The 57,671-nt window shown below is 41.3% G+C and carries 56 protein-coding genes and 1 tRNA gene; 37 read left to right on the forward strand and 20 right to left on the reverse strand.

The genetic code is table 11. The features are described 5' to 3' along the window. Window positions 1-150: 150 nt before the first annotated feature. The 6 genes from VF675_RS03675 to VF675_RS03700 all read right to left on the reverse strand — a co-directional run bounded on the left by VF675_RS03675 (window position 151) and on the right by VF675_RS03700 (window position 5,941). Window positions 151-1,074, reverse strand: coding sequence for a CysB family HTH-type transcriptional regulator (locus VF675_RS03675; protein ID WP_178318841.1), 924 nt, complete (start codon window positions 1,072-1,074; stop codon window positions 151-153). A gap of 52 nt (window positions 1,075-1,126) precedes the next feature. After that, window positions 1,127-2,188, reverse strand: a complete 1,062-nt coding sequence (locus VF675_RS03680; RefSeq protein ID WP_179990088.1) for a sulfate/molybdate ABC transporter ATP-binding protein — start codon at window positions 2,186-2,188, stop codon at window positions 1,127-1,129. Window positions 2,189-2,199: 11 nt separating this feature from the next. Next, entirely contained in the window at window positions 2,200-3,093 is an 894-nt protein-coding gene (gene cysW / locus VF675_RS03685) for a sulfate ABC transporter permease subunit CysW (RefSeq protein WP_253115539.1), read from the reverse strand. Next, complete coding sequence (gene cysT / locus VF675_RS03690; protein WP_004971748.1) at window positions 3,090-3,923, reverse strand: sulfate ABC transporter permease subunit CysT; 834 nt, start codon at window positions 3,921-3,923, stop codon at window positions 3,090-3,092. The genes cysW and cysT overlap by 4 nt, the downstream gene beginning before the upstream one ends. Before the next feature lie 87 nt (window positions 3,924-4,010). Continuing rightward, window positions 4,011-4,616: an RBBP9/YdeN family alpha/beta hydrolase gene (locus VF675_RS03695; protein WP_440204794.1), complete on the reverse strand. Its 606-nt coding sequence runs from the start codon at window positions 4,614-4,616 to the stop codon at window positions 4,011-4,013. 317 nt (window positions 4,617-4,933) lie between these two features. Beyond that, a complete protein-coding gene (locus tag VF675_RS03700; RefSeq protein ID WP_131261160.1) occupies window positions 4,934-5,941 on the reverse strand; it encodes a sulfate ABC transporter substrate-binding protein in 1,008 nt (335 codons plus the stop codon). Window positions 5,942-6,101: 160 nt separating this feature from the next. On the opposite strand from VF675_RS03700, the gene pabC reads away from it, so the two are divergent. The 5 genes from pabC (at window position 6,102) to mtlD (ending at window position 11,456) form a co-directional block, all read left to right on the forward strand. Next, window positions 6,102-6,935: an aminodeoxychorismate lyase gene (gene pabC, locus VF675_RS03705; protein ID WP_440204795.1), complete on the forward strand. Its 834-nt coding sequence runs from the start codon at window positions 6,102-6,104 to the stop codon at window positions 6,933-6,935. Further along, complete coding sequence (gene mltG / locus VF675_RS03710; protein ID WP_440204796.1) at window positions 6,928-7,992, forward strand: endolytic transglycosylase MltG; 1,065 nt, start codon at window positions 6,928-6,930, stop codon at window positions 7,990-7,992. Before pabC ends, mltG begins: the two co-directional genes overlap by 8 nt. Window positions 7,993-7,994: 2 nt before the next feature. After that, entirely contained in the window at window positions 7,995-8,603 is a 609-nt protein-coding gene (tmk, locus tag VF675_RS03715) for a dTMP kinase (RefSeq protein WP_440204797.1), read from the forward strand. 118 nt (window positions 8,604-8,721) lie between these two features. Then, complete coding sequence (locus VF675_RS03720; RefSeq protein ID WP_096901103.1) at window positions 8,722-9,132, forward strand: PaaI family thioesterase; 411 nt, start codon at window positions 8,722-8,724, stop codon at window positions 9,130-9,132. 194 nt (window positions 9,133-9,326) lie between these two features. Then, complete coding sequence (gene mtlD, locus VF675_RS03725) at window positions 9,327-11,456, forward strand: bifunctional mannitol-1-phosphate dehydrogenase/phosphatase (RefSeq protein WP_131261156.1); 2,130 nt, start codon at window positions 9,327-9,329, stop codon at window positions 11,454-11,456. A gap of 178 nt (window positions 11,457-11,634) precedes the next feature. On the opposite strand, the gene nadB is transcribed toward mtlD, so the two are convergent. Then, window positions 11,635-13,269, reverse strand: a complete 1,635-nt coding sequence (gene nadB, locus VF675_RS03730; RefSeq protein ID WP_440204798.1) for an L-aspartate oxidase — start codon at window positions 13,267-13,269, stop codon at window positions 11,635-11,637. 330 nt (window positions 13,270-13,599) lie between these two features. Here nadB and VF675_RS03735 point away from each other — a divergent pair, with 330 nt between their 5' ends. The 11 genes from VF675_RS03735 (at window position 13,600) to VF675_RS03785 (ending at window position 22,982) form a co-directional block, all read left to right on the forward strand. Next, on the forward strand, window positions 13,600-14,982 hold the full coding sequence (locus VF675_RS03735) for a Do family serine endopeptidase (protein ID WP_168417808.1): 1,383 nt from the start codon (window positions 13,600-13,602) through the stop codon (window positions 14,980-14,982). A 148-nt stretch (window positions 14,983-15,130) separates the two neighbouring features. Next, window positions 15,131-15,577, forward strand: coding sequence for an acyl-CoA thioesterase (locus VF675_RS03740; protein ID WP_019837691.1), 447 nt, complete (start codon window positions 15,131-15,133; stop codon window positions 15,575-15,577). A 269-nt stretch (window positions 15,578-15,846) separates the two neighbouring features. After that, window positions 15,847-17,664, forward strand: a complete 1,818-nt coding sequence (gene lepA, locus VF675_RS03745) for a translation elongation factor 4 (protein WP_440204799.1) — start codon at window positions 15,847-15,849, stop codon at window positions 17,662-17,664. A 21-nt stretch (window positions 17,665-17,685) separates the two neighbouring features. Then, window positions 17,686-18,513 carry a signal peptidase I gene (lepB, locus tag VF675_RS03750; RefSeq protein WP_004971724.1) on the forward strand — a complete coding sequence of 276 codons (828 nt, stop codon included), beginning with the start codon at window positions 17,686-17,688 and terminating at the stop codon, window positions 18,511-18,513. A gap of 24 nt (window positions 18,514-18,537) precedes the next feature. Further along, the gene (locus VF675_RS03755) at window positions 18,538-18,909 is read left to right on the forward strand and encodes a DUF4845 domain-containing protein (protein WP_178865619.1); all 372 of its coding nucleotides are present in this window, start codon (window positions 18,538-18,540) and stop codon (window positions 18,907-18,909) included. Then, a complete protein-coding gene (rnc, locus tag VF675_RS03760; RefSeq protein WP_004971722.1) occupies window positions 18,881-19,582 on the forward strand; it encodes a ribonuclease III in 702 nt (233 codons plus the stop codon). The genes VF675_RS03755 and rnc overlap by 29 nt, the downstream gene beginning before the upstream one ends. After that, on the forward strand, window positions 19,579-20,607 hold the full coding sequence (gene era / locus VF675_RS03765) for a GTPase Era (RefSeq protein WP_218618915.1): 1,029 nt from the start codon (window positions 19,579-19,581) through the stop codon (window positions 20,605-20,607). The genes rnc and era overlap by 4 nt, the downstream gene beginning before the upstream one ends. Window positions 20,608-20,629: 22 nt before the next feature. Next, window positions 20,630-20,824 carry an NF038104 family lipoprotein gene (locus tag VF675_RS03770; protein ID WP_154320888.1) on the forward strand — a complete coding sequence of 65 codons (195 nt, stop codon included), beginning with the start codon at window positions 20,630-20,632 and terminating at the stop codon, window positions 20,822-20,824. A gap of 14 nt (window positions 20,825-20,838) precedes the next feature. After that, a complete protein-coding gene (gene recO / locus VF675_RS03775; RefSeq protein ID WP_178318867.1) occupies window positions 20,839-21,552 on the forward strand; it encodes a DNA repair protein RecO in 714 nt (237 codons plus the stop codon). 11 nt (window positions 21,553-21,563) lie between these two features. Then, on the forward strand, window positions 21,564-22,289 hold the full coding sequence (gene pdxJ, locus VF675_RS03780; RefSeq protein ID WP_440204818.1) for a pyridoxine 5'-phosphate synthase: 726 nt from the start codon (window positions 21,564-21,566) through the stop codon (window positions 22,287-22,289). Between the two features lie 39 nt (window positions 22,290-22,328). Then, window positions 22,329-22,982, forward strand: coding sequence for a tRNA-(ms[2]io[6]A)-hydroxylase (locus tag VF675_RS03785; protein WP_004971715.1), 654 nt, complete (start codon window positions 22,329-22,331; stop codon window positions 22,980-22,982). A 281-nt stretch (window positions 22,983-23,263) separates the two neighbouring features. Here the strand turns inward: VF675_RS03785 and VF675_RS03790 are convergent. Continuing rightward, a tRNA-Asn gene (locus VF675_RS03790) sits at window positions 23,264-23,339 on the reverse strand. A 250-nt stretch (window positions 23,340-23,589) separates the two neighbouring features. Here VF675_RS03790 and VF675_RS03795 point away from each other — a divergent pair. After that, window positions 23,590-24,048 carry a hypothetical protein gene (locus tag VF675_RS03795; RefSeq protein ID WP_178318832.1) on the forward strand — a complete coding sequence of 153 codons (459 nt, stop codon included), beginning with the start codon at window positions 23,590-23,592 and terminating at the stop codon, window positions 24,046-24,048. Between the two features lie 139 nt (window positions 24,049-24,187). Further along, complete coding sequence (locus VF675_RS03800; RefSeq protein WP_440204800.1) at window positions 24,188-25,015, forward strand: DMT family transporter; 828 nt, start codon at window positions 24,188-24,190, stop codon at window positions 25,013-25,015. Between the two features lie 198 nt (window positions 25,016-25,213). Here the strand turns inward: VF675_RS03800 and VF675_RS03805 are convergent, their stop codons facing one another. Further along, window positions 25,214-26,449, reverse strand: a complete 1,236-nt coding sequence (locus tag VF675_RS03805; protein WP_004971708.1) for a pyridoxal phosphate-dependent aminotransferase — start codon at window positions 26,447-26,449, stop codon at window positions 25,214-25,216. A 218-nt stretch (window positions 26,450-26,667) separates the two neighbouring features. Between VF675_RS03805 and VF675_RS03810 the strand changes: the two genes are divergently transcribed. After that, a complete protein-coding gene (locus tag VF675_RS03810; protein WP_004971707.1) occupies window positions 26,668-26,847 on the forward strand; it encodes a hypothetical protein in 180 nt (59 codons plus the stop codon). A gap of 57 nt (window positions 26,848-26,904) precedes the next feature. On the opposite strand, the gene VF675_RS03815 is transcribed toward VF675_RS03810, so the two are convergent. Further along, a complete protein-coding gene (locus tag VF675_RS03815; RefSeq protein WP_004971705.1) occupies window positions 26,905-27,693 on the reverse strand; it encodes an A1S_2505 family phage non-structural protein in 789 nt (262 codons plus the stop codon). 252 nt (window positions 27,694-27,945) lie between these two features. Between VF675_RS03815 and uvrB the strand changes: the two genes are divergently transcribed. The 5 genes from uvrB (at window position 27,946) to VF675_RS03840 (ending at window position 34,235) form a co-directional block, all read left to right on the forward strand. Beyond that, window positions 27,946-29,973, forward strand: a complete 2,028-nt coding sequence (gene uvrB / locus VF675_RS03820) for an excinuclease ABC subunit UvrB (protein ID WP_104851763.1) — start codon at window positions 27,946-27,948, stop codon at window positions 29,971-29,973. Window positions 29,974-30,143: 170 nt separating this feature from the next. Then, complete coding sequence (locus tag VF675_RS03825) at window positions 30,144-30,743, forward strand: lipocalin family protein (protein ID WP_440204801.1); 600 nt, start codon at window positions 30,144-30,146, stop codon at window positions 30,741-30,743. 182 nt (window positions 30,744-30,925) lie between these two features. Next, on the forward strand, window positions 30,926-31,849 hold the full coding sequence (rarD, locus tag VF675_RS03830; protein ID WP_440204802.1) for an EamA family transporter RarD: 924 nt from the start codon (window positions 30,926-30,928) through the stop codon (window positions 31,847-31,849). 348 nt (window positions 31,850-32,197) lie between these two features. Further along, complete coding sequence (locus VF675_RS03835; protein WP_004971695.1) at window positions 32,198-33,655, forward strand: glyceraldehyde-3-phosphate dehydrogenase; 1,458 nt, start codon at window positions 32,198-32,200, stop codon at window positions 33,653-33,655. Window positions 33,656-33,872: 217 nt separating this feature from the next. Next, window positions 33,873-34,235: a winged helix-turn-helix transcriptional regulator gene (locus VF675_RS03840; RefSeq protein ID WP_004971692.1), complete on the forward strand. Its 363-nt coding sequence runs from the start codon at window positions 33,873-33,875 to the stop codon at window positions 34,233-34,235. A gap of 64 nt (window positions 34,236-34,299) precedes the next feature. Here VF675_RS03840 and VF675_RS03845 read toward each other — a convergent pair whose 3' ends face one another. After that, the gene (locus tag VF675_RS03845; RefSeq protein ID WP_324526029.1) at window positions 34,300-35,496 is read right to left on the reverse strand and encodes an MFS transporter; all 1,197 of its coding nucleotides are present in this window, start codon (window positions 35,494-35,496) and stop codon (window positions 34,300-34,302) included. Here VF675_RS03845 and VF675_RS03850 point away from each other — a divergent pair. Genes VF675_RS03850 through proB form a run of 3 tightly spaced genes read left to right on the forward strand, consistent with a single transcriptional unit; the run spans window position 35,435 to window position 38,088 of the window. Next, entirely contained in the window at window positions 35,435-35,665 is a 231-nt protein-coding gene (locus VF675_RS03850; RefSeq protein WP_225531281.1) for a hypothetical protein, read from the forward strand. The genes VF675_RS03845 and VF675_RS03850 overlap by 62 nt on opposite strands. A gap of 47 nt (window positions 35,666-35,712) precedes the next feature. After that, on the forward strand, window positions 35,713-36,927 hold the full coding sequence (gene cgtA, locus VF675_RS03855; protein WP_004971687.1) for an Obg family GTPase CgtA: 1,215 nt from the start codon (window positions 35,713-35,715) through the stop codon (window positions 36,925-36,927). Between the two features lie 27 nt (window positions 36,928-36,954). Beyond that, window positions 36,955-38,088 (forward strand): glutamate 5-kinase, encoded by a 1,134-nt coding sequence (gene proB, locus VF675_RS03860; RefSeq protein WP_178865599.1) that lies wholly within the window; start codon window positions 36,955-36,957, stop codon window positions 38,086-38,088. 101 nt (window positions 38,089-38,189) lie between these two features. Here proB and VF675_RS03865 read toward each other — a convergent pair whose 3' ends face one another. Next, the gene (locus VF675_RS03865) at window positions 38,190-38,894 is read right to left on the reverse strand and encodes an SIMPL domain-containing protein (RefSeq protein ID WP_096901090.1); all 705 of its coding nucleotides are present in this window, start codon (window positions 38,892-38,894) and stop codon (window positions 38,190-38,192) included. A gap of 494 nt (window positions 38,895-39,388) precedes the next feature. On the opposite strand from VF675_RS03865, the gene VF675_RS03870 reads away from it, so the two are divergent. The 9 genes from VF675_RS03870 to VF675_RS03910 all read left to right on the forward strand — a co-directional run bounded on the left by VF675_RS03870 (window position 39,389) and on the right by VF675_RS03910 (window position 50,181). After that, window positions 39,389-40,762 carry a diaminobutyrate--2-oxoglutarate transaminase gene (locus VF675_RS03870; protein WP_004971681.1) on the forward strand — a complete coding sequence of 458 codons (1,374 nt, stop codon included), beginning with the start codon at window positions 39,389-39,391 and terminating at the stop codon, window positions 40,760-40,762. Between the two features lie 4 nt (window positions 40,763-40,766). Next, window positions 40,767-42,299: a pyridoxal phosphate-dependent decarboxylase family protein gene (locus tag VF675_RS03875; protein ID WP_004971679.1), complete on the forward strand. Its 1,533-nt coding sequence runs from the start codon at window positions 40,767-40,769 to the stop codon at window positions 42,297-42,299. 474 nt (window positions 42,300-42,773) lie between these two features. Next, window positions 42,774-43,796: a substrate-binding domain-containing protein gene (locus VF675_RS03880; RefSeq protein ID WP_440204803.1), complete on the forward strand. Its 1,023-nt coding sequence runs from the start codon at window positions 42,774-42,776 to the stop codon at window positions 43,794-43,796. Window positions 43,797-43,896: 100 nt separating this feature from the next. Continuing rightward, window positions 43,897-45,276 carry a phosphate ABC transporter permease subunit PstC gene (pstC, locus tag VF675_RS03885; RefSeq protein ID WP_004971674.1) on the forward strand — a complete coding sequence of 460 codons (1,380 nt, stop codon included), beginning with the start codon at window positions 43,897-43,899 and terminating at the stop codon, window positions 45,274-45,276. After that, window positions 45,276-46,664 (forward strand): phosphate ABC transporter permease PstA, encoded by a 1,389-nt coding sequence (gene pstA, locus VF675_RS03890; protein ID WP_440204804.1) that lies wholly within the window; start codon window positions 45,276-45,278, stop codon window positions 46,662-46,664. Before pstC ends, pstA begins: the two co-directional genes overlap by 1 nt. A 15-nt stretch (window positions 46,665-46,679) precedes the next feature. After that, window positions 46,680-47,606, forward strand: coding sequence for a phosphate ABC transporter ATP-binding protein PstB (pstB, locus tag VF675_RS03895; protein ID WP_440204805.1), 927 nt, complete (start codon window positions 46,680-46,682; stop codon window positions 47,604-47,606). A gap of 95 nt (window positions 47,607-47,701) precedes the next feature. After that, the gene (locus tag VF675_RS03900) at window positions 47,702-48,346 is read left to right on the forward strand and encodes a hypothetical protein (RefSeq protein WP_440204806.1); all 645 of its coding nucleotides are present in this window, start codon (window positions 47,702-47,704) and stop codon (window positions 48,344-48,346) included. 73 nt (window positions 48,347-48,419) lie between these two features. Beyond that, window positions 48,420-49,382, forward strand: coding sequence for a protease SohB (sohB, locus tag VF675_RS03905; protein ID WP_004971667.1), 963 nt, complete (start codon window positions 48,420-48,422; stop codon window positions 49,380-49,382). A gap of 172 nt (window positions 49,383-49,554) precedes the next feature. Further along, window positions 49,555-50,181, forward strand: a complete 627-nt coding sequence (locus tag VF675_RS03910; RefSeq protein ID WP_353675026.1) for a cytochrome b/b6 domain-containing protein — start codon at window positions 49,555-49,557, stop codon at window positions 50,179-50,181. Between the two features lie 30 nt (window positions 50,182-50,211). Here VF675_RS03910 and VF675_RS03915 read toward each other — a convergent pair whose 3' ends face one another. From VF675_RS03915 to VF675_RS03935, 5 genes are all read right to left on the reverse strand, one after another. Beyond that, window positions 50,212-50,832, reverse strand: a complete 621-nt coding sequence (locus tag VF675_RS03915; protein WP_004971662.1) for a DUF2238 domain-containing protein — start codon at window positions 50,830-50,832, stop codon at window positions 50,212-50,214. A gap of 91 nt (window positions 50,833-50,923) precedes the next feature. Further along, window positions 50,924-52,312: an adenylosuccinate lyase gene (gene purB / locus VF675_RS03920; RefSeq protein WP_019837658.1), complete on the reverse strand. Its 1,389-nt coding sequence runs from the start codon at window positions 52,310-52,312 to the stop codon at window positions 50,924-50,926. Between the two features lie 55 nt (window positions 52,313-52,367). Further along, window positions 52,368-53,099, reverse strand: coding sequence for a high frequency lysogenization protein HflD (gene hflD / locus VF675_RS03925; RefSeq protein ID WP_004971659.1), 732 nt, complete (start codon window positions 53,097-53,099; stop codon window positions 52,368-52,370). Between the two features lie 12 nt (window positions 53,100-53,111). After that, window positions 53,112-54,245: a tRNA 2-thiouridine(34) synthase MnmA gene (mnmA, locus tag VF675_RS03930; RefSeq protein ID WP_440204807.1), complete on the reverse strand. Its 1,134-nt coding sequence runs from the start codon at window positions 54,243-54,245 to the stop codon at window positions 53,112-53,114. 4 nt (window positions 54,246-54,249) lie between these two features. Next, window positions 54,250-54,735 carry an NUDIX hydrolase gene (locus tag VF675_RS03935; protein WP_168418185.1) on the reverse strand — a complete coding sequence of 162 codons (486 nt, stop codon included), beginning with the start codon at window positions 54,733-54,735 and terminating at the stop codon, window positions 54,250-54,252. Window positions 54,736-54,883: 148 nt separating this feature from the next. Between VF675_RS03935 and VF675_RS03940 the strand changes: the two genes are divergently transcribed. Continuing rightward, window positions 54,884-55,075 (forward strand): helix-turn-helix domain-containing transcriptional regulator, encoded by a 192-nt coding sequence (locus VF675_RS03940; RefSeq protein WP_416713664.1) that lies wholly within the window; start codon window positions 54,884-54,886, stop codon window positions 55,073-55,075. A 42-nt stretch (window positions 55,076-55,117) separates the two neighbouring features. Here the strand turns inward: VF675_RS03940 and VF675_RS03945 are convergent, their stop codons facing one another. The 3 genes from VF675_RS03945 to VF675_RS03955 all read right to left on the reverse strand — a co-directional run bounded on the left by VF675_RS03945 (window position 55,118) and on the right by VF675_RS03955 (window position 57,413). Next, complete coding sequence (locus tag VF675_RS03945; protein ID WP_004971648.1) at window positions 55,118-55,648, reverse strand: gamma carbonic anhydrase family protein; 531 nt, start codon at window positions 55,646-55,648, stop codon at window positions 55,118-55,120. Window positions 55,649-55,754: 106 nt separating this feature from the next. Next, window positions 55,755-56,903 (reverse strand): D-alanyl-D-alanine carboxypeptidase PBP5/6, encoded by a 1,149-nt coding sequence (gene dacC, locus VF675_RS03950; protein ID WP_004971646.1) that lies wholly within the window; start codon window positions 56,901-56,903, stop codon window positions 55,755-55,757. A gap of 117 nt (window positions 56,904-57,020) precedes the next feature. Then, window positions 57,021-57,413, reverse strand: coding sequence for an MCR_0457 family protein (locus VF675_RS03955; protein WP_004971644.1), 393 nt, complete (start codon window positions 57,411-57,413; stop codon window positions 57,021-57,023). Window positions 57,414-57,671 lie beyond the last annotated feature (258 nt).

Raw genomic sequence — 57,671 nt, forward strand, 5'->3', positions numbered from 1 at the left:
AATCAAATTACGTTTTTTATTGTTGATTATATTTTATTCATGTTTCTGATAAATTAAAATCATTATTTTGATTATTTCTAGGCATTTAGATCAGCAAGAATTTTGCCAGAGAACTAAAAGAGAGCCTAGGCTCTCTTATGCATTATTGTTTTATTCTTCAGGATAGGCGATACGTTTTAAAGCTTTAATATCGGCATTCGGTGCACATAAAGAAATAAACTCATAGCCGTAACCACGTAGTAAGTGTCCTTTGCGAACCGCAATCCACGTGGTGTTTACCCCAAAAATATCGGTCTGGATTTGTTTTAGGCGGTAATCACGTTCTGCATCGTATGCCACATTGTTCACCACACCTACGCCCATGCCCAATTCAACATAGGTTTTAATGACATCTGCATCAAGTGCAGACATGACGATATTGACATCAATTCCTGCATCGGTAAATGCTTTGTCAATTTTAGAACGTCCCGTAAAGCCGCCGTGATAAGTGATGATTGGATATTCTGCCAAATCGGTCAGGCTGATCTCAGTTTTACTGGCTAAAGGATGATCTTGTGGGGTAATAATGCTGTGACACCAGTCATAATAAGGCACACTTGCTAAGTTCTCTTCAGTGGTTAGAGATTCAGTTGCAATACCAATATCGGCTTCACCTTGCAGCAGCATTTCGGCAATTTCTACAGGGCTGGCTTGTTGCAAAATCAAATGTACTTTAGGGAATTCTTTTTTAAACAAATTCACAATAGGCGGCAGCACATAACGCGCTTGGGTATGTGTAGTCGCAATGGTGAGCGTGCCTTCATCTACTTTATTAAAGTCATCAGCAAGGCGTTTAATGTTATCTGCATCAACCAACATGCGTTCGACAATACTTAGCAACGCTTGTCCTGGCTCGGTTAAACCTAATAGACGTTTGCCTTTGCGCACAAAAAGCTGCACACCAAGTTCATCTTCAAGGTCTTTAATGTGCTTACTCACGCCCGATTGAGAAGTGTATAGTGCCGCAGACGCTTCGGTTAAATTAAAGTTTTGCCGAACGGTTTCTCTAATAATTCTAAGTTGTTGGAAGTTCATAGTGGTGCAACCCTAAAAAGGATGGAGCGGGTTAGGCTCCATCTTGATGTCCTTATGCGACTTGATTTTCAAATAAATGTAAAGTGGTTACACTTAACCAAACCGTTTGATTTGGGCGGAATTGGTGCAGTTTCGCTTCATCTGCAGTGAGTGCAATTTCAATTAAATTCCCTTGGCGATCTTGCAATTCTGCAACTACTTTACCAGCAATCCAAACCTCACGTAAGAAGGTCGCTTGAATGGTATTTTCCTGTGGTTGGGCATGAATATGCAACTCATCTGGACGCGCAAATGCAATCACTTTGCCTTGTGGTGCATTCGGTTGATTGAGAAGTTGTACGCGATCTTCACCAATTTGCACAACCCCTTGATGATGTTGTCCTTCAAAACGGTTGGCTTGACCTAAGAAGTCAAATACAAACGGAGTTGCAGGCTGTTCATACACTTCACGCGGTGAACCAATTTGTTCGACATTACCTTTGTTCATGACAATAATTTGATCGGCAACTTCGAGTGCTTCTTCCTGATCGTGGGTCACGAAAATTGAAGTGATGTGTAATTCATCATGCAAAGTTCTTAACCAACGACGTAATTCTTTACGCACTTTGGCATCAAGCGCACCAAAAGGTTCATCCAATAACAATACGCGTGGTTCTACCGCTAAGGCACGTGCCAAAGCAATACGTTGACGTTGTCCACCCGATAATTGTGCAGGATAACGGTCTGCTAAAAAGCTTAACTGTACCAAGTCGAGTAAACGCATAACACGCTTTTTAATCTCGGCTTCTGAAGGTCGGGTTGCACGTGGACGTACCCGTAAACCAAATGCGATATTGTCAAATACGGTCATGTGGCGGAATAGGGCATAGTGTTGGAAAACGAATCCAACTTGACGTTCGCGCACATGCACATCGGTTGCATCCTGACCCTCTAATATCACTTGCCCACGATCTGCCGACTCTAATCCTGCAATAATACGCAACAAGGTGGTTTTACCACAGCCTGAAGGCCCAAGCAGCGCCACCAGTTGGCCATCTGGAAAATCGAGGGAGATGTCTTTAAGTGCATGGAATGCACCAAAATTTTTTTCAATATTTTTAACTTGAATACTCATGCGGTCATTCCTTAAGAAACAGTTGAATCTTCATTGCGTTGGTTTTGCTTTTCTTGGCGAATTTCAACCCAAGTTTTTAAAATCAGGGTAATAATTGCAAGAAGTGCCAAGAGAGAGGACACCGCAAACGCAGCACTAAAAGTGTATTCGTTATAGAGAATTTCGACGTGCAGCGGTAGGGTATTGGTTTCTCCGCGAATATGCCCCGATACCACAGATACCGCGCCAAACTCACCCATTGCGCGGGCATTACACAGAATCACGCCGTAAATTAAACCCCATTTTATATTTGGCAAAGTGACTTTCCAGAAGGTCTGCCAACCCGATGCACCTAATACAATCGCAGCTTCTTCTTCCTCTGTGCCTTGCGCTTCCATTAAAGGAATCAATTCACGCGCCACAAAAGGTACAGTAATGAAGATGGTGGCAATCACAATTGCAGGTACGGCATATAAAACTTTGATGTCGTGTTCCATCAACCAGCCGCCCATCCAACCTTGTGTACCAAAAATCAGGACTAGCATTAAACCTGCAATGACAGGAGAAACTGAAAAAGGCATATCAATTAAGGTGGTGAGAATCGACTTACCACGGAAATTGAATTTCGCCACTGACCACGCTGCGGCAATACCAAATACAACGTTTAAAGGTACGGCAATGGCTGCAGTGAGTAAGGTTAATTTCACTGCCGATAAAGTGTCAGGATGCACCAATGCTTGTGCATAGACACCAATGCCTTGTTTAAAGGCTTCTACAAAAACCAAAATCAGCGGCAAAATCAGACAGCTTAAGAAGAAAATGAAGGCAATTGCAATCAGGGTATAGCGTACCCAAGTCGGTTCACGTGTTGCATCGCGTGATTGTAGTTTTTCAGCCAAAGCATTGCTGTTGGTATTTAAACTCATCGTGCAGTTCTCCCTGTGCGACGACTTGCCCATGCTTGTAATAAGTTAATTAAGAACAGCATGACAAAAGAAATCAGCAACATCACCACAGCAATTGTGGTTGCACCTGCGTAGTCATATTCTTCTAAACGAGAAATAATCATTAAGGGTGCAATTTCAGTTTTAAATGGTTGGTTACCTGCAATGAAAATCACCGAGCCATATTCACCTACGCCACGCGCAAATGCGAGGGCAAAACCTGTAATCAGTGCAGGCAATAAAATAGGGAAAATCACTTTGGTGACAATTTGAAAGCGGTTAGCCCCTAGCGCAGATGCTGCTTCTTCCAACTCGGTTTCTAAGTCACTGAGTACGGGTTGCACGGTACGCACAACAAATGGAATACCAATAAAAATCAGGGCAAGGGTAATCCCGATAGGGGTATACGCGACTTTAATGCCTAATGGTTCTAAATATTGTCCAATCCAGCCAGTCGGTGCGTATAAAGAAGTCAGGGCAATACCCGCAACTGCAGTAGGCAATGCAAAAGGTAAATCGACCAAAGAATCTATAATACGTTTGCCCGGAAAGCTGTATCGTACCAAACACCATGCCAATAATAAGCCGAAGACGACATTAATAAAGGCTGCAATGAGCGCAGCGCTAAAACTGAGTTGCAAAGATTTTTGGATACGTTCTGAACTTAAAATTTCCCATAAACCATCCCAACCGATACCCAGCGATTTAATAAATACAGCCGATAAGGGAATAAGAACAATTAAGGATAAATACGCTAGGGTAAAGCCTAGAGAAAGACCAAATCCTGGCAGCACTTTGGATCGCTGCGACATGATGACTCCTCAAAAGAGAGAATGAGTGTTTGAAAACAAACAGATAAAAGTAAAAGATAAATTCGGCACAAGCATAATTTGCGAAGATTAAATTGCAAATTTGAATAAATACTTGTTGTTATCAGAAATACTGATATGTGATTGCATATTTTCTGCAATCAAATAATCATAAATTTCAGGAAATGCCCCAAAGCCTGATGCAACATTAATATGACCCACTTGTCCTAAATTAATCGGTGTTAATTGCCATGCTTGGGCAAGTGCCTGTGCATCTGCAAAACTTAGCCACGGGTCATTTTCACTGATCAATAAGCGTGTCGGTACAGCCAATTTAAGTTGCTGAAAATAAGCCGAATAATTGCTTTGGCTGTGTTGTGCAAAACCAGATTCACCAAAACGGGCAGGGTTAGCAGGTGCAACCAAAACCACATTTTTAATTTTCGCCTGCAGTTCAGGGTGCTGCGCCAATGCTGCCACTGTGGTCAGACAACCAAAACTGTGCGCCACAATTTGAATGTCGTCCTGAATTGGGGCAACTGTTTTGACAAATTCAGCAACCCAGTTCTGTAAAATTGGGCTATTCCAGTCTGACTGTTGTACACGCGAGCAAGACATGAGTTGTCGTTGTAACCAAGATTGCCAGTGAGCATGTTCACTGCCACCTACACCTGGAACAATTACGGTATGAATCATGTCGATGCTCCTTCGCATATTTCAGCCTGAAATGATGATCTGCATAATGCTTAAATATGAATTAAACCCATCATTTTTAGCTTTGGCTGTGATCACTTGGATTCAAAATTCAGTAAGATAATGCTGTAAAATTCATGTTTTAAATAATCTGCAACAAGGATAGCTAGAGTTTCTATGCAAAAAAAATAATTAAAAATGAATTTTATATGAGTAAAAAAGATATATGTGAATCATGTAAAAATACGTTTGTGAAAACACCCGTATTTTTCAATTTGGGTGTTTTCAGCTATCGCTTTAGTATGATTTGCCTTTCAGTATTATTTGGTTTGATTGGCTTTGACAAGCTGGTCGAAAATGCCACCATTTTCAAAGTGTTGCTTCTGAACTTTGCTCCATCCACCAAACTCTTGATCAATAGTCACCAACTTCAATGGTTTAAATTGCGACTTATATTGTGCCAACACCGTAGCATTACGTGGTCGGTAATAATTCTTCGCAGCAATGTTTTGACCCGCAGGCGAATAGAGATAGTTTAAATAGGCTTTGGCTAAGTGTTGATTGCCATCTTTTTGCACATTTTTCTCTACAATCGCCACAGGCGGTTCAGCCAAAATAGATAGAGAAGGCGTGATGATCTCAAATTTACCCGGTTGTTCACGCACGGCTAAATAGGCTTCATTTTCCCAAGCTAACAAAACATCACCAATGCCACGTTCTGCAAAAGTGGTGGTTGAGCCACGTGCGCCTGAATCCAATACTTTGGTTTGTTTATAAATTTGGCGAACAAACTCTTGCGCTTTAGCATCATTGCCCGCAGGTTGATGTTTTGCCCATGCCCACGCTGCCAAATAGTTCCAGCGTGCACCGCCAGATGTTTTTGGATTTGGAGTAATGATTTCCACACCAGGTTTGACCAAATCGCCCCAATCTCGAATACCTTTCGGGTTGCCTTTACGCACTAAAAATACAATTGTGGATGTATAAGGGGTCGAGTTGTGCGGAAATTTCTTTTGCCAGTCTTTAGGTAATAGACCGCGTTTGGCAATTTCATCAATATCGGCAGCCAGTGCCAAAGTCACGACATCGGCACCTAGACCATCAATCACCGCACGTGCCTGTTTGCCCGAACCGCCATGTGATTGTTTAAAGTTAATGTTTTGCCCGGTGGCTTTTTTCCAGTACGCACCAAAATCTTTGTTAAAGTTATCGTATAATTCACGGGTTGGATCGTAGGAAACATTCAGAAAGTCTTTTGCAGAAACGCTCAAGGTTGTTGCCGAAAGTACTGCCGCCAGTAGTCCAATTTTCAGTTTTGTAAAGTTCATGTTTGACCTCAGGTATTAAATCTGTTGTTGAATGAGGCAAGCATATCGGTAGTCTATTTGCTGAAAAAATAATTTAAAATGCGGTGAATATCAGTAAATGATAAATATAAATTTCTTCATTGTTTTCTATATTTAGAGATAAATAACGAGTACTTCTTCCATGCAGTGTTATAAAAATGCCAAGCCTACCGAGCAGATTCATGTGTTAGATCGCGCGTTTCATTATGGTGATGGATGCTTTAGCACTGCACGTTTTCGCCAAAATCAAATTGAATTATTTGACCGCCATTTGGCGCGTTTGCAATATGCCAATCGCCAACTTTCTTTAAATGCCAATCTTGAGTTAATCACTGAAACGCTGACAATTTTAAAGCAGGCGCATGGCGAATTAAATGGCACTTTAAAGATTATTATAAGTCGTGGTGTGGGGCAGCGTGGTTACAGTTTGCCTGATCATCCTGCCGATGTTTGGGTGTTTTTCTATCCACAAGTGCAAGCATCTTTAGATACAGCATATTATTATGACATCATTCAAAGTGGCGTCTTGACGCAAGCGATAGGGCTGAGCATGCCGAATTTAGTTGGACTGAAAAGTCTAAACCGGCTTGAACAGGTATTGCTCAAACAAGAAGCCGATCAAAAAGGCTGGGCAGAAGCTTTGGTTACTGATGTACAGGGCAGTGTGGTTGAAGGTGTGAGTAGTAATTGTTTCATTCGTATAAACAATACATGGATTACTCCGCAACTTGGTTATAATGGCGTGCACGGTGTCATGCGGGCAGAAATTTTATCGCGCATGCAACAGCAGAATTTGCATTGTGAACAGCGTGATGTTCATGCTTCGGAAATTGCGCAGATTCAAAGTCTGTTTTTCTGTAATGCTTTAACGCCCATGAAAATTGTCAGCCATTTAGGGCAGCAGGTTTTAGATGTGCAGCCGTGTGTGGAACTATTTAAGCAACTTCAACTAAATCAGATTCATTCTTATGTCTAAGCGTCCATCAAAATCTAAAAAGAAAACCAAAACTATGCGGTCTAAGCGTGCTATTCAAGGTGCGCTTATTTTTATACTCGGACTATTTTTGGTCGTTGGCATGATCTTATGGTCCAGCTTATTTAAAGATTATCCAGTTGAAGGAAAAAAACAATTACTAGCAATTAATGATGGTGATACTTACTCACGTTTTATTGATCGTTTGGCAGAACAAGATCATGTGAATTTTCCAATTATTTTAAAACTCTATCAACGGGTGATGATTCACGACACTATGAAAAAAGGCGTGTATGAAGTCCGTCAGGGCATGAGTGTGCGTCAGGTTATGGAAATGATCGCCAATGCTGAAAATGCACAAATGAACCGTATTTTGGTGATCGAAGGCACGACTTTTAAACAATTGATTGATGCGTTAAAGAAAGATGAGTTGGTCACCAAAGAAGTGTCGCATTTGCCATATGATCAAATGCTAAAAGCTTTAAATATTCCTTTTACACATCCCGAAGGTTTATTTGCGCCGAATACTTATTTCTTTGCCAAAGGTGAAACTGACCGTAAAATATTAACCGATTTATATCAGCGTCAAATGAAATCATTGGATGATGCTTGGAATAATCGTGCAGCAGATTTGCCCTATAAAAATAAATATGAAGCTTTAATCATGGCATCTATTATTGAAAAAGAAACCAATGTTGATGCTGAATTAGAGCAGGTTTCGGGTGTGTTTGTACGTCGTTTAAAACTGGGGATGCGTTTACAGACTGACCCAACCGTGATTTATGGTATGGGTGACCGTTATCAGGGCAATATCACCCGTCAGGATTTACGCACTCCAACGCCATACAACACCTATACCATGAGTGGCTTAACGCCAACACCAATTGCTTTGCCAAGTCAAAAAGCCATTGAAGCGGCTATGCATCCAGACCAATCTGACAATATTTATTTTGTCGCGACAGGTAACGGTGGGCATAAATTTAGCACCAATTTGCAAGATCATAACCGTGCCGTACAGGAATATTTAAACGTACTACGCACGAAAAAATCAGGGGAATAAGCATGTTTATCAGTTTTGAAGGTACTGAAGGGGTAGGCAAAACTACACTTATTCGCCGTATTCATGATTATTTTACTGCACAAGGTCAGTCGGTGGTTTTAACCCGTGAACCGGGTGGAACCCCTATGGCAGAGCAAATTCGTGCTTTGTTGCTCGCGGTCAACCATGAAGAAAAAATGTGTTCAGACACTGAGTTATTGTTGATGTATGCAGCGCGTGCACAGCATTTAGATCGGGTGATTTTACCTGCGTTGGCTGCAGGAAAAACTGTACTGTGTGACCGTTTTAGTGATGCGAGTTTTGCTTATCAGTGTGCAGGACGTGGTTTGAGTGAAAGCAAGTTGCAGACTTTAAATAATAACTTTGTGGCACGTATGCCTGACTTAACTTTCTGGCTGGATGCACCGATTGAACTGGGTATGACCCGTGCACGGGCACGTGGTGAACTTGATCGTTTTGAACAAGAGAAAGCAACTTTCTTTGAGAAAGTAAGAGGTGGCTATCAAACTTTGTGGGAGCGACACCCTGAGCGAGTGAAGCGCTTAGATGCAACACAAAGCCCCGATCAAGTATTTGCACAGGCGATGCACTATTTGCAAGCTAAGGCATAACAAACAAAGGTATAACAAGCCAATGGGTCATGGTTATGCATTTGATTGAATGGAAAAATCTTCTATAGTGGAAATGCTTTAGAAGATTTTTTTATTTAAATAATAGCGAATAGTAAATATGACCAAAGACGAAATTATTGAATTTTTAAAAGTTGAGTTTCCGCAAAGTTTGGAAAAATGTGAAATTGTGTCCATCACGCCACGTGGGGCATTGGTGAATTATCACATCGATGAACGTGATTTACGCCCAGGTGGTACGGTATCAGGGCCGACTATGATGACCGTTGCTGACTATGCACTTTATATCGCCATTTTAGGCGAATTAGGTTTGGTGGCTTTAGCGGTCACGAGCAACTTAAACATTAACTTTTTACGCAAGCCCGCAGCAGGGCGTAATTTACGTGGTGAATGTCGCTTAATGAAAGTAGGGAAAAACCTCGTGGTCGGTGAGGTTTGGGTATATTCCGAAGGTGTAGATGATGCCGTGGCGCATGTCACAGGGACGTATTCGATTCCACAGATTGGCTGAGAATAAAGTCAGCTTTATCTTAATTTTAGTTACTTATATTTACCAAGTGGTTACATATGTACACATACTACATGAAAATTAGGGTTTGATTGGTTAAAAAATAATCATAAATATTTCATTTTATGTTTTTCATATAGATCAAATCTGCTTTTGTCTAAGCTAGCAACCCGTAAGTGATAAAACAAGGGAGCTAAATGCTTAAATTTAAGAACAATATTGTTCATGGAGCAATCTTTGATATGGATGGAACAATGTTTGATACTGAACGATTACGGTTTCAAACATTGAAGCAGGCATCTCAGGAGCTCATTGGCGTTGAATTTTCAGACGTATACCTCATGCAATGTTTGGGTTTGAGTGCAAAGAGCGCTGAACAACTGGCTCAAGCAGAATATGGTGCAGACATTCCTTACCGTGAGATCCGTCAGCGTGCTGATGAACTAGAACTAGAAAGTGTGCGCAATTTTGGTGTGCCCATTAAAAAAGGTTTGTTGCAGGTATTAGAGCGGTTACGAAAGTCTGGCTTGAGAATGGCGGTTGCTACGTCTAGTCGTCGTGCCATTGCCGAAGAATATTTGATTAATGCCAATGTCTATAAGTTTTTTGATGTATTAGTTTGTGGCGATGAGGTGCAACAGGGCAAGCCACATCCTGAAATTTTTATAACAGCCGCACAAAAAATTAATCTAGAACCCAGCGAATGTTTCATGCTGGAAGATTCTGAAAATGGAATCAAATCTGCACATGCAGCGGGTGGCATAACCATACTATTTCGGGATATAAAAAAACCTAATGCTAATATGTTGTCACTCACGCAGCATTATTACGCAAGTATGCAAGCTTATTTAGATGACTTAAATCAAGTTATTCCTGTATTGGAAATGCCGAGTTTACAAGAGGCCTTCCCGCAAACTTTAAATCAGTTGAGTGTGGGGATTCATGGTTTTGGTGCAATAGGTGGGGGCTATTTGGCCCAAATTTTATCGCACTGGGATGGCTATACCCGTCCTAAACGTATTTATGCTTCTACACGGAATACCTTATATCGTTCTGCAGTAAACGCCTTTGGAACGTATTCAATTCGTTATGGACAATGTTCTTATGATGAACGAATTGAAAATATGCACATCATTGATGCGGAGAACTTGCAGCAGATGCAGCAAATGTATGTGGAGTCGAGCCTAATTGCATTATGTTTGCCTGAACATGCTTTACAGCAAGAGGCTAAAGTAATTGCGCAGGGCTTATATGCCCGTTTTATAGCGCAATTTGAACTCCATCAGCCTTTAACTATTTTGGTAATTTTAAATAAAGTTGGGGCAAAACAGCTCTTGATGACGCATATTCATCAGGCGTTAGAGGCGTTGTTGGATCCCGATACGGCAGCCAAAATTATGGCGCAGCATTATTTTTGCGATACTGTCGTAAATAGAATGGTCTCTAAATTAAGCGATCAAAACTTATATCGCCAATTACGCATCAAGTATAATATTTTTAAGCAATTTCAGTTGGATGACGAAGCAGAGCCAATTGAAATTGAAGACAATACTCGATTGCAGCCTGAGCAAGAGCGTCAAGCCACCTTATATGTAGAAGATTTAAGACGCAATTTTCAGCCCAGTCACATTTTGCAAAGTATGGATTTAATTTTATTTCATGCTGAAAGTGACATGCCTATTTATGTGGAAAATGCCAGTCCATTATTGCAACACATGCGTCAAATGATTTTGGTAGATGATATTGCCGAAATCCAACTCATTAAAAATCGTTTATGGAATGGTGTACATGCCATGATGGCTTGGTTATCCAGTTTAATAGGGCATAACAGTATTGGTGTCGCAATGGCAGACCCATTGGTTGCAGATTTTACCCGCGCTGTTTCGGCACAAGTAGCGTTGGGATTAGCTGCACAGTTGCCGCATCGTCAGCAAAACTTAAAGCATCTGGCACAGAGCTTTCTGGACTCATGTGAACATGCCTATAAAGACCCGTGTCAGCGTGTGGCACGTGACCCTTTGCGTAAACTCTCAGCCAATGAACGGGTGATGGGTGCTTTGATTTATCATCTGCAGCATGATTTAGCTGCAAATTATGTGCAGAAAGGAGTGGTGTTGGGCTATCTGTATGCAATTAAAATGCAGCAGTTGGGGGCTCAAGCAGCATTACAGCATTTGTCAAAACAATTGCAAAATGCGCCTATAGACGAACAAACACGGCAGCAATTGCAGTACATAATTAGCCACCAATTACAGCAACTATTGGCTGGTCAAGTTCGCTTAGAAGCATTTATTCAAGATGGTACTCAAGTTGCAGCCGTAATCTAAAAATCAACTTGATGAATTCTTGGGGGGAGGTTTAGTAAGTTAACGTCATCATATTCAAAATGATAAAATACCGAATCGTGTTATGGAACACGATTCGGTGCTTTCTTGCATTAGAATTCAAATGCACTTTATTCACAGATACTTTTATGCAAATGCTGTTGTGTAACAAGCAATCAGATCACTCATTCACCAATGGGGTTTCCACTTGGAAATTTGGTGGAATAAGCACAGTCTTACGCAATTCAGGTGCGAGTTCAGGATAATCTAGCGTGAAGTGTAAACCACGCGATTCTTTGCGTTGCATGGCACAGCGCACAATCATTTCAGAAACCAGAACCAAATTACGCAGCTCAATCAAGTTTTTACTGACTTGATAGTCCTGATAATACTCGGTGATTTCACGTTTTAGCATTTCAATACGGTGTAAGGCACGCTCTAAACGCTTAGTGGTGCGTACAATGCCGACATAGTTCCACATGGTTGCACGTAGCTCATCCCAGTTTTGTAAAATCACCACATCTTCGTCAGGGTTCGTCACTTGCGAATCATCCCAAGCAGGAACTTCAGGCGAGCTATAATCTGCAGTGTAATGGGCTTCAATATGTTTGGCGGCAGCCATTCCATAGACAAAACATTCTAAAAGAGAGTTACTTGCCATACGGTTAGCACCATGCAAACCTGTATAAGAAGTTTCACCAATCGCATATAAACCAGCAATATCGGTTTGGCTATGTTCATCCACCATTACTCCGCCACAAGTGTAGTGGGCGGCAGGTACAACAGGAATCATATCGGTAGTGATATCAATGCCCAATTCCAGTAAACGTGCATACAGCGTTGGGAAGTGTTCTTTCACAAATTCTGCAGGTTTATGGGTGATGTCTAACCACACATGACGAATACCTAAGCGTTTGATTTCATAGTCAATCGCACGTGCTACAATGTCGCGTGGCGCCAATTCTGCACGCTCATCAAAACGCAGCATAAAACGCTCACCATCGGGTAAACGCAAATATGCACCTTCACCACGCATGGCTTCAGTAATTAAAAACGAACGTGCTTGAGGATGATACAAACAGGTCGGATGGAATTGGTTAAATTCCATATTTGCCACACGGCAACCCGCACGGTATGCCATCGCCATACCATCACCTGTGGCAATGTCTGGGTTAGATGTATACAGATAGGCTTTCATTGCACCACCGCAGGCAAGAGCGGTAAATGGAGCAAGGAAGGTATGTACTTTTTGAGTACTTTCATCTAGTGCATATAAGCCTAATGAACGATTAGCTTCGTTTAAACCAAGCTTTTGTGAGGTAATCAGGTCAATGGCGATATAGTTTTCAAATATAGTGATGTTTTGCTGTTCTTGAGCACGTTGCACCAAAGTCGTGGAAATTGCACGGCCTGTAGCATCGGCAGCGTGAATAATACGGCGCTGAGAATGGCCGCCTTCACGGGTTAAATGCAATTGCTCTTGTTCGTCTAAGGTAAACTGCACGCCATGTTTGAGCAGAAAATCTACCGAAGGTTTGCCGCCTTCCACCGTTTGTTTTACGGCGTCAATTTCACATAAATGCGCACCTGCAATCATGGTGTCATCTATATGTTGTTCGATCGAGTCGGTTTCATCAAGGACTGCAGCAACACCACCTTGCGCATAAAAGGTGCTTGCTTCAGTGAGGGTAGATTTTGCCAAAACGGCGATTTTGAAATGCTGGGGTAATGAGAGCGCTAAACTCAAACCTGCACCACCACTTCCCACAATAATCACATCAAATTGATGTGTTGTGTTTAAATTAGACATGTCCATCAGCTAATTTGAAAAAAGTTGGATAATGACACCCCTTTTTGCAGAAAAACGCAAGTGCGAAGTGGGCATGAATAATGAAAAAAAAGAATAAACGGGAAACTTTTATGGAATATTCCAACTTTTATCACAATTTTGTCCAATCTATTTCAGATGTTGAGCTTTAAGTCAGATTCAGAGAGGTTAAATATTCAATCTCATTAAACTGATTTAATTGCAATAAACTAAAAGCTGAAACTGAAAAGATTCAACATTTTATTACGCAAAACTGAGTAATTTTGTGATAAATAAGATGGGTTCGAAGTCATAATTATTATTGAGTGAATGCTATTTATGAAAAATCGCAATTTAAAAAAAGGTTTATATGCGGCTGTTTTTACTATGGCAACTGTGCAGACTCAAGCAGCACCACCAGTAGACTTTTCTAATTTGGTTGAGCAGGTGAGTCCTGCTGTCGTGAGTGTAAATGTTGTCAAAAAAATGAGTCAGGAAGAACTCTTACAACAACAAGTTCCAGAAATTTTACGCCGTTTTTTTGGCAATCAAGTCATTATTCCACAACAGCAATTACCACAAGAAAAAACAGGTTATGGCAGTGCATTTTTTATTAGTAAAGATGGATACCTTTTAACGAACCACCATGTGGTGGAAGATGCTTCTAAAGTCACAATTGTACTGAATGACCGCCGTGAGTTAGATGCAACTGTGGTGGGCAGTGATGAACGTACCGATGTCGCTTTATTAAAAGTGCAAGGTGCGAGTTTCCCAGAGTTGCGTACAGGCAATGTCGATCAATTGCGTGTGGGTGAGCCTGTACTTGCAATTGGGTCTCCATTTGGATTTGACTATTCTGCATCGGCAGGGATTGTCAGTGCCAAAATGCGGAATATGATGGGTGAAACCTCAGTACCCTTTATTCAGACCGATGTAGCTTTAAACCCAGGTAACTCAGGTGGGCCATTGTTCAATCAGCGTGGTGAGGTTGTGGGCGTGAACTCCCGTATTTTTAGTGGTACGGGTGGCTATATGGGGCTGTCATTCTCTATTCCAATTGATGTAGCAATGGATGTTGCCGATCAATTAAAACGAAATGGTAAAGTGACCCGTTCTTATTTAGGGGTGAGTTTGCAGGATATTGACCGTAATTTGGCTGAATCTTATAAACTGAGCAAACCAGAAGGGTCATTGATTACTCAAGTTGCACCAAATTCACCTGCTGCACGTGCAGGCTTACGTGCGGGTGATGTCATTCTTAAATATAATGGTACGCCAATTTCTAGAACTTCGGAATTGTTGAACTATTTAAACCGTTCAGTGCCAAATCAGAGTATTCAGCTTGAAGTATTACGTGATGATAAACGCCGTAATATTACCGCTACAGTCAGTACAGCACCTGATGACACGCCTGCCAAAAACAACCCTGAAACTGCTGCTAAAGGCCCTGTCTTAGGTGTGTCTATTCGTGATTTAACTGTTGCAGAACAACGCCAGTTAGATATTAAAGGTGGTGTGCTCATTCAGGAAGTGCGTCGTGGTGGTTCAGCAGCTCAGGCGCGTATTATGCCAGGCGATGTGGTGGTACAACTGAATAATACGCCAATTCAAAATGCCAACCAGTTTGTTGAAACGGTATCTACCCTGAAAAAAGGTTCAGTTGCTCGGGTCGTGATTATTCGTCAAGGGCAACGTGCCATTATTGGGATGCGTATTCAATAAGTTAAAGCATCTGTCAGTGTTAATTTGATCTCAATATAAATGATCATTCGCATAATAGTCGCTCTTCAAACAGAGCGACTTTTTTTATGCTAATTGAATATTTTTGATAGACTAAGCAGACACGGCAGTTTCTAGTAAAAAGGATGCAATGAGCAGCATATTTGATTTAAAAATCACGGTTCAACCTGAACATATAGATATTTTGGGTCATGTGAATAACGTGGTTTATGTGCAATGGATGCAAGATGTGGCATCTGCGCATATAGAGCAGCTAGGTTTAGGTGTACAAGAATATTTGAAGCTGAAACATGCCATGGTCGCTGTAGAACACCATGTGCAATACCGTAAAGCAGCTCTCGAAGGAGAGGAGCTGATTTTACGAACGTGGCTCAGTGATTTGAATGCGCTGTATTCATTTCGTCAGTATGCATTTTATCGCCCGCAAGATAAAAGCCTGTTATTTATGGGTAGCACACAATGGGCATGTGTGGAAATTGCCACAGGCCGTCCAAAGCGTATGTCACCTACCTTTACGCAAGCTTATCAGCCACTGGCTGCAGATGTTAATCCTTTAGATTTTAGTGCTTATGATTAGTCGAGAGATAAGTTAAGTACCGAGTGTGCTCTAGTTGGGTATTACGATTCGTTATATCTTGAGGTTTTTAAGATTCATAAAGTATTTAAATCTACACATAAAATGTCTAAGTCTGCTGTATAAAACGAAAAAACTAAAGGGCAGCAAAAGGAACTCATTATTATGGATACATTGAAAAATCCATCTGCTATAATCCTTCGCAATTTCTATTCGGCTTTTGCTCTGCATGAATTTTAAGGTGCAGGGCGTGTTATTTTTTAAGGTAACCCATGGCGCAAGCTAAAAAATCTGTTGATATTAAAAACATCCGTAACTTTTCGATCATTGCGCACATCGATCATGGTAAATCGACTCTGGCAGATCGTTTCATTCAAACCTGTGGCGGTCTACAAGATCGTGAGATGCAAGCGCAGGTGTTGGATTCTATGGAGCTTGAGCGTGAGCGTGGGATTACCATTAAAGCCACATCGGTGACTTTATACTATAACCATCCAAATGGTCAGGAATACCAGTTAAACTTCATTGATACCCCAGGACACGTCGACTTTTCTTATGAAGTGTCACGTTCTTTAGCCGCTTGTGAAGGTGCGCTATTGGTGGTGGATGCTGCTCAAGGTGTAGAAGCACAGTCGGTTGCAAACTGCTATACCGCCATTGAGCAAGGCTTAGAAGTTTTACCTGTACTCAATAAAATTGATTTACCGCAGGCAGAGCCTGAGCGTGTGATTCATGAAATTGAAGAAATTATTGGTATTGAAGCACAAGAAGCACCAACTTGTTCTGCAAAAACAGGTTTAGGCATCGACAATGTTCTAGAAACTTTGGTGAATGTGATTCCAGCACCACAAGGTGACCGCGAAGCACCGCTACAAGCTTTAATTATTGACTCATGGTTTGATAACTACTTGGGCGTTGTGTCTTTGGTGCGTATCAAACAGGGTCGTGTGCGTAAAGGCGACAAGATGTTGATGAAATCGACAGGTCAAACGCACATCATCACATCTGTGGGTATTTTTAATCCAAAACATACTGAAACAGGTGTTTTAGAAGCAGGCGAAGTGGGCTTCGTAATTGCAGGAATTAAAGACATTTTTGGTGCACCAGTGGGTGATACCATCACGCTTGCAACCACACCAGAAGTTGAAACATTACCAGGCTTTAAAAAGGTGAAACCGCAGGTCTATGCAGGTTTATTCCCGATTGATGCCAGCGATTTTGAACCTTTCCGTGAAGCACTGCACAAGCTACAAATTAACGACTCAGCGTTGTTCTTTGAACCAGAAAGTTCAGATGCCTTAGGCTTTGGTTTCCGTTGTGGCTTCTTGGGTATGCTACACATGGAAATCGTACAAGAGCGTTTAGAGCGTGAGTACGACTTAGACCTCATTTCATCTGCACCGACTGTAATTTATGAAGCGGTAATGAAAAATGGCGAAACGGTTTATATCGACAGCCCATCAAAAATGCCAGATGGTTCAACAGTTGAAGATTTACGTGAACCCATTGCCGAATGTCATATTTTAGTGCCACAGGAATACTTAGGTAACGTCATGACCCTATGTATTGAGCGTCGTGGTGTGCAAAAAGACATGAAATTCTTGGGTAACCAAGTGTCTATTACTTTTGAAATTCCGATGGCAGAAGTCGTGATGGATTTCTTTGATAAATTGAAGTCATGTTCACGTGGTTTTGCATCGTTAGATTATAACTTTGTCCGTTTTGAAAGCTCATCTTTGGTTAAAGTCGATGTACTGATTAACGGTGAAAAAGTCGATGCCTTAGCGATGATTTGCCACCGTCAAGATGCACGTCACCGTGGTATTGCCTTGGTTGAAAAAATGAAAGACTTGATTCCGCGTCAAATGTTTGATGTGGCTATTCAGGCTGCGATTGGTGCGCAAATTATTGCGCGTTCAACCGTGAAAGCGATGCGTAAAAACGTACTTGCGAAGTGTTATGGCGGTGACGTTTCTCGTAAAAAGAAACTACTTGCCAAGCAAAAAGAAGGTAAGAAACGTATGAAGCAAGTGGGAAGTGTTGAAATCCCGCAAGAAGCTTTCTTAGCTGTACTTAAAGTCGAACGCTAAAATTATAAGGATAATAAACCCATGGATTTTGATTTTAATTTGATTCTCGTTCCTGCCACATTATTTTTTATTGCGGTGTGGCTGCTCGATAAATTTGTATTTAAGCAAAGAGCAACGAAAGGGCGAGGCAATGAAAACTTCATTATCACATGGGCTTATGATTTTTGGCCTGTTTTGGCAGTGGTGATGGTACTGCGTTCATTCCTGTATGAACCATTTAATATTCCGTCAGATTCTATGGTGCCAACCTTAGAAACGGGCGATTTTATTTTGGTGAACAAGTTTGAATATGGCGTGCGTTTGCCAATTATTAACAGCAAAATTATAGATGTGGGTTCGCCTGAGCGTGGCGAAGTTGCGGTGTTCCGTTATCCACCACAACCAAGCATTAGTTATATTAAGCGTATTGTCGGTTTACCAGGCGATCATATTGTTTATGATCATGGTCAGCTGAGCATTAATGGCGAGAAAGTAACGAAAACCCCAATCCAGTTTAGCCGTGAAAAAGACAGTCTAGATACACCTACTTCAATTTACCATCAGGAAACTTTAGGGGCGCATACATTTACCATGCGCGAGCTTGAAGGTGTAAACGTGGCGCGTCAGGCACCATTCCTGAACTATGTAGACAATGGTAAATATTCAGCAGAAAATGGTTTATATTGGGAAGTCAAAGTACCTGAAGGTCATTACTTCGCGATGGGGGATAACCGCGATCAAAGTGCTGACAGTCGTTTTTGGGGTTTTGTACCAGAGGAAAACCTAACAGGTCGTGCATTCTATGTGTGGATGCATAAAGAACCTGGGTTTAATTTGCCGTCATTTAGTCGTAACGGCAAAATTGATTAATAAAGCAGATTAGGAAAATAAAAAATGCGTCATCAACAAGGGGCATCCTATATTGCAATTTTAATTGCAATTATTGGTTTTGCATTTATGGCAAAAGTAGCAGTTGCAGTTTGGGCACCATATTTCGATGATCGAATGTTGGACAATCAAATTGAAGAACAATTGTTAAATGGGCCAAAAAATCTATCACCACAACAGTTTATTGGTGAAATGGACAAGCGTTTAAGCATGAACAACATTCGCGATATTAAATTTGCAGATGTGGCTCAAGTGACTAACGTCGATGGTTTAGAAGTGAAAAAAGAATATGAAATAAGAAAACCTTTCTTATTGAATATTGATATTGTAATGAAGTTCGAGAAAAGTTTTGATCAAAGCTCAGTCCAAGCTAAATGAGACCCGTCTAGCCAGCCGAATCGGTTATCAGTTTAAGCAACCTGAATTGCTTAAATTGGCTTTGACTCACCGCTCGGTGAGTCATAAACACAATTACGAACGTCTGGAATTTCTAGGCGATTCGTTGTTGGGAATGATTGTTGCCAATTATTTATATGTGGCTTATCCACATGAAAATGAAGGGCGTTTAACGCGCATGCGGGCAACACTGGTGCGTCAGGAAGCCTTAGGTAAAATTGCCAATGATTTAAAGCTCAGCCAAAATTTAATTCTCAGTACAGGTGAATTGAAATCTGGTGGTCATCATCGTGAGTCTATACTGGCGGATACCGTAGAAGCGATTATTGGCGCCATTTATGTCGATAGCGGTGATTTGAATTTGCTGCAAACGATTGTGCTAAAATGGTATAGCCCTTATTTAGATCATATTGAGCCAACCGATCAACTCAAAGACCCTAAATCACGCTTACAAGAGTATTTACAAGCACGTAAAAAACCTCTCCCGGTTTACGAGGTTGTAGATATTCAGGGCGATGCACCGAATCAGCATTTCATTGTGGAATGCCGAGTCGATAGTTTGCCTGTAATGAAGGGTGAAGGTTCAAGCCGTCGCTTTGCCGAGCAGGCAGTTGCGGCAGATATTTTAAAATTCTTGGAGCAAAAGTCTGAATGACCATCCATTCCGATCACGTAGATGCTGATCACGAGTCGAATAACGACGCCAATGACCTAATTAACCAATTCTTTAGCGGTCAGGGAACTGAAATTCCATCTGATTTCCGCAGTGGTTTTGTTGCGATTGTTGGTCGCCCGAATGTGGGTAAATCGACCCTCATGAACCACTTATTGGGTCAAAAACTATCCATTACTTCACGTAAACCGCAAACCACACGTCACAAAATTGTGGGAATTGATTCACGTGAAAAATCTCAGGCTGTGTTTGTAGACACACCAGGGATGCATAAAAAAGAAGTCCGTGCCATCAACAAAATGATGAACCGTGCTGCATCATCTGCTTTGCGTGATGTGAACTTGGTTTTGTTTGTGGTGGATGCACAAAAATGGACGCAAAATGATGAGTTAGTCCTAGAAAAGCTGAAAAATGCAGAAATGCCAGTGATTCTAGTGATTAACAAACTCGACACTTTTGAGAATAAAAATCAGGCTTTGCCGATTATTCAAGAACGTGCCAAGTTAATGAACTTTGCCGAAATTGTACCTGTATCGGCATTGCGCGGCGCGAACCTAGATCATTTGCGTGACACGATTGAACGCTATTTGCCATTCCAGCCACCGTTGTACTCGCTAGATCAAATCACAGACCGTTCAGAACGTTTCTTGGCATCTGAAATTATCCGTGAAAAGATCATGCGCCAATTGGGCGAAGAACTGCCTTACGATTTAACCGTGCAAATCGAATCATTTAAAACTGAAGATGCGGTTTTAAATGAAAAAACGGGTCGTATGAAAGCGCCATGTACCTATATTGATGCCACTATTTTTGTAGATCGCCCAGGTCAAAAAGCCATTGTGATTGGTGAAAAAGGCGCGAAGCTGAAAAAAATTGGTATGGATGCACGGGTCGACATGGAAAAAATGTTCGAGCAAAAAATCATGTTAACGCTTTGGGTGAAAGTCAAAGGTGGTTGGTCTGATGACGAACGTGCATTAAAAAGCTTAGGATATAGTGATATCTAAGTTTGACGAAAAGGGAACTGTGATGATGAAAGTGTTGGCCATTGTGGCATGTATGTTTGTCTTGCAAGGTTGTATTCACAAAGTTGTGACAGTTCCCGTAAAAGTCGCCTACAAAACCACAAAAGGTGTGGTGAAAGGCACTGCTGCTGTAGTTGGTGCTGTCATTCCAGATGGTGATGACGAAGAAAAATCCAAACAAGAATCCTCTAAAGAATAGGATTAATTGACGCAATCATGCGTAATGAAATCTTGCATGGTTATTTAATCCATCATCGAAAATACCGCGAACGTAGCCATATTGTGCATTTGTTTACCCGCGAACATGGGCGGGTCGATGGTATTTTAAGACAAATGCCACCGCCACAATATCAACCGATTCGCATACAAGCTTCGGGAAAATCAGACCTTAAAAATTTCACTAAGCTGGAAATTGTCAATCAACCCGTTTTTTTCTTTGGTGATGCATTTTTTTCAGGCTTTTATTTAAATGAAATTGTGTTGCGCTTGTGTTCTGCCGAAGTGGAAATGCCTGAAACTTTTGTGCAATATCACCAGACTTTGGCGCATTTACAACATTTATCTAGTCAAGAAAACCCCAATCTATTCTTAAGACAAATTTTGCGTCAGTTTGAACATGCTTTATTGGAAGAATTAGGCTATGCGATTGATTTTTCAGTCGATGCGAACCAAGAGCCGATTCAGCCCAATATGCATTATCATTTTCAATTGAATGATGGTTTTATCCCTACTGCACAAGCTTCACGAGCAAATTTGCTTGGCGCACAGATCCTCAGTATGTGCGACTATGAAAAAGGTAGGGATTTTAACCCAGAACAGTTACAATTACTGTCTCGGCTGTATCGACAAATGATTAGTTCACTGTTGGGTGATCGACCTTTAAAAAGTCGCCAATTGTGGATTCAGAATTCTCAAACCCAAGCGTAATGTAGGAACCTATTATGGCTTTACTCGGTGTCAATATTGACCATGTGGCAACTTTAAGACAAGCGCGTGGCACGAACTATCCAGACCCTGTGAAGGCCGCATTAGTTTGTGAACAGGCGGGTGCAGAGGGGATTACTTTGCATTTACGTGAAGACCGTCGTCATATTCAGGATGGTGATGTGCGTCGTATGCGTCCGTTGCTAAAAACTCGTATGAATTTGGAAATGGCAGTTACTGAAGAAATGATCGAGTTTGCCAAGGAAATTCGTCCACAGCATGTATGTTTGGTACCTGAGCGCCGTGAAGAAGTAACCACTGAAGGTGGTTTGGATGTAGTAGGCAATTTTGCAGCAGTTAAGGCCGCTACTCAGGAATTAACAGCAATTGGCTGTGATGTGTCACTGTTTATTGATGCAGATCTTGCACAAATTGATGCGGCCGTTGCATGTGGTGCACCGACCATTGAAATTCATACAGGCGCGTATGCCAATGCAGAAAATGAAGCTGCACAGCAAGCCGAATTGACCCGTATTGTTCAGGGCGTAGAATATGCAGCTAGCCGTGGCTTAGTGATTAATGCAGGGCATGGCTTGAACTTGGACAATGTAGGTGCAATTGCCGCTATTCAACACATCCATGAGTTAAATATTGGTCATGCTTTAATTGGTGATGCTGTATTTGTCGGCTTGGAACAGGCTGTTAAACGCATGAAAGCTGCGATTGATGCAGCGCGTTAATCTGCATATTTAAAATTGAAAGATAAAATTTGAAACGTTATGTCCAGCATAAATTATGATGAATTGATGCAGCCTGTGATAGCATTTTTAGGCTGCGAAACACCCAAAGAATGGTTGAACGAAGCATTAAATAATTTAGATATTTTGATGCAAGATCATGCCAACTGTGAGAAAAAAGCAGCAGGCACAGCCATGAACCTGATGTTTCGTTACAGCTTTTTTACCGATTTACAGGTCAAACTTGCACAGTTGGTACGCGAAGAAATGCTGCATTATGAGCAGGTGCTAGAGTTCATGGCAAAGCGTGGGCAAATGTGGCAGGGTTTAAGTGCAGGGCGTTATGCAGGCGGTTTACGTAAAGAAATCCGTACCTATGAACCTGAAGCACTAATTGATGTTTTGGTGATTGGTGCCTTTGTAGAAGCACGTTCATGCGAGCGGTTTTATGCGCTTGCGCCATTGGTAGATGAAGAATTAGGTAAGTATTACCGTTATTTACTGAAATCAGAATCACGGCATTATGAAGATTATTTGGCACTGGCTTTGGATGTAGCAAAAACAGCAAAACTGAAAAACCCTGAAGAAGATATTCAGGGGCGAATTCAGCATATACGTGAAGTGGAAAAGAATCTTATTTTAAGTCCAGATGATCTGTTCCGTTTTCATAGTGGTGTGCCTGTGCAAGCTGCTTAAAACTTGTAGATGATCTAAGATAGAAAACGGAACTTCGGTTCCGTTTTTTTATCAATCAAGTTATTGCTTAGGTATTTTGATTGTGGATTGTTGCCTAAGTCACTTAGAAATGATCAAGGCTAAGATTAGGAATTACATTAAGCTGAATTGCCCAAAACAGTTACATTCATCTTTTTGAACGATTAAGGCATGAATCGCTGCTTGGTTATTTACAGACCACATCATCCATAAATTTTAGGCAATAAAAAACCCAAGTCGTTATGCTTGGGCTTTTTAGAATTTGGCTCTCCCACCTGGGCTCGAACCAGGGACCTGCGGATTAACAGTCCGTCGCTCTACCGACTGAGCTATGGGAGAATCTGAATGCGATTATAAGCAGATTTAAGCAAGGGTCAAGCATAAATTGTCATGTTTCTTTCATTTTGACTTTATATGCTTTTTATTTGAACAAAAAACAAAATTTTATTAAAAAATCACCCACAAGACTTGCGTTACACAAAATCGGTTGTTAGTCTGAGTGACAGAACAAAGCGTTTAAGTAGCATCTTAAACAGTGTGGATTTAACCCAACTTGCCAGCACTAAAATGGCTAAATCGGAGTAAGCGAATGAATACGCTCAGCATTTCTGACATTTTTTCTCAATTTTCTTATTATCAAGAACATTATCTTTCTATCTTGTCTACGCCTGAACAATACTACACTGCTGTAGAAGGCGCGTTTATTCATGTCTGGCCTTTGGCACCTCAAGATTTGTATTTGGGCGATTTATTGCAGTTGTGGTTTAGTGAAAAATGGCTCATTCAATCATCCTGCCAATTGCTTTCAGACCATCCAGACAACGGCACCAAAAAACCATTACAGCGTGATCATGATTTATATTTGTACCAACTGGCGGGTAGTGCGCTTTCGGGGAGCAACCGTTCACGCGTGTGGTCTGTGTCTGAACAAAAACAATTGCGTGTAGAATTAGACTCTGCTTTTCGCTATTTATGTGAATATAAAGCGACAACTCAACCTGTAGTGTCTAAATCAGAGTTGATCGCAGCATTGAAAAACAGTATCTAATCTAAATAGTATTTAATCTAAGATGATTTATCATTTCAGCCAAATAGATTTGTATTGAATTGAGCGAAATGACTTGCACTAAAATAGTGTTCTAAACTGCGATAAAGATTTGCGAACAGCTTGAAAAGGATATTCAGCCGTGTGGATTAAAATATGCATTGCCATGCTCGCATTTGCTGCAAATTCCTTGCTGTGTCGTTTGGCATTCGCTGAACAGCAAATTGACCCTATTAGTTTTAGTTTGCTCAGGGTTGGCAGTGGAGCAGTGTGCTTAGGACTGTTCTATGCTGTTTTGCAGGTTCAACAACCAATTCAATTCCAATGGAAATCTGCACTCAGCCTTGCTGTATATCTGCTCGGTTTTTCGTTAGCATATTTGCATATAGACGCAGGCATAGGCGCATTGATTCTATTTGGCGCAGTGCAAATCACCATGATCAGTTATGCGATTTTGCATGGTGAGCGCATGACTTTGCCGCGCTGGGTCGGGTTAGGTTGTGCTATATTGGGGATGGGTTTGTTGCTATTGCCTGAAGCCAGTACGCCAACGTTCAAATATGCATTGATGATGTTACTGGCAGGTATTGCATGGGGTTTTTACAGTATTGCTGCAAAGACGATGCAGCATGCTTTAACCAATACTCTATCTAATTTCATTCTGGCGACACCACTTGTTGCTGTATTTTTTCTTTGGCATTTACCTGAAAGTTTTATCACTTGGCAGGGTGTGGTTTTGGCAGTGTTGTCGGGTGCATTGGCTTCGGCTGGCGCGTATGTGTTGTGGTACAGCATTGTGAAAAAAATTGATCACATTACCGCAAGTACTGTGCAACTTTCTGTACCGTGTTTGGCGATTTTAGGCGGTGTGATTTTTTTAGGTGAACAACTCACCCTGTTGATGGTCGTGGCAACCTTGATCGTGTTGTGTGGTATTTTGATGGTGATTTTAACCAAACCTCGTGTATGAAACCGTTTAGATTGCTGTTGTTTTGATTTTTTTGTATTGGAATTTTTATATCAATCAAGAAATGATCTTGAGGCTTTTTAAAAGCGTTATTTGTGATCTCTCTCCTCAGAAATGAGGAAAAATGATGAGTGAAAAAACGTAATTAAAACAAAAACCCACGATTCAATCGTGGGTTTTGTTCATCTAAACAGGTTTAGATTATTTGGCAGCTTTTTCAGCTTCGATTGAAGCAATCGCTTCATCTACACCTTCAATTGATTCTGCTGCTTTTTTGATACGTGCAAGCGCATCTACAAGCACTTCGTCTGCAGTTGCATAAGAAATACGCATGAAACCGCCTAAACCGAACGCATCACCAGGAACAACGGCAACACCAGTTTCTTCCAATAACCAAGCAGAGAATTCTGTGCAAGATTTTAAGCCTTTCGCACGAATCAATGGTTTGATGTTTGCATACGCATAGAATGCGCCATCTGCAGGTAAGCAAGAAATACCTTTGATGTCATTCAAACCATTTACAACTAAGTCGTGACGGCGTTTGAATGCTTCAACCATTGGCTCAAGTACGTCTTGTGGGCCGTTCAATGCAGCTTCTGCAGCAACTTGCGAAATAGAAGTTGGGTTAGAAGTCGATTGAGATTGAATTTTCTTCATCGCACCAATTAGTTTAGCAGGGCCCGCTGCATAGCCAATACGCCAGCCAGTCATTGCATAAGCTTTAGACACACCGTTTAATACGATTGTGCGGTCATAAAGGTCTGGTGCAACTGTTGCGATGTTATAGAACTCATCATCCCAACGGATTGGTTCATACATATCGTCAGATGCAATGAATACTTCAGGGTATTTACGTAGTACAGCAGCCAAAGCTTCTAATTCAGCTTTGGTGTAGATCATACCTGTAGGGTTAGATGGGCTGTTTAACACCACTAAACGTGTTTTGTCAGTGATCGCAGCTTCTAATTGTTCAGGCGTGATTTTGAAACGTTGTTCTTCACCACATTCCACAATGACTGGCACGCCTTCAGCAATAATCACCATATCTGGATAGCTTACCCAGAACGGTGCAGGGATAATCACTTCATCACCCTTGTTTAACAAAGCCAACGCCAAGTTAAAGAATGATTGCTTACCACCACAAGACACCAAAATTTGGTTCGCTTGGTAGTCAAGATTATTGTCACGTTTTAATTTTGCGATAATGGCTTTTTTAAGACCAGGCGTACCGTCAACAGCAGTATATTTTGTAAAACCGTTATTAATTGCTGCAATAGCTGCATCTTTGATGTGTTGTGGTGTATCGAAATCCGGTTCACCTGCACCCAAACCAATAACGTTATGACCCGCAGCTTTAAGTTCAGCGGCTTTATTGGTTACTGCAAGTGTTGGGGACGGTTTGATGGCATTGACACGATCAGAGAGACGTACGTCCACGGCATATTCCTTCTTATAGGGATAAAAAAATAAAAAGCATATTATCTTAGCTTAAATTCGATGTCTGCGTCGTTTAAAATTGCATCAAATTAATAAAAAATCACCAAATTAGACCAATTTCCTATGAAATCGTGATTAAAACTGCTGTGAGGTGGAAGTTTCTCGCATCGGGCGGCAAAAAACTTTAAAATAGTCCAAATTTTATAAGAGTAATGGTCATGAGTAAGCAGCAGCCTACTTCAAAAAAACCATTGGTGAATCTCCCATTCCCAATGCCAAATACAGCGCAGGATAATGATCAGGCGGTACATAATTCGGTGCGTCCTAAACCTGAGCAATATGCGGATAAGACTTGGCCACCGCCACGTGGTACTCGTCGTTCGATGGGTAAGCGCTAAAAAAAATGCCACAATTACGTGGCATTTTTTATTGATGGGGATTTAAAAGTATTGAAATTAACGAACATGCTTACGCGCTTTGTTGGCAGGTTTTGGCGGCGAGATTTCACGTACGCCATGCCATACATCGCTAAAATCTTGCTCGTTGATATTATACAATTCCAATAAAGCCAAAATCGCTGCACCAAATAGCATTGGGCCTTCTGAATTATTTTGGAACTCGAATACCTTACCATTTAAGTTGTGCAAAATATCCTGAATTTCAAAGACCCGATCACGCCCATTGCTGTCAGTTGGGTACATTTGTGTATTCAATATGATTTTAGCCAAGGCTTTTTCATTATCGCTCAATGCCAAGACTTCAATTAATTCATCGGTGGCAGGGGTAAAAATCACAGAATCACGGTAAATGGTGTGTAGTAATTTTTGCGTTAGTTTAGGCAATGCTTTTTCGACAAAAGGACGAAACGACGCAGGAAAAATCACATTATGGGCAATGCCTTTAAACATAGGGGCAATTTCTTCAACCGTATAACCTGCAATACCACAACCAATTGAAGTTAAAAAATACTTCATTTTAGGATGGTTTTTGGCATAGATTTTAAAGTCATCCACATAGTGCTGAATTTGCGATAGTGGCATTTGTTGTAAATGTTCATTCATGGTTGGAATGGCAAAACTTTGTCCTGCCCAACCGCGCCCGACGCCTTCAACGGCACCAAAAAATTCTTTGGCTGTTCGTGCTGCACCACCTGCATGTTGTCCTGCCATGTTACTGCCAAATACGAAAACAGTATCTTCAGGGAGGCTTTTGATAATTGATTCGTCGTGATATTGGTAAGTCATGAATGTGTGCTTTTATGGTTGTCGTCCTGAAATTTCATGTTGCCTTTGAATAGCCAGTGGGTCAAGTCTTAAAGCAGTTTCCCCGTGCTCAATTTAGTCGTAGCACATCTTCGTTCTAACAGCGTCCAATACAGAATTAAAACCGAGCAATGGCTTTGTAGCTACGCAACATCGCCACAACATATTCGGATGTCCTGAGTGTAGGCAAATCTGCTAAAATATTAGGTCGCATCAAACCTGAGAGCTGCATTTGTGAGTGATAAGCAACCTTTCGATTTAGTCACCAACTATCAACCTGCGGGTGACCAACCACAAGCCATTGAAAAATTGGTTCAAGGGATAGAACAGGGCTATCATGATCAGCTATTACTTGGGGTTACAGGCTCAGGTAAGACTTATACCATGGCCAATGTGATTGCCAGAACACAGCGTCCGACCATTGTCATGGCACATAACAAAACGCTGGCAGCGCAGTTGTATGGTGAGTTTAAAGCGTTCTTTCCGAACAACGCAGTCGAATATTTTGTCAGTTATTATGACTATTATCAGCCTGAAGCCTATGTACCATCTTCCGATACTTTTATTGAAAAAGATGCGGCTATTAATGATCATATTGACCAAATGCGACTCTCGGCCACACGTGCTTTGCTAGAGCGTCGTGATGCCATTATTGTCGCATCGGTATCTGCAATTTACGGTTTGGGTGACCCCAATGCTTATATGAGCATGTTGCTGCATGTGGTGCAAGGTGATCGGGTGAATCGTGATGATTTGATCCGTCGTTTGGTGGAAATGCAATATAGCCGTAATGAGCTAGAGTTTTTGCGCGGTACTTACCGTATTCGTGGTGAAATTTTAGATATTTTCCCTGCTGAATCTGATCAGCATGCTATTCGCATAGAATTATTTGATGATGAAGTCGATTCGATTCGTTGGTTTGATCCATTAACAGGCAAATTGGTGCGTAAAGTGCCGCGCGTGACTATTTATCCTAAAAGTCACTATGTTACGCCTAAGGATAATTTGGAACGTGCGATTGGTACCATTAAAGAAGAACTAAAAGAGCGTTTGGTGTTTTTTCGCGAACATGACAAATTGCTAGAAGCGCAGCGCATAGAACAACGTACCCGCTATGATTTAGAAATGATGCAGCAATTGGGCTATACCAACGGCATCGAAAACTATTCACGACATTTGTCTGGACGACCTGCAGGCGAAGCACCGCCCACTTTGTTTGATTATGTACCTGATGATGCCTTGCTGATTATTGATGAATCGCACGTGACCGTTCCGCAAATTGGCGCGATGTATAAAGGTGACCGATCACGTAAAGAAAACTTGGTGAATTATGGTTTCCGTTTACCTAGTGCGTTAGACAACCGTCCAATGAAATTTGAAGAATGGGAGCGCATCGTCCCATCCACAATTTATGTGAGCGCTACACCTGCACAATATGAGTTGGAAAAATCGCAACAAATTGTAGAGCAAGTGGTGCGTCCAACAGGATTGATTGACCCAGAAATTGAAATTCGTCCTGTGTTAACGCAGGTGGATGATGTGCTGTCTGAAATCAATTTGCGTAAAGAATTGAATGAGCGGGTGTTGGTCACCACTTTAACCAAACGCATGGCTGAAGATTTGACCTCGTATTTAAAAGAATACGGCATTCAAGTGGCTTATTTACACTCTGATATTGATACCGTAGAACGCGTCAAAATTATTCACGAATTACGTACAGGCGTGCATGATGTCTTGGTTGGCATTAACCTGTTACGAGAAGGTTTAGACATGCCTGAAGTGTCTTTAGTGGCAATTTTAGATGCCGACAAAGAAGGCTTTTTACGTTCAGAACGTTCGTTGATTCAAACCATTGGACGTGCAGCACGTAACTTGAAAGGTAAAGCAATTTTATATGCAGATCGCATTACCGATTCAATGCAAAAGGCGATAGATGAAACAGAGCGTCGTCGTGCCAAACAAATTGAATTTAATGAATTGCACGGCATTACTCCACGTAGTGCAGTGCGTCAGGTGATTAAAGAAATCGACACAGGTGAAGTGCTGAACGATGAGCAAATTGATGAAAAAATCAATGCACAAAGCCGTGCTTTAAGTGACGATGAACAGCACATTTTGGCTGATCCTAAACTGTATGCCAAACATATTGCCAAACTTGAAAAAGAGATGTTGAAAGCATCTAAAGAACTGCAATTTGAACAAGCGGCTCGTTTACGTGATGAAATTTTGCGTTTAAAAGCGCAAATGTTGCAATCTGGCTAAATTGGGGCGAATTGCACTGTCAGTGTAAGTGCGAGTTTGCATACTAAACTTGCTATGTAAAATTTGAGTTGCAAAAATTACATATCCATACAGTAAATTGAAATGCTTGCGGTTATTTTTGAAGAAGATAAACAAAATTGACTGAACATTAGAGTTTAGAGGTTGGGACAATGGCTAAAAAACTTCCGTTTGCAGGTGCGCGACTTGCCAAAATTGCCCTTGGTGGTGTGGTGCTGATTGGTTTGGGTGCTGCGACTATGGCATATTCCAAAACCAATGAACCGATGAAAACGGTAGAAAAAGTCGAATTAGATAAATATTTAGGCGTTTGGTATGAGGTTGCAAGAAAGCCTTTATATTTCCAAAACAAATGCGGTTCAAATGTAACAGCAGCATATACATTGAATGAAAATGGCAATGTGCAGGTGGATAACCGTTGTATTGCAAAAGATGGCAAACAAATGCGTGCTTTGGGCGAAGCTTTTGTACAAAATGCGCCTTTTAACAGCAAACTCAAAGTTAGCTTTTTACCTGAAGTCATTCGTTGGTTGCCTGTAGGGCGTGGTGATTATTGGGTGTTAAAGCTAGATGATGACTATCAAACTGCCTTGGTGGGTGAACCACGCCGTAAATATTTATGGGTACTTTCACGTACGCCGCATCCTGATCAGGCTGTCGTGACTGAATATCTGAACTATGCCAAATCACTCGGTTATGATTTAAGTGATATAATTCATACCAAACATACGCACAATAAAAAGTCAGACTAAGTTGCAATAGCTTCAGAGCTGCTTACCCATATATGATAAGCGGGGAAAAGTAAGCCATCCAATTGACCACGCAAAAGCTGCGTGGTTTTTTATATCCTGTCATTTTAAATTTTGAACATTCGATCAATCTCTAAAACAACGTATATATGAGTATAATGCCGACTGATATAGGGGAGAGTCGGATGTATAAAGGCATTGCACTATCGGTTTTAGCATCGGTCACTTTTGGGGTGCTGTATTTTTATACCCAATTACTCAAACCTTTAGACAGCGAAGAAACTTTTGCGTGGCGTATGTTGGCAACTTTGCCATTCCTAACTTTGTTTATGTGGTGGTCGGGAGATTTAAAACATATTTCCGCGATTTTTCAGCGGCTCAAACAACAACCACAATTCATACTTTGGCTGATTTTTAGTTCTTTTTTATGCACTACGCAATTGTGGTTATTTTTGTGGGGGCCGATTAACGGGCGTGGTTTGCAGGTTTCTTTGGGTTATTTCTTATTGCCTTTGATCATGGTTTTGCTTGGCTGTGTGCTATATAAAGAAAAGTTATCGACTTGGCAGATGGCAGCAGTTGCCTTAGCCGTGCTAGGTGTCAGTCATGAAATCTGGCGCATTGGCACGGTGGCGTGGGAAACCTTATATGTGGCATTTGCCTATCCTTTATATTTCTTTTTACGTCGGGTCTTTCAAACCGATCACTTGGGCGGGTTTTGGTGGGATTTGCTGCTCGTGATTCCTATTTCGCTGTATTTGGCCTTTGTCTATAGTGACAGTTTGCAAGTCATTGCAAATTTTACCCATTTAATTTGGGCGGTATTGGGACTGGGTTTTTTAAGTGCATTAGGGCTGGGTAGTTATATTTTGGCCAGTCGTTATTTGCCTTTTGTGATTTTTGGCTTATTGAGTTATTTAGAACCTGTGCTGTTGGCTTTTGCCTCAATGTTATTGGGTGAGCGAATAGAAGCAGGGGAATGGCTGACCTATATTCCAATTTGGTTGGCGGTGGCGTTGCTGGTAATGGAAGGTTGTTTGCATTTAAGAAAGCAAAAACAGAATCAGCAAGATTTACAGCAGAAGATAGAGCAGCAATCAGAGCGATAAATATCTTAAAAATCTATTGGCATACTTCTGTAGAAATACAAAGAAGATGGTTTAAAGGTTTGCCGATACATCTTAGTTTGAAAAAATGATCTTTTTTGAATTTAAGGTATAGAAAAAGCAGATGAAGCTTAAATATACCTGCCAAGTTTTTGGCCTGAAAAATTGAACATTGAATGAAAAAAGTAAAATCACAAAAATAATTACAACTATTTTATGAATTTATAGTGAATATATAAGAAAATAGTCAGGTCAATGCCAGCTTTTGATTCAATCTTGACGACAATTCCATTACAATTATCGGGTTTTGAAATTCATGCCTAGATATACAATTAATTAGAGGACGTATCTGTGAGCAAAGAGACTATCATCGCCCTACACGCAGAGCACCAAGGTCGCTGGAAAAACCGTGAAGAAATCGCGGAACGTATGATTGCTTTACTCGGTCAGTTGTACCGTGAAAAAAATATCATGGTTTCAGTTTTTGGTCGTTCTTTAGTTAACCGTTCTGTGATTCAAATTTTGAAAGCACACCGTCGTACTCGTATGATGGACGTAGAACTTTCAGTTGTTCACACTTTCCCATTGCTTGAAGCTTTGGCAAAAGTAGACAACATCGGTTCAGCAGAAATCGACTTAGGTAAACTTGCTGTTGAATATAAAGAAAAAGGCGGCGATGTAAATGCATTTGTTGCAGACGCTGTGAAATCTTTAGCGGGCAATCCAACAACTGTAGAAAGCAAAGATGTTGTACTTTACGGTTTTGGTCGTATTGGTCGTATCCTTGCGCGTTTAATCATTGGTCAATCTGGTCTTGGCCGTGGCTTAAACCTTAAAGCAATTGTGGTACGTAAATCGTCTGATGGTGATTTAGAAAAACGTGCGTCTTTATTGCGTCGTGACTCTATTCACGGTCCATTTGCAGGCACGATTTCTGTAGATGAAGAAAATGAAGCAATTATCGCAAATGGTAACTTCATTAAAGTGATCTATGCGTCTAACCCATCTGAAGTAGACTATACGGCTTATGGCATCAACAATGCATTGGTGATTGACAACACAGGTAAATGGCGTGATGCAGAAGGTCTTGCACAACACCTTCAATGCCCAGGTGCTGCACGCGTAATTTTAACTGCACCTGGTAAAGGTGACATGAAAAACGTGGTGTACGGTGTTAACCAAGCAGACATTCTTGATGAAGATACCATTATTTCTGCAGCAAGCTGTACAACAAACGCAATTACACCAACTTTAAAAGTGTTGCATGACAAGTACACTGTTGTGAATGGTCACGTTGAAACTGTTCACTCATTCACTAACGACCAAAACTTGATTGATAACTATCACAAGGCTGATCGTCGTGGTCGCGCAGCAACATTGAACATGGTTATTACCGAAACAGGTGCAGCGAAAGCTGTTGCGAAAGCATTGCCTGCATTACAAGGTAAATTAACAGGTAACTCTGTACGTGTTCCAACGCCAAACGTATCACTTGCAATCTTGAACTTAACGCTTGAGAAAGAAGTAGATCGTGAAGAAGTGAACGAATACATTCGTCAAATTTCAATTCACTCTAATCTTCAAGGTCAAATTGGTTATACCAACTCGACTGAAGTGGTTTCAAGTGACTTCATTGGTTCGCGTACTGCAGGTGTATTTGATGCGCAAGCAACCATTACTTCAGGCAACCGTTTAACTGCTTACGTTTGGTATGACAACGAAGTGGGTTATAGCTGCCAAGTATTGCGTATTGCTGAACAAATGGGCGGCGTAAGCTATCCTAAAGTTCCTGCTGAAACAAATGCATAATTTGTAGATACAGAATTTAAAATCAAAAAGAGCTTCAAATGAAGCTCTTTTTTTTGCATTTATTTCATTCTTAAATATAAGGATGAGTGTTGAAATTTCCACCTAATACGCTATCCTAAACTTACCAAAATAAAGTCTATGCTAAAAAGTAAGTAGATTTGATTTTGCTTTCAAGCTTTCAAAGCCTGAACAATAGAAATAACAGAAGGATACCGTTATGCAATATGCAACCAGTCACTTACTCGGGCAAGTCCTTGCTAAAGATTGTCCATCACGGATTCGTTTAGAACATTTAGCCAATAAATGGTCAATGTTGGTGTTGCATTGTTTAAGCGAAGGTTTGCACCGCTTTAGTGAGCTAAGACAGCGCATTGAAGGGGTGAGTGAAAAAATGCTGGCGCAAACCCTGAAAACTCTTGAGCAAGATGGGTTAATTTTACGTACAGTTTACCCAACGGTGCCGCCTAAAGTGGAATATCAACTCACTTTTGAAGGCTCACAAATTGCAGCAAGAGTGAATCAACTGATTGAGTATTTAGAACAGCATTTGCCTGAAACTTCACAGCAATCTTCTCACTAATGGATTACTCATCTTTTAGGGAAGTCGCTATAGATGTTCCTACTCCAAAGCACATTCTGGATGATTAAATAGTGCGTCGATGTGAAAAATCATAACGATCAATCAGCAAAATCCCGATGGCAAATACCAAAATACTGACAACACAACCCATCCAGCCCCGGTGTTGCCATGCGTAGACCGCCGTCAGTGAACCAAGTGCTGCACCTGAAAAATAAATAGTCATATATACCGCATTAATGCGGGAACGTGCGGTGGCATCAATTCGGTACACCAAGTTTTGATTCAATACGTGAAAAGCAGTTAGACCAAAATAACTCATCAATACGCCAACGGCATAAGCCACAATATTCTGCTGTGCAAAAAAGAGTGGAATGCAAGAAAACAACATCAAGCCAATACATAATATTGCGACAAAATTCTCACGACCTTTGCCGACCGTTTTACCCGACCAACTTGACGAGAAAATTCCAATCACACCCAATAAACCAAAAAGCCCAATTTGAAAATCACTAAAATAATAAGGCGGATTGGCTAAAACAAAAGTCATGGAAGTAAAAACCAAGGACAAAATGGCAAAGCCCAAAGCGCCCGCGCATGCTCTACGAATTAAATGTGGTTGGGTTATAGCCAACTGAATTAAAGAACGATAAATGCCTGCCACAGTCAAATTTTTATTGGCAGCTGTAGAGGGAAGTTTTGTCCACATTAAGCCTGCAAAAAGTAGGGTGATGATGCCGCTGCTGAAATAGACAGCTTCCCAAGACCAATAGGTCGATACAAAACCCGCGAAAGTGCGCGATAAAATAATCCCCATTACCAAGCCACTCATCAATTTGCCGACAATGGCAGCACTCGATTCAGGTGGACTGATGCTAGATGCAAATGGAATAAGCACTTGTGCAGAAATCGCACCAAAAGTGGCACATACGGTAAAGAAATACAGCATGGCTAAATTGCTGCTAAAAGACAGCAAAATTTGAGAAAACGCAGCAAAAACCATCAGGCTGACAATCAATTTACGCTTATTCAGCAAGTCACCCAAAGGCACGAGTAACATTAAACCCAGCCCATAACCTATTTGTGCTAAAACCACAGCAAAGCCTGCCTGACTGGTGCTAATTCCTAAACTTTTTTCAATTGAATAAATTAAAGGCTGATTAAAATACGCCGACCCTGCACACAAGCCACAGGCGGTTGCCATGAGCAAAACAAATTTAGGTGATAAAGCAGGCGTAGTTGTGGTGGCAACAGCATTAGACATGGCGGCAGAAAGCAAACAAGGGTTAAAGCACTATAAGAACTTAGATGAGGAAGGAGAAATAAGAAAAAACGATCATATCATTGCTAAAAGGAATGAGTGTTTTGAACAATCAGCGATAAAAAGCAGCTCTGTATACGATTGCATAAATATAATTCGAGAAATTCTCTAAAATATGGCAGAATATACGGCTTTTAAAGTTTTTAGAGGATTGGCAAGATGCGCTTTGTTGATGAAGCAGTCATTACCGTAGAGGCTGGCGACGGTGGCAATGGCGTAGCCAGTTTTCGCCGAGAGAAATTTGTACCATTTGGTGGGCCAGATGGCGGTGATGGTGGTCGTGGCGGCAGTATTTTTATTCAAGCCGACGACAACGCAAGCACCCTTGTAGATTATCGTTATACCCGTAAATTTCGCGCTGAACGTGGTAAAAACGGGTCGGGCGCAAACTGTGCAGGTCGTGGCGGTGAATCTGTCGTTTTGACCGTTCCAGTGGGCACAACCATTGTAGATACAGACTCTGGCGATATTATTGCAGATTTAGTCGAAAGCGGTCAGAAAGTATTGGTCGCTCAAGGCGGTGATGGTGGTTTAGGGAATACTCACTTTAAATCATCTACCAACCGAACACCGCGTAAATTCACGCATGGTACCAAAGGTGAATTCCGTGAAATCCGTTTGGAGTTGAAAGTCCTTGCCGATGTAGGCTTGCTAGGCATGCCAAACGCGGGTAAATCGACCTTTATTCGTGCCGTGTCTGCGGCAAAACCAAAAGTTGCTGACTATCCATTTACCACCATGGTGCCAAATTTAGGCGTGGTGGATGCAGATCGTCATCGTTCTTTTGTCATGGCAGATATTCCAGGACTGATTGAAGGTGCAGCAGAAGGCGCAGGTTTGGGGATTCGCTTCCTGAAACACTTGGCGCGTACTCGTATTTTGTTGCACATTGTGGATGTTCAACCTATTGATGGTTCTGATCCTGCGTACAATGCCAAAGCAATTCTGCAAGAGTTGGAAAAATTCTCTCCAACTTTGGCAAAGTTACCAATCGTGTTGGTGTTGAATAAACTTGATCAACTTCCTGAAGATTCACGTGAAGAATGGTGTAAACACATTCTTGAAGAATTGCAGTGGGATGGCCCTGTGTTCAAAACTTCAGGTTTAATGTCTGAGGGTACACAGCAAGTGGTGTATTACTTGATGGATCAAATTGAACAACAACGCGAACGCGAAGTTGAAGATCCTGAGTACGCAGCAGAAATGAAAGCATTCCGTGATCAGCTGGAAGCTGAAACACGTGAACAAACCATTGCCGCGAAAGAAGCGTATCGTGAGATGCGCCGTCAGCAACGTCTTGCAGGTATGCTGGGCGATGATGACGAAGACGATGATGGTGAAGATGGCGAAGTAGAAGTGTACTACGTACGCTAAGCGCTACAAAAAGTGACTGAGGACAAGATGATAGAAGTGGTAGATGGGCAACGTCAGCTCAAGGGTTGTAAACGAATCGTTGTTAAAATCGGATCATCTTTACTCACAGCCAATGGGCAAGGTTTAGATTTGGATGCAATCTCGCATTGGGCGGGACAAATTGCAGATCTACACAATGCTGGACACGAAATTATTTTAGTGTCATCGGGAGCTGTGGCTGAAGGTATGGTGCGAATGAAACTTGAGCATCGACCCACCGATCTACCCAGTCTTCAGGCATGCGCTGCCATTGGTCAAATGGGTCTGATTCAGACTTGGTCAAGTGTGCTGGAAAAACACCAGATTCAAACTGCACAAGTCCTATTAACCCATGATGATTTGGCAGATCGTCGTCGTTATTTAAATTCCTGTGATGCATTGCAAAACCTGATTGAATGGCGCGTGATTCCTGTCATCAATGAAAATGACACAGTCTCTACTGATGAAATTCGCTTTGGTGATAATGACACTTTGGCTGCGATGGTAGCAGGGCAGGTACATGCAGATTTGTTGATTATTTTGACCGATCAACAAGGTATGTTTGACTCCGATCCACGTTCTAATCCAAATGCAAAACTGTTCCATACTGTACGTGCTTTAGATGAAAGTCTGTTTGATATGGCAGGTGGTGGCGGCAAGTTCGGGCGCGGCGGCATGCTGACCAAAGTCCGTGCAGCGCGTTTAGCGGCTAAATCGGGTTGTCCAACTTTAATTGCCAGTGGTGAAAGTGACAACGTGCTTGCGCGTTTAATGGCGGGCGAAATGTTGGGTACGCTGTTCATTACCGACAATGACCGTATTACGGCGCATCAACAGTGGTTGGCGGCACACTTACAAACAGCAGGACGTTTGGTGATTGATGATGGCGCAGTCAAAGCCATTAAAGAAAACCACCGCAGTTTATTGCCTGTGGGTGTTAAAGCCGTAGAAGGGCATTTTGAACGTGGCGATGTGGTGGAGTGTGTAGATACACAGGGTCATCGTGTCGCTGTGGGACGTGTTAATTTTAGTTCGCGTTCAGCTGACTTGGTCAAAGGCTTGGCTTCTGACAAAGTGCATCAGGTGTTAGGCGAGGCACGTTCGTTGGAGATGATTCACCGCAATCACATGGCGATTTATTGATGATGCTGTAAGTTATCATTCAATTGAAGTTATCAAAAAAAACCGCTTGGAATATCCAAGCGGTTTTTTATTACTTAAGCAATTCATGTCATGCTTCAGGTTTATTTAAACTGAATCGTTCCATTTGCATTGACTGTAATTTTAGATTCACCTGCTGCCATATCTTGATCAGCTACAGCCGTTTCTGCGACAGCAAATTTAGCCATACTCGCGCGCATAACAGGTTGCGGAAAATAAGAATTGGTGTTTAGGTTCAAATTAACCAAGTTATAGCCCGATTTATTCCAAGCCTGACTTAACATTTGCGCACGTTGTTGAAAGTTTTTAGACGCTTCGACCATCAACTCGTTTTCAACTTTTTTGCGTTGTGCATCCGACACGCTAAAATTAATTGATTGGGTCTGAAAGTTTTGTTGTAGCTCACTCACCAACTGGCTTGCGGCTTTAAAATCGGTGCTTTGTACCCGTACTTCTGCACGACCACGCCATTCTTTTAACTTGCGACTGTCATTGTCGTAAATTGGATAGGTGGTTTGCGAACCTGTTTCAACTTTCACTTGTGGATACTTACGTGCAGTTGCAATGGCTTGGCTCATTAACTGGTTAATTTGTGATGCAAGTTCAGCAGGCTGTTTGTGACTTTTTTCAATATATAACACAGCGTGCATTTGATCATTTGAAACTTCGCGTGTAGCTTCGGCTTGAACATTGACGATATTGTAATTTAAAGATTCATTTTGTTGGGCAAAAGCAGTGCTTGCAGCACCAACAGCCAACAGGGTAGCAGCGAGAGAAAGTAAGCGCATATTTTGACCTATTATTCAGGGGATCAGGATTTATGAAAAGCGTTTGAATTGATTTAAATAGTAACTTTGCTTTGTGAGGATTTTTAGTTGAATTTGTGGTGGCTTTGTAAAATATGCGTTAAAAATTGCAGCAAAAAAGCATTTATAAAATTCAATAAAAATAATGATCTATACTATTTTGAAAATAAATGCTGCATGACTTGAGAGATTGTGCAAAAAAACGTATAAAGGAAGTGGAAAGAGTTAAATTTTCTTTCCTTTGTCACAATGTAAGATGATAATTCAATCGAATCATCTGCAAGATATGTTTTTTCGATGAAATTAGGCAATATTTGGGTTAAACCTGTTTATTTTCTAGAAAAATTAGGTATTATCCCGCTTCCTAGTCTTGAAGAACAAAACTCTATCTCGCTAGATCAAAAAAGCACCGAGTCAAAGGACCGCAAGTCACCAGACTTATTTCTTTCAACCCATATCAGAGATGGTAATTCGATATGAGCGTTACTTCTGTAAACCCTGCCAACCATTCCACAAACGAATACTACTTGACTCGCCAAAGTCAGATGGAATCGAATGTGCGTAGTTATCCTCGTAAATTACCGTTAGCGATAGCGAAAGCACTGGGTTGTTGGGTTACCGATGTTGAAGGTACTGAGTACCTAGATTGTTTGGCTGGGGCAGGAACCTTGGCATTGGGCCATAACCATCCTGCGGTGGTTCAAAGCATCCAAGACACTTTAGCGAGTGGTTTGCCATTACATACCCTAGATTTAACGACACCTTTGAAAGATGCTTTTACTGAAGCGTTACTTTCACACATGCCTGGTGGTCAAGAAGAATACTGCTTGCAGTTCTGTGGTCCGACAGGTGCAGATGGCACAGAAGCAGCTATTAAACTTGCAAAAACCTATACAGGTCGTAGCTCGGTCATCAGCTTCTCAGGTGGCTATCATGGTATGACTCATGGTTCATTGGCGATGACAGGTAACTTGTCTGCAAAAAACGCAGTCAATGGTTTAATGCCTGGTGTTCAATTTATGCCATATCCGCATGAATACCGCTGCCCACTTGGTATTGGCGGTGAAGCGGGTGTAGATGCTTTAACGTATTATTTTGAAAACTTCATTGAAGATGTAGAAAGCGGTGTAACTAAGCCCGCAGCTGTGATTCTTGAAGCAATTCAAGGTGAAGGCGGTGTAGTAACTGCACCAATTAAATGGTTGAAAAAAATCCGCGAAGTGACTGAAAAGCACAACATCGTTTTAATTTTAGACGAAGTTCAAGCGGGCTTTGCACGTTCAGGCAAAATGTTTGCATTTGAACATGCAGGTATTGAGCCAGACGTGATTGTAATGTCTAAAGCTGTTGGTGGCGGTTTGCCATTGGCGGTACTTGCAATTAAACGTAAGTTTGACGCATGGCAGCCAGCAGGTCACACGGGTACTTTCCGTGGTAACCAATTGGCAATGGGTACTGGTCTTGTGGTGCTTAAAACCATTAAAGAACAAAACCTTGCACAAAACGCGCAAGAGCGTGGTGAGTTCTTACAAGCTGAATTGAAAAAATTAGCTGTTGAATTCCCATGTATTGGTAACGTGCGTGGTCGCGGTTTAATGATTGGTATCGAAATTGTAGATGAGCGCCAAGAAAAAGACCGTTTAGGTGCTTATCCAGCAGACTCTCAATTGGCTGCTGCTGTTCAAGCTGCATGTTTTGACAACAAATTGTTGCTTGAGAAAGGTGGTCGTGGTGGTACGGTAATCCGTTTACTTTGTCCACTCATCATTACTCAAGAAGAGTGTGTAGAAGTCATCGCTCGCTTCAAGAAAGCAGTTGCTGAAGCGTTAGTCGCAGTTCGAGGCGCATAAGTTTATGGTAGATTTTGCAGAACATCGTAAAGCGTTACTCTGCAATGATGCTCAATCCATTGCTGACTACAGTGCAGCAATGGAACAAGCGACTCAAGCAGTCGCGGCATGGTTGCAAAATGACAAAATGTACACAGGCGGCAGCATTAAAGAATTGCGTGAAGCGATTTCTTTCCAGCCTGCAAAACAAGGTTTGGGTGTACAAAAGTCATTGGAACGCATGGTTGAGCTTTTCTTAAACAAAAGTTTAAAAGTTCATCATCCACATTCTTTGGCACATTTGCATTGTCCAACTATGGTGGCAAGCCAAATTGCAGAAGTTCTCATTAACGCAACCAACCAATCTATGGACTCTTGGGATCAAAGCCCTGCAGGTTCATTGATGGAAGTACAACTAATTGACTGGTTACGTCAAAAAGTTGGCTATGGTGCAGGTCAAGCGGGCGTGTTCACTTCAGGTGGTACGCAGTCTAACTTGATGGGTGTGTTATTGGCGCGTGATGCGTGTATTGCAAAGAACTGGAAAGATGAAAACGGTAATCCGTGGTCTGTTCAGCGCGATGGTATTCCAAGCGATGCAATGCGTAATGTGAAAGTCATTTGTTCTGAAAATGCACACTTCTCTGTGCAAAAGAACATGGCGATGATGGGTATGGGCTTCCAATCGGTTGTTACTGTACCTGTTAATGAAAATGCACAAATGGACGTGGTTGCACTTGAGCAAACCATGGCGCATTTAAAATCTGAAGGTAAGATCGTTGCGTGTGTGGTTGCGACTGCAGGTACAACTGATGCAGGCGCGATTGATCCGCTTAAAAAGATTCGTGACATCACTAATCAATATGGCGCGTGGATGCACATTGACGCAGCTTGGGGTGGTGCATTAATTCTTTCTAACAGTCATCGTGACATGCTTGATGGTATTGAGCTGTCTGATTCTGTGACACTGGATTTCCATAAGCATTACTTCCAAACTATTTCGTGCGGTGCGTTCTTACTGAAAGATGAAGCGAACTATCGTTTCATGCACTATGAAGCAGAATATTTGAACTCTGCTTATGATGAAGAACATGGCGTACCAAACTTGGTGTCTAAGTCATTGCAAACAACGCGTCGTTTTGATGCGTTGAAACTTTGGATGACGATTGAAGCATTAGGTGAAGAGCTTTACGGTTCTATGATTGATCATGGTGTGAAGCTAACCCGTGACGTTGCTGATTATATTAAAGCGACTGCAGGTTTAGAATTGTTGGTTGAACCACAATTTGCTTCAGTGTTGTTCCGTGTTGTGCCTGAAGGTTATCCTGCAGAGTTCTTGGATAGCTTGAACCAAAACGTGGCAGATGAATTATTTGCACGTGGTGAGGCCAATATTGGTGTAACTAAAGTCGGTAATGTTCAATCATTGAAGATGACGACTTTAAGTCCAGTGGCAACACTTGAAAACGTGAAAAACTTGTTAGGCCTAGTATTGGCAGAAGCAGATCGCATTAAAGATGCGATTGTCGCGGGTACTTATACGCCACCAATCGACTAATGCTTTCATTATTCAGATTGTTATGAAATACAACAAAAGAAGTCACTACGGTGGCTTTTTTTGTGTCTGATTAAAAATATTGCAGTGAAGTGTTGTACCGTTCTTGCTTGAATTTTGTGATGGATTGGGTGTTTTGGGCTCAAATAATGCACTGCGGATGTCATAAAAATTACGCAATTGGCGAATAAACCATCAATTTTGGTAGAAAAAACCATAAATAATGATGACATTGGCATGAATTATTACAATTTGAAATTTAAATACTGAAAAAAATAAGCACTCTAGTGTTTTATTAGTTATTGATTTTAAATCATTTAAAAATTATTTCAGATACGAAAAGCAAATATAACCAAAGCGTAACAAAGCTGTAACATGGTTGTCATATTATAAAACCACAATGCAGTTATCGAAATAAGTACAAAACTTAATAACAAGTGACGTACTCCGAACTTGCATACTATGAGAGAGAACAGAATGCGCTTTACTAACATCGCCATTGCTTTAGCCGTATCTGCAGCAGCTGTAACAACTGCTAACGCAGCTCGTGACACCATCCAAATCGCGGGTTCTTCAACCGTTCTACCATACGCAAGTATTGTAGCAGAAGAATTTGGTAATACTTTCCCACAATTCAAAACTCCAGTTGTTGGTTCAGGCGGTTCTTCAGGTGGTTTGAAGCAGTTCTGTACAGGTGTGGGTGATAACACAATCGACATCGCGAACTCATCTCGTAAAATTAAAGATTCAGAATTAGCTGCTTGTAAAAAAGTAGGCGTAAACCAAGTTTTAGAAATTAAAATTGGTTACGACGGTATCGTATTTGCTTCTAACGCAAACAAAGCGGCTTACAAATTAAAGCCTTACCATGTATATGCAGCAATTGCAGCTCAATTACCATCTAAAGGTAAAATGGTTGCTAACCCATATACACGTTGGAACCAAATTGACAAAACACTTCCAAACGAGCCTATTACACTTGTAATTCCAGCGTCTAACCACGGTACACGTGAAGTGTTCCAAGAAAAAATGGTTGATGCAGGCTGTGAAGCTTATGCTGCAATCAAAGCATTAGACAAAGATGCGCAAAAGAAAGCGTGTACTACTTTCCGTAAGGATGGTCGTGTAATCGAAATCGCGGGTGACTACACAGAAACACTGGCACGTTTGAAAACTTCTCCAAGCGCAGTAGGTGTATTCGGCTTAGGTTTCTATGACCAAAACCGTGACCGTTTACGTGTTGCAACTGTAAACAACGTAGCGCCATCTGAAAACACAATTTTAAATGGTTCTTACCCTGTATCACGTCCATTGTTCTTCTACGTGAAAGGTGAGCACCTTAAATCAATCAAAGGTTTACCGCAATTTACTGAATACTTCTTGAGCAAGAAAGTATCTGGTAAAGGTTCTAAATTAGACAAAGCAGGTTTGATCTCTATGTCTGACAAAGAGCGTGCACAAGTTCTTGCTAACTTCAAAGCTGGTAAAGCGGTTAAGTAATTTGAGTTAAAGCAGCTGATGGCAGGGAACAACCTGCCATCGGCTTTTTGCTAAGAAATGTTTTTTCAAAAACACAAATTGAAAAAACAGTGGAGAATACATGAATCTGCTACTCATAGGTGTGTTATTGGCGATTATCGCCGTAGCCTATCAAATCGGGTTAAGCAAGAGCCGTAACCTAGCAGGTAAGGGAAATAACTCTGCAATGTTACATTCACGCCCAGGATATTATGGCGCGTTGGTAGCATTATGGTGTGGTATTCCTGCTTTTTTAATTTTGATTGTTTGGAACTTGGTTGAACCAAGTATTCTAGAGCAAGTGGTAATTAATAATGTGCCAGCGCACATTGCTGCAAGCCTAGACCCTGCAAGTACAAGTGTTTTGGTTGATCGCGTACAAGCCATTGCATCTGGTTTTGGTGTAAGTGATACACCTGCTGCATACGAAGTTGCAGCGGCAGAGCAATTAGCGAAAATTGAAACCATTGGTTCTTATGCCAAACTTGCGGTGGTGATCTGTGCGGCCTTATTTGGTTTGCTGTGGGCAAAGAAACGTGTTTCACAACAATTCCGCGCACGTAACCAAGTTGAAAAAATCATCAACATTTCTTTGGCATTATGTTCTGGTGTTGCGATTCTAACTACGGTTGGTATTGTGATGTCCATGTTCAGTGAAGCGATGCGATTCTTTAGTTTCGTTAGCCCACTGGATTTCTTCTTTGGTACAGTCTGGAACCCTGGTTTTAGCACATCGGGTAGTGCAGATGGCAGTTATGGTTTACTTCCATTACTGTGGGGTACATTGATGGTGAGTGGTATTGCTTTATTAGTTGCAGTACCTATTGGTTTAATGATCGCCATTTACCTTGCAGAATATGCATCGCCTAAATTCCGTGCATGGGCAAAGCCGACCATTGAAGTTTTAGCAGGTATTCCGACCATTGTGTACGGTGTATTTGCCATGATGATCATCGGCCCGTTCCTTAAAACTGCGGGTGCAATCATTGGACTAGATATTAATGCCACGAGTGCATTAACCGCTGGTTTAGTGATGGGCATCATGATTATTCCTTTTGTATCTTCATTGTCTGATGACATTATTACGCAAGTGCCGCGTGCGCTGCGTGATGGTTCTTTAGGCTTGGGTGCAACCAAATCTGAAACCATTCGTCGCGTGGTGATGCCAGCTGCATTACCAGGGGTGATTGGTGCATTCTTACTTGCTGCGTCACGTGCAATTGGCGAAACCATGATTGTGGTGTTGGCTGCAGGTAATAGTCCTTTACTACACGCAAACCCATTAGAAGCGGTATCTACGGTTACGATTACGATTGTGAACCAATTAACAGGTGATACAGATTTCGCAAGTCCGCAGGCATTGGTTGCTTTCGCACTTGGTTTGACCCTGTTCGTGATTACCTTAGGTTTGAACATTGTTGCACTATACATCGTGCGTAAATATCGTGAGCAATACGACTAATGAGTACTTCAAATACATCGTCTTTGGATCAGTTAGATCCACAAGCTGCTGCCGAATTACGTGAACAACGTAAAAAAACCATCGCCAGTTCATTGGGTAAGCGTCATCGTAAGGAAAAAACCTTCCGCTTGATGGGTTTCTCGGCAGTTATTGCAGGTTTATTCTTTGTCGTATTGTTATTCGGCAGTATCTTATCTAAAGGTTTGCCTGCGTTCTGGCAAAGCAGCATGAGCCTTCCAATTTACTTCGATCCAGCGATTGTCAATGCAGGTCCAAAACCTAAGGCGATTGCAGGCGAGTCACCAGCACAATACGAAGACCGTATGATTGCGTGGCAAACCGAAATGGGTATGGTCGATTGGGATGCTGTAATCGTGAATGGTATTGTGGCGAAAGACAAAGCGCTTGAAGCTCAGCGTGATGATCTTGGTTACTTATATACCAGTTCTGAAGCATACCGTGTTCGTGACATGGTCTTGGCTGATCCTTCTTTAATTGGTCAAACCAAAGAAGTGAAAGTGCTTGCAGATGCGAACGTTGATGTATGGTTAGAAGGCAAGATTGACCGCAGCTTACCAGATGAGCAGCAACAATTAAGCCCTGAAGTACGTCAATTGGCAGATCAGCTCGAATCACAAGGTATTATTGAAAGTACTTTCAATACCAATATTTTTGTTAGCCCAGACTCACGTAGTTCTCCAGCGACTTCTGGTTTGGCAGGTGCATTCATGGGTTCATTATTCATGATGCTGATTGTGATCTTTATTTCGATTCCAATTGGTGTTGCATCAGCAATTTACTTAGAAGAATTTGCGCCAAAAAATGCGATTACTGATATTATTGAAGTGAACATCAATAACTTGGCCGCTGTACCTTCTATTGTATTTGGTTTGTTGGGTGCTGCGATCTTTATTGGTTGGATGCATTTACCATTGTCTGCACCATTGGTCGGTGGTTTGGTACTGAGTTTAATGACTTTACCAACCGTGATTATTACCACGCGTGCATCATTAAAAGCAGTGCCACCGTCTATTCGTCAAGCTGCTTTAGGTTTGGGTGCTTCTCGTTTACAAACTGTGTTCCACCACGTACTCCCACTTGCATTGCCGGGTATTTTAACGGGTGCAATTATTGGTGTCGCACAAGCTTTAGGTGAAACCGCACCATTGTTATTAATTGGTATGAGTGCTTTCGTTGCCAGTGTACCAGCAACTCCACTTGATCAATCTACTGCGTTACCTGTGCAAATTTTCTTATGGCAGGGTAATGAATTGCGTAACTTCTTCGAGGGACGTACCGCTGCAGCCATTATCGTACTACTTGCGCTAATGATTGGCTTAAACAGCCTTGCAATTTGGTTACGTAAGAAGTTTGAAGTACGCTGGTAATTGAGGGCAGAGAATATGAATACTGTAGTAAGCACAGAAAAACCGAATTCCTTAGAACAGGATAAGCAAGTGAATCCACAACAAAGCCAATTTACATCTACCGATGTAGAACAGAAGCAATCATCGACTTCGTTTGTTTCACAATTTGATACGCAAACTTCAAGCAAAAATGAAGCGAAATCTTCAAATGTAAAGTTAAGCACCAATGACGTGCATGTGTATTATGGTGAGTCTGAAGCCATCAAAGGTATTGATTTAAATATCTATGAAAATGAAGTGATTGCATTTATTGGTCCATCGGGTTGTGGTAAATCGACTTTCTTGCGTACTTTAAACCGTATGAACGACACGATTGATAGCTGTCGTGTGACGGGTAAAGTAATGTTGGATAACCAAGATATTTACGATCCGAACTTAGACGTGGTGTTATTGCGTGCACAAGTGGGCATGGTGTTCCAGAAACCAAACCCATTCCCAAAATCAATTTTTGAAAACGTAGCCTATGGCCCTAAACTGCATGGTTTAGCACGTGATAAGTACGATTTAGAAGAAATTGTAGAAAACAGCTTGCGTAAAGCAGGTTTGTGGGATGAAGTGAAAGATCGTTTGAATCAACCAGGCACAGGTCTTTCTGGTGGTCAGCAACAACGTCTTTGTATTGCGCGTACCATTGCGGTAAGTCCAGAAGTAATTTTGATGGATGAACCATGTTCGGCACTTGACCCAATTGCAACGGCAAAAGTAGAAGAGCTAATTTCTGAACTTTCTACTCAATATACGATTGCGATTGTAACGCACTCAATGCAACAGGCAGCGCGTGTATCTGACCGTACCGCATACTTCCATTTGGGTGATTTGATTGAAGTGAATGCGACTGAAAAAGTATTTACTCAGCCAGACCATCAATTAACAGAAGCGTATATTACAGGGCGTTTTGGTTAATCTGCTTAAGTCCTGAAAGCTATTAAAACAGAATCTTAGGATTCTGTTTTTTTGTTATAGTATTGATTGTTTTGTACGCGCAGCGAAAATAAAAAATGCAGTTTCCTTCACAAGAAGAACGACAACAGGCAAAACCAGCACGCCAAGCCACGAAAAAAATAATCGATGCCTTGTTTGGATTTCAACATAGTGCAGAGACGATAGCAGCACTTTTGGTTTTGCTGAGTATTTTATTGGCAACGTTTTTTAGCCATGATGGGTGGTTTCCAACCTCTCAAAGCCCCAATATGAGCAATTATCATCGTTGGTTGTATGATCAATTTGTGATAGTTTCAGGTGTGATAGTGCTAGTTGTTTATTTTAGGGTACAGCAGCAAGTAAGTGATCCTGATTTTCGGCAGGCTTGGCGAGACTATATCGATGCCAATGCTAAATTTAAGTTTTATCGCTATGTAAAAGCACAACAAAAAAATAAGTTACCGTTCTTGCACAGTGCAGTAGGTGAATTTCTCTTCGTGATGTGTTTCTGCGTAGGTTTAGTGTGTTTCTATTCAATGCTTACACCTTCAGATCATGAGCGTAGAGGTAGTTTTCTACTGTTTGGTTGGTGGCCGATCAACGCACTTATTATTGGGATTTGCTACCAGGGGCAAATTTGGTTTGCTGTACGTTTAATGGCTGTTCGGCAGATTTCTAAACGATATTTACGATTGATTCAAAAAGAAGCTGCTTTAAGATAGAAAAAGTATTGAAAAAGTCGAAATTGACCTAATGTAGTCCTAATAAACCGAATTAAATTGAGAACTCATTTTTATGTTATTTCATTTACCTAAACTTCCTGCCGAAATTCGGATTAGTCATTTGAATGCGCGAATTAATGAACAACGAAAAAAAATTGCGCAAACCACGGCATCTAAACTCGAGTTATTACAACTTTCGCAACAAATGGCACGTGAAGCGCGCGCCCGTAAAAAGAACAATCAAAAAATTTATGTCTTAGATTTTAAAGGTGATACTGCTGCGTCTGCTGTAGAGCAATTGCGTGAAGAAATCACCCTAATTTTGGCAACGGCCAAAGCTGGACGTGACCGTGTTGTGGTACGTTTGGAAAGTCCAGGCGGTATGGTGCATGGTTATGGGCTTGCAGCTGCACAATTGGTACGTTTGCGTGATGCAGGTTTCCATCTCACGATTTGCGTCGATAAAGTCGCAGCAAGTGGTGGCTATATGATGGCATGTATAGGTTCAGAAATTGTGTCAGCGCCATTTGCCATTTTGGGTTCTATTGGAGTAGTGGCACAAGTACCGAACTTTAATCGCTTGCTCAAAGAAAAAAATATAGATTTTGAGATGTACACAGCAGGTCAATACAAGCGCACTGTGACCATGTTTGGTGAAAATACCGAAGAAGGCAAGGCTAAGTTTGAAGAGGAATTGCAACAAACTCACGTACTATTTAAGCACTTTGTCGAAAAATACCGTCCACAACTGAATGTTGAAAAAGTGGCGACAGGTGAGCATTGGTATGGTCAGGATGCACTGGATTTAAACTTGGTAGACAAGCTACAAACCTCAGATGAATACTTACTGAGCTTATTGCCACAGCATGATATTTATGTGATTCAAACTCGTAAAAAGCCAACTTTGGGTGAAAAACTGGGTTTGCAAGCTGCACAAATGGCAGACAGCCTGATTCCTGCGGTGATGAATAAACTGGTTGATAGTCTAAGCAAAGCCAACAGCAGTTTGCTACAAATTCGTGATCCTAAACTGTAATAGAGATTATCTAACTTCTAAAATTTATCTAAAAATTGCGCTCAATTGAGCGCAATTTTTTTATTCACTTTTATTCAAAAATATAGGGTCTTTGATTTAAGCATCTTAATTTTCAATTCAGCTTGATGTTATATCTTTGTGATAAGAACAAAACTACCTTGATAGGTTGAATATGCAAACAAATATTGTGCCCGCGAAGCAATCAACATCTACAGATTTAATGATTCGCTTTTTGCATGTGGTGATGCTGCTAAGTTTTACAGGGGCTTACTTAACAGGTGATGCGGAAGAATGGCATCAGTTACATATGGCTTTTGGCTATACGTTGGGGATTAGTTTAGCTTTACGAATCGTATGGCAGGTGTTGAGTATGTTGAACAGCACACAGCCGACAGGAATTTCTAAACGTTTAGGCATGATTCAACAATTTGTAAAACGCGATTGGAAACAGCCACAGCAGTTTTTTTCATTACCGTTTTTAAAGTCAGGCAGTTCCAGTGCGTTTCAATTCAGTATTTTGTTGATTTGGTTGGCATTGCCTTTAACTGTGTTGGTTGGATTTTTCACCGATTATACCCAAAGTCATACTTTAAAAGAGCTACATGAATTTGCAGCAAATTTATTCTTAGCTGCGGTATTGGTGCATTTAGCGAGCTTAACTTTAAGCAGCGTATTGTTTAAAAAATGGCTTGCCAAAACCATGTTTTGGGGGTCGGGTAAACCTGCAGTATTAACGGTGTTGATCTGGATGATTTCAGTCGCAAGTTTAGCTGGCTTCTGGTGGTGGTATTGGCAATAAATTTGGATTTAGTACGAAAGAGGCATCCTGTTAGGGTTTCTTGATCAAGTAGAAGCATCCCATCAGCATTGCTCCTATCGTTGCTAAAAGCATATCCATGTGTGCATCCCAAATATCACCTTGCTGACCATTATAATTTTCAGCATCTTCTGGCGATAAGCCAAGCGCAATGAGCCATTCCACCCATTCATAAATTAAACTGCTTGCCATGATAAATTGAATGACCAAAAGATATAAAACGATAGGTTTGTTTTTTGGAAACCAGACTTCAAACAAGCGCAATAAAACAGGATAGAGCAAAATACCATAAGCCAAATGCACAAAACGGTCATACATATTGCGTGACCAACCCATGCTCTGATCTAAATTGAAGCCAAAGCTGTGCAAAATCCAATCATTATAGGGCACATAAGAATACAGATAATGTGCTCCGACAATATGAATCAGTAAAAATATTAAATACAGCACAAAGCTAGAAAAACTCAGTCCTACTTTTTTAAACGCAATCAATAAAGCCGCGAGCATAAAAACTGTGCCTGCCTGATGCAGTAGATACGATTCAAATTCCAGTGGTTGAATACTGGCAGCAAGCATGGCGAGTATAACCAAGCCTAAAGCACAGTAATGTTGAATGCGGAATTGATTTTGCATGTGATGTTTAAGTTGGAAGATTTGTTTTATTCTAATAAAAATGCGAAGCCGAAGCTTCGCATTTTTGTATTGTGATGAATGCTTTTACAAATTAGATTTTAGCAATTAAATCTTGAATTTGTTTTGCTTGTTCAGCTGCATTACCTGTGTAAGTTGCAGGCGTCATTGTCGCTAAACGTGCGCGATCTGCTGCAGGAACGCCTTCCAACTCATTACCATTCACGAAATCTACCATCATGTCACGTGTCATAGCTTGACCACGTGTAAGAGCTTTTAATTTTTCGTATGGTTTTTCGATGTTATAACGACGCATCACAGTTTGAATTGGCTCAGCCAATACTTCTTGAGCATTGTCTAAATCTTCAAGAATACGTTGTGCGTTCAATTCAAGTTTGCCAATACCTTTAGAGCAAGCTTCAAATGCGATCAAGCTTTGTGCAAAACCAACACCCATATTACGCAATACAGTCGAGTCAGTTAAGTCGCGTTGCCAGCGAGAGATTGGTAATTTTTCGCCTAAGTGAGCCAAGACTGCATTGGCGATACCCAAGTTACCTTCAGAGTTTTCAAAGTCAATTGGGTTTACTTTGTGCGGCATGGTTGAAGAACCAACTTCACCTTCTTTCAGTTTTTGCTTGAAGAAACCAAGTGAGATGTAGCCCCAAACGTCACGGTTGAAGTCGATTAGAATGGTGTTGAAACGACGTAGCGCATCAAACAATTCTGCCATATAGTCGTGTGGCTCAATTTGAGTCGTGTATGGGTTAAAGCTTAAACCTAAAGACTCTACAAATGCTTGAGAATGCGCAGGCCAGTTGATTTCTGGATATGCAGAAAGGTGAGCGTTGTAGTTACCTACTGCACCATTGATTTTGCCCAAAAGCTCAACTTGCTTGAACTGTTTGATTTGACGTGCAAGACGATATGCCACGTTTGCCATTTCTTTACCCAAAGTTGTTGGGCTTGCAGTTTGACCGTGAGTACGTGACAACATTGGTTGATCTGCATGTTTTTCTGCCAATGCAACAATCGAATCAATGATTTGCTGCATCGCTGCAACCAATACTTCACGACCATTTTTAAGCATTAAAGCATGTGACAAGTTGTTAATGTCTTCTGAAGTACAAGCAAAGTGAATGAATTCACCTGCATTTTTCAACTCATCAATGTTGGCAATTTTTTCTTTTAAGAAATATTCAACGGCTTTTACGTCATGGTTGGTGGTGCGTTCAATTTCTTTAATGCGGTTAGCATCATCTTCAGAGAAATCTGCAACAATTGCATCTAATGCAGCATTGGTTGCAGCACTGAAAGCTGGCACTTCGGTAATTTCAGGACGATTGGCAAGCGCTTGTAACCAACGCACTTCAACAGTCACACGAGCATGGATTAAACCAAACTCAGAGAGGAAAGGGCGGAGAGCATCACATTTGCTTGCATAGCGCCCATCTAATGGAGAAAGTGCGGTTAAAGCGTTCATATCGATTCCTTAAACTTTGGAATTAAACCTAAAACAAAAGCGTGTTCAGCATGGTTTAAACCACCTGATACTGTAAACGCGCCAGATCTTGAATATCACGTAATAATTTACGTTTGCTAAATACCATGCCCCATGAACTGCCACCAAGTTGACGCCAAAGGTGTGCCATTTGTAAGCCTGTAAAAAGCGAAGCTCGAATTCGGTTGGTATGTGCAGAATCCTTAAATGCTTCTGCATTGCCACGTACCATAATGCGCGGGTTAATTTGTCCCGCAGTATCGACATAGGTTTGGGCTAAATTGGCAATAATACTGGGATGCAAATAGTTATGATCAAAAAATGAAAGTTGTTTTAAGATTTTTTGCTGTGACTGCTCAATAATTTCGACGTATTTAGGATTGCTATACACTTTCTTTTCTAATTGTAAGAGTGCCATCGCATACGACATGGGTAGTTTGGTATTGGATAGTTTAGGTAAACGCGATTTAGGAGCAGTATTAAAAGGTTGGTTAATGCTGCTTTCTAGCGTTTTTAAACCCAAAGAAATATCGGCCAAATGATTAAAAAAATCCAAAGTTTGCGAACTGTGATTGCTACTTGGACGGATATTTAAACTGGCTTTAATTAATTGCTCAAAATAAAAGTTACCGCTTTCACCAATACTTTGTCTGCCTGTGAGTGCAGTCATGTGCGTGAGCTGGGTGGCTTGAAACACACCCGCTAACGCCAAGGCACGATTTTGGCGAACATTCAGAGTTGGTGACTGTTGAAACGGTAACTCTGTCATCCAAAACAATCCTTAAATAAAATCGGGTTTAGGTGCATTGGTATGGTGAATCACACCACCGCCTAAACACATTTCGCCTGAATAGAATACGACACTTTGACCAGGAGTGACTGCACGTTGTGGTTCATCAAATTCCACACGTATACCGCCAGGCATGCTGTCATCATTGAAAATTACACAGTCCTGATCATCTTGGCGATAGCGAGTGCGACAAGTACAACGGAAGCCTGACGCTGGAATTTCTTGTTCACCTGCCACCCAATCAATTGCTTCGCTCCATAAAATAGTGCTTTGCATGAGTGGATGTTCATGACCTTGACCAATCACTAAACGATTGTTTTCAATATCTTTATGCAGGACAAACCATGCACCTTCAGCAACACCTTTTAAGCCGCCAATACCAATCCCGCCACGCTGACCGAGCGTATAGTACATTAAGCCGTGATGTTCACCAACCTCTTTGCCATCGTCTAAAACAATTTTTCCAGCTTGAGCAGGCAAATATTGTTTTAAGAAATCATTAAAGCGACGTTCACCAATAAAGCAAATCCCTGTCGAGTCTTTTTTCTTGGCAGTGACTAAATCTAGTTCTTCGGCAATTTTTCGGACTTGCGGCTTTTCAATTTCGCCCACAGGGAACAAGGTTTTATTGATTTCACGACCATGCACTGCATGTAAGAAATAGGTCTGATCTTTATTTTTATCTAAACCACGTAACAGTGGAGCGTAGGCTTCACCTTTGGAGTTGTACTGCGTTTCACCACGACGAGCGTAGTGGCCTGTAGCAATAAAATCTGCACCTAAATTCATGGCGTGATCTAAAAAAGCACGGAACTTAATTTCTTTATTACATAAAATATCTGGGTTTGGCGTGCGTCCTGCGGCATATTCGGCAAGAAAATGCTCAAAAACTCGATCCCAATATTCCATCGCAAAGTTGGCTGTATGCAATTTAATGCCTAGCTTGTCGCACACCGCTTGCGCATCGGCAAGATCTTCCATTGCGGTGCAATATTCGGTGCCGTCATCTTCTTCCCAGTTTTTCATGAAAAGCCCTTCAACTTGATAACCTTGTTGAAGTAGAAGTGCAGCAGAAACAGATGAATCTACACCACCTGACATACCGACGATGACACGTTGTTGCATAGGATTAGGCATCCAAACTAGAAATAAGGGGAGAATTTTGGTGCTCGTAAATGAGCGATAAAGGATAAGATTGACCACTGAGCGCATCTTGAACCGCTTTCAGTACCAACGGACTTCGGGCACGTGCTGATTCAGCCAGTTCGTCTGCAGATATCCATACTGTACCAATAATATCGGGATCGAGCTGGGCTTGCGCATCATGTTGCAGCGATTCGGCTAGAAAGCAGAAGCGATAATAGGTGCGGTCAGGAAACATAGGCGGAGTATAGCTATAAATACCGAGTAAGGCATTAATTTTCACCCGATGCCCAGTTTCTTCCATGGTTTCACGTATTGCTGCTTCAATTAAGCTTTCGCCAGCTTCAACATGCCCTGCAGGCTGATTAAACACGCTATGCGTCACACCTTCTGTATGTTCTTCAACAAACAGGAATTTTCCGTTTTTTTCGATAACGGTGGCGACAGTAACGTGAGCAGTCCAAGCGGTCATTGAAAAGCACCATGGGGTAAAACGCATATTCTACAAAATTTAGGGGGATGTGGCTATGTTGAAAGGGGATTTCTTTAAAACTGTAAATGTAGGTTTGTGTAGTTGTGGGAAGATGTGAGGGGTACTTTGTTCTTTGATTCATTTGGTGATGCTGGATGTGATCTCATTTGCGCTAGGTGTTGTTGCCAAAGTCAAAGCTATTGCACAAATAGAAAAAGAGGCAGATATTGACCGTAAAGCTTTGTATAAAACTCTAAGTCAAGATTCAGCCTCTCGATTTGATAAGATTAATCATGTCATTCATACATTGAGTTTAAAATTAACGGTGCAGAACGTGTAATCCCTCAAATTACAACAATCAAAAAGAACTTTGAGGGGGGGATTATTGATAATTCCCCGCCACTTTTACATAGTGTCGTGCAGAATAAGGCAAAAACTCTTTTTCCTTGTCGGTTAAAGGACGAACTTTTTGCACAGGGCTACCCACGTACAAATAGCCACTTTCCAAACGCTTACGCGGTGGCACTAAAGACCCTGCGCCAATCATTACATCATCTTCAATAATGACATCATCCAAAACAATTGTGTTGATGCCCAATAACACCCGATTGCCAATGGTGCAGCCGTGTAAGGTCACACCATGTCCAACTGTGACATCTTCGCCAATAATCAGCGGTGAACCTTCAGGTTTGTCGGCTTTTTTATGGCTAACATGCAGCATGGCATGATCTTGCACATTGGAATTTTGACCAATCCGAATATGGTTAACATCACCACGAATCACGGCAAATGGCCAAACCGATACATTTGCGGCCAAATGCACATCACCAATCACCACCGACAATTCATCTACATAACAGCTTGCGTCAATTTTTGGGGTTTGCTCTAAATAAGCACGCACATTTTTTTTCATAATGGACAAATCTTTAGCTTATAAATTTAGGATTGAGGACAGTATAAAATAAAAAAGCACACATGCGGGCATGTGTGCTTTGCGCTTTAGTCTAAGCTTATGAATCTTAGAATAAGTTGCTAAAGAATTGTTTGATATGGTCTAGCATACGTGCAAAGAAACCCGCTTCTTCCACTTCCTGCAACGCCACCAATGGTTTTTCAGCAATCACTTTACCATCTAAGGTTGCGACATATTTACCAATCACTTGACCTTTTTTCAAAGGAGCAGTCAATTTAGGTTGAACCACCAATTGAGTTTTAATTTGGTTGGCTTTGCCTTTTGGCATGGTCACGTTAAAGTTTTCTGGCAAACCAATTTGTGCTTCTTTGCTTTTACCGTACCATACTTTTGCTTTAGCTAAGACTTGGTTGGCAGGCTGTACACGTACAGTTTCGTAGTTTGCATAACCCCAAGCTAACAATTCACGAGTTTGAGTTGCACGAGCTTGCATGGTTGGCGCACCAAAAATCACCGAAATTAAACGCATTGGGCCACGTTTAGATGAAGTGGTTAAGCAGTAACCCGCTTCGTTGGTATGACCTGTTTTTAAACCATCCACGCTTGGGTCGGTATATAACAGGGCATTACGGTTGCCTTGTTTAATTCCATTAAAAGAAAACTCTTTTTCAGAATAAATTGGGTAGTATTTTGAGCTGTCATGGATGATGTGCTGCGCTAAAGTCGCCATATCTTTTGCGGTAGAAAAGTGACCTTCAGCAGGCATACCCGTAGAGTTCATAAACTGGGTATTGCTCATGCCAATACGTTTGGCTTCTTCATTCATCATGTGAACGAATGTGCCTTCATTACCTGCAATGTGCTCTGCCATGGCTTTAGATGCATCGTTGCCCGATTGCACGATAATTCCGCGTAGCATTTCAAGTACGGTTGCTGTGCCATTTAAAGGAACATACATACATGATTCTGTGCTGCTGCCACGACACCATGCAGACTCATTCATGCGGACTTGTTCATCTTCCGTGAGTTCGCCTTTTAATAACTTTTGTTCAATGATGAAACTAGTCATCATTTTGGTCATTGAGGCAGGGGCGAGTTTTTCGTTTTCATTTTTTGAAGCTAAAATTTGTCCCGTCTCATAATCCATCAAAACGTATGATTTGTTATTGAGTTCTGGTGGTGTAGCTAAGACAGTTGCTGCATAAGAAAAGCTTGGTAATAGTAATAATGCAGCAAGGGCGCTTTTTGGGGTCATTCTAAGAGGTTCCAATACTTGAGGTATGCACAAAAGAGCTAGCATTTTAGGGCAAAGCTCAGCCGACTTCTATGGGAGAAATCGGCTTATTGATAAAAGTATTGTAACCAAATTGTATTATCTGCTATATGCTGTCAATTCTTGGCAAATTGCTTGGTTTTTGGCTGTTCCAGCAGCTTTGGCATCGGCACGGGCTTCTTTTAAAATTGGCTGGAAGCTTTTTTGTTTGCTGAGTTTACTTAAGGCAGTAACAGCGTCTTTTTCTTTAGGCATATATTCTTGGGCAAGTTTTGTATAACCCTGATGAAATTGATCTTGTTCTTTGACTAGTGAAGGGCAAACTTCAGATAACACATAAATAGCGGCTAATTCTTGCTGAGTCACTTGTTGTAATGGCGTCACTTCAATATTTTCTTCTTGCGCAATTGCGGCTTGACTTAAACCCAAACTGAGCGCAACTGCGCCAAAAAAATGAACTGCACGTGAATTTTTTAAGCCAGAAAATTGCATATCAAGTACCTTAAATATTGTTTGAACTGAATCTACCGATTCATTTAAGTGCTTATAAGATGAATCATTTATTTGCGAATTGAAAGAGTGAAAATGTATTAAAGCTGTGTGATCTGAGCGCAAATCATGTATAAAAAGTGAAGATTAAAGTCTGAAATTTGAAAATCAGTGGCTTGATATAAAGCGTAAAATAATAGTGGAAAAATACCAGATATAAAAACTAAGCATAAAATTTAAGGCAAACTTTGAAAGTTTGCC

This window comes from Acinetobacter sp. Lyrl_1, assembly GCF_051948795.1.
In the GTDB taxonomy this organism is placed as follows: domain Bacteria; phylum Pseudomonadota; class Gammaproteobacteria; order Pseudomonadales; family Moraxellaceae; genus Acinetobacter; species Acinetobacter towneri.

Excerpts from the sequence above, each read along its gene's own strand:
- VF675_RS03675 (WP_178318841.1), bottom strand. The coding sequence starts at position 1,074 with ATGAACTTCCAACAACTTAGAATTATTAGAGAAACCGTTCGGCAAAAC.
- VF675_RS03680 (WP_179990088.1), bottom strand. The coding sequence starts at position 2,188 with ATGAGTATTCAAGTTAAAAATATTGAAAAAAATTTTGGTGCATTCCAT.
- cysW (WP_253115539.1), bottom strand. The coding sequence starts at position 3,093 with ATGAGTTTAAATACCAACAGCAATGCTTTGGCTGAAAAACTACAATCA.
- cysT (WP_004971748.1), bottom strand. The coding sequence starts at position 3,923 with ATGTCGCAGCGATCCAAAGTGCTGCCAGGATTTGGTCTTTCTCTAGGC.
- VF675_RS03695 (WP_440204794.1), bottom strand. The coding sequence starts at position 4,616 with ATGATTCATACCGTAATTGTTCCAGGTGTAGGTGGCAGTGAACATGCT.
- VF675_RS03700 (WP_131261160.1), bottom strand. The coding sequence starts at position 5,941 with ATGAACTTTACAAAACTGAAAATTGGACTACTGGCGGCAGTACTTTCG.
- pabC (WP_440204795.1), top strand. The coding sequence starts at position 6,102 with ATGCAGTGTTATAAAAATGCCAAGCCTACCGAGCAGATTCATGTGTTA.
- mltG (WP_440204796.1), top strand. The coding sequence starts at position 6,928 with ATGTCTAAGCGTCCATCAAAATCTAAAAAGAAAACCAAAACTATGCGG.
- tmk (WP_440204797.1), top strand. The coding sequence starts at position 7,995 with ATGTTTATCAGTTTTGAAGGTACTGAAGGGGTAGGCAAAACTACACTT.
- VF675_RS03720 (WP_096901103.1), top strand. The coding sequence starts at position 8,722 with ATGACCAAAGACGAAATTATTGAATTTTTAAAAGTTGAGTTTCCGCAA.
- mtlD (WP_131261156.1), top strand. The coding sequence starts at position 9,327 with ATGCTTAAATTTAAGAACAATATTGTTCATGGAGCAATCTTTGATATG.
- nadB (WP_440204798.1), bottom strand. The coding sequence starts at position 13,269 with ATGGACATGTCTAATTTAAACACAACACATCAATTTGATGTGATTATT.
- VF675_RS03735 (WP_168417808.1), top strand. The coding sequence starts at position 13,600 with ATGAAAAATCGCAATTTAAAAAAAGGTTTATATGCGGCTGTTTTTACT.
- VF675_RS03740 (WP_019837691.1), top strand. The coding sequence starts at position 15,131 with ATGAGCAGCATATTTGATTTAAAAATCACGGTTCAACCTGAACATATA.
- lepA (WP_440204799.1), top strand. The coding sequence starts at position 15,847 with ATGGCGCAAGCTAAAAAATCTGTTGATATTAAAAACATCCGTAACTTT.
- lepB (WP_004971724.1), top strand. The coding sequence starts at position 17,686 with ATGGATTTTGATTTTAATTTGATTCTCGTTCCTGCCACATTATTTTTT.
- VF675_RS03755 (WP_178865619.1), top strand. The coding sequence starts at position 18,538 with ATGCGTCATCAACAAGGGGCATCCTATATTGCAATTTTAATTGCAATT.
- era (WP_218618915.1), top strand. The coding sequence starts at position 19,579 with ATGACCATCCATTCCGATCACGTAGATGCTGATCACGAGTCGAATAAC.
- VF675_RS03770 (WP_154320888.1), top strand. The coding sequence starts at position 20,630 with ATGATGAAAGTGTTGGCCATTGTGGCATGTATGTTTGTCTTGCAAGGT.
- VF675_RS03785 (WP_004971715.1), top strand. The coding sequence starts at position 22,329 with ATGTCCAGCATAAATTATGATGAATTGATGCAGCCTGTGATAGCATTT.
- VF675_RS03795 (WP_178318832.1), top strand. The coding sequence starts at position 23,590 with ATGAATACGCTCAGCATTTCTGACATTTTTTCTCAATTTTCTTATTAT.
- VF675_RS03810 (WP_004971707.1), top strand. The coding sequence starts at position 26,668 with ATGAGTAAGCAGCAGCCTACTTCAAAAAAACCATTGGTGAATCTCCCA.
- VF675_RS03815 (WP_004971705.1), bottom strand. The coding sequence starts at position 27,693 with ATGACTTACCAATATCACGACGAATCAATTATCAAAAGCCTCCCTGAA.
- VF675_RS03825 (WP_440204801.1), top strand. The coding sequence starts at position 30,144 with ATGGCTAAAAAACTTCCGTTTGCAGGTGCGCGACTTGCCAAAATTGCC.
- rarD (WP_440204802.1), top strand. The coding sequence starts at position 30,926 with ATGTATAAAGGCATTGCACTATCGGTTTTAGCATCGGTCACTTTTGGG.
- VF675_RS03840 (WP_004971692.1), top strand. The coding sequence starts at position 33,873 with ATGCAATATGCAACCAGTCACTTACTCGGGCAAGTCCTTGCTAAAGAT.
- VF675_RS03850 (WP_225531281.1), top strand. The coding sequence starts at position 35,435 with ATGAGCAAAACAAATTTAGGTGATAAAGCAGGCGTAGTTGTGGTGGCA.
- VF675_RS03845 (WP_324526029.1), bottom strand. The coding sequence starts at position 35,496 with ATGTCTAATGCTGTTGCCACCACAACTACGCCTGCTTTATCACCTAAA.
- cgtA (WP_004971687.1), top strand. The coding sequence starts at position 35,713 with ATGCGCTTTGTTGATGAAGCAGTCATTACCGTAGAGGCTGGCGACGGT.
- proB (WP_178865599.1), top strand. The coding sequence starts at position 36,955 with ATGATAGAAGTGGTAGATGGGCAACGTCAGCTCAAGGGTTGTAAACGA.
- VF675_RS03865 (WP_096901090.1), bottom strand. The coding sequence starts at position 38,894 with ATGCGCTTACTTTCTCTCGCTGCTACCCTGTTGGCTGTTGGTGCTGCA.
- VF675_RS03870 (WP_004971681.1), top strand. The coding sequence starts at position 39,389 with ATGAGCGTTACTTCTGTAAACCCTGCCAACCATTCCACAAACGAATAC.
- VF675_RS03875 (WP_004971679.1), top strand. The coding sequence starts at position 40,767 with ATGGTAGATTTTGCAGAACATCGTAAAGCGTTACTCTGCAATGATGCT.
- VF675_RS03880 (WP_440204803.1), top strand. The coding sequence starts at position 42,774 with ATGCGCTTTACTAACATCGCCATTGCTTTAGCCGTATCTGCAGCAGCT.
- pstC (WP_004971674.1), top strand. The coding sequence starts at position 43,897 with ATGAATCTGCTACTCATAGGTGTGTTATTGGCGATTATCGCCGTAGCC.
- pstA (WP_440204804.1), top strand. The coding sequence starts at position 45,276 with ATGAGTACTTCAAATACATCGTCTTTGGATCAGTTAGATCCACAAGCT.
- pstB (WP_440204805.1), top strand. The coding sequence starts at position 46,680 with ATGAATACTGTAGTAAGCACAGAAAAACCGAATTCCTTAGAACAGGAT.
- VF675_RS03900 (WP_440204806.1), top strand. The coding sequence starts at position 47,702 with ATGCAGTTTCCTTCACAAGAAGAACGACAACAGGCAAAACCAGCACGC.
- sohB (WP_004971667.1), top strand. The coding sequence starts at position 48,420 with ATGTTATTTCATTTACCTAAACTTCCTGCCGAAATTCGGATTAGTCAT.
- VF675_RS03910 (WP_353675026.1), top strand. The coding sequence starts at position 49,555 with ATGCAAACAAATATTGTGCCCGCGAAGCAATCAACATCTACAGATTTA.
- VF675_RS03915 (WP_004971662.1), bottom strand. The coding sequence starts at position 50,832 with ATGCAAAATCAATTCCGCATTCAACATTACTGTGCTTTAGGCTTGGTT.
- purB (WP_019837658.1), bottom strand. The coding sequence starts at position 52,312 with ATGAACGCTTTAACCGCACTTTCTCCATTAGATGGGCGCTATGCAAGC.
- hflD (WP_004971659.1), bottom strand. The coding sequence starts at position 53,099 with ATGACAGAGTTACCGTTTCAACAGTCACCAACTCTGAATGTTCGCCAA.
- mnmA (WP_440204807.1), bottom strand. The coding sequence starts at position 54,245 with ATGCAACAACGTGTCATCGTCGGTATGTCAGGTGGTGTAGATTCATCT.
- VF675_RS03935 (WP_168418185.1), bottom strand. The coding sequence starts at position 54,735 with ATGACCGCTTGGACTGCTCACGTTACTGTCGCCACCGTTATCGAAAAA.
- VF675_RS03940 (WP_416713664.1), top strand. The coding sequence starts at position 54,884 with ATGCTGGATGTGATCTCATTTGCGCTAGGTGTTGTTGCCAAAGTCAAA.
- VF675_RS03945 (WP_004971648.1), bottom strand. The coding sequence starts at position 55,648 with ATGAAAAAAAATGTGCGTGCTTATTTAGAGCAAACCCCAAAAATTGAC.
- dacC (WP_004971646.1), bottom strand. The coding sequence starts at position 56,903 with ATGACCCCAAAAAGCGCCCTTGCTGCATTATTACTATTACCAAGCTTT.
- VF675_RS03955 (WP_004971644.1), bottom strand. The coding sequence starts at position 57,413 with ATGCAATTTTCTGGCTTAAAAAATTCACGTGCAGTTCATTTTTTTGGC.